This window comes from Streptomyces sp. WAC05292, assembly GCF_003949955.1.
Lineage (GTDB): Bacteria > Actinomycetota > Actinomycetes > Streptomycetales > Streptomycetaceae > Streptomyces > Streptomyces globosus.
This window is the reverse complement of the sequence record NZ_RPSE01000003.1, coordinates 1-56,965: the sequence shown is the minus strand read 5'-3', so window position 1 is coordinate 56,965 and position 56,965 is coordinate 1. Positions and strand designations below refer to the sequence as shown.

Genomic DNA, 56,965 nt, shown 5'->3' with positions numbered 1-56,965 from the left:
CCTCCAGCTTGCGGCCGCGCGTCACCGCGCCTTCGCCGAACTGACGGCGGACCGGCCGGGTCCGCGCGTCGCGGTCCGGGACCTCCACCCAGTCGACGCCGTAGACGGTGCCGGTCCGCGTGGCGCGCGTCAGGTCGTCGACGAAACGGCCCCGGCTGTCGAAGCACTTGGCGGCGGCGAGCACCCCGGCGTCGGGGGCGAGGGCGCGCAGCCGGCCGCGTCCGTGCCGGAACCCGGCGGGCGGCGTCCAGCGGTAGAGGAGACCGCTGGGGCCGGAGGCGTCCTCGGTGAGGTAGGCATGGCCGCGGCGCGGGTCGATGACGACCGCCTCGTGGGCGTAGCGGCCGAAGGCCTTGACCGGCTGCGGGTCGCGGTTGGCGCGCCGGTCGTGCGGGTCCACCTCGAAGACGTAGCCGTGGTCCTTCGTCATGCCGTTCAGGCCGGCCAGGTCCTCGGTCTCCTCGCAGGTCAGCCAGGTCCCCCAGGGGGTCGCGCCGCCCGCGCAGTTGGTCGACGTACCGGCGATGCCGACCCATTCGGCGACCTCGCCGCCCTGCCGGACCTCGACGACCGTGCAGCCGCCAGCCGCGGCCGGGTCGTAGACGAGGCCCTCGGCGAGCGGGACGGGGCGGACCCAGTCGGTCCGCCTGCCCCTCAGCTCGTGGTTGTTGACGAGGAGCGTGACCCCGCGGGAGCCCGCGAAGGCGGCGGTCCCGTCGTGGTGGGAGGGGGTGGGCTCACCGGACTCCAGAGTGGTGACGCCGCTGTGGGTGAGGATCCGGTAGCGGAATCCCGCGGGCAGGGCCAGCACGCCCGCCGGGTCGGGCATGAGCGGGCCGTAGCCGGGCCCGCAGGGCCTGCCCTGCGCGTCACTCTGCGGGCTGTCGTCGGCTGCCAGCGCCCCCGGGGCGGTGGCGAGGGCGCCGACCGCCCCGGTGAGCGCGACGCCCGCACCGGCGAGTGCGGTGCGGGCGGTGAAGTCTCTACGGCTGAGCGGCATGGGGTCTCCAGGAAGGGTGGGGGCATGCGCTGCGCGTACGGTGGCGGCTCTCCGGGTCGCGCCGGTGGTACGGGCGCCGCCGCCCGTACAGGAACGGCGGCTGGCGTACCCGCCCCGAGGCGGCGGCCCCTCCCCCTCCGCCGCAATGGCCGACACATACCGCTGAACGGCGGGTTCCGCCCCCGTGCCGCTGCTGCCCGCGACTCACCCGGCCACCGCCGACTGCCGCCCGGCGGCGAGGACCCGGCACGCCGGCCGGGTCTGCCCCTGCCTCGGCCCCTCGGCCTCTGCCTCGGCTCAACCTCCGCCTCCGCACCGTCGCCGCGGCCGCTGATCCGCGGCGACGGGCCCGGAGCGGGTCAGTGGGGGCGCGAGCGGGTCTTGTACGCCGCCTTGCGGGCCTGCTTCGCCGCCTGCTTGTCCGGGTGCAGGCGGCCCATCGCCTCCAGCACCTCGGCCGTCGCCGGGTGCTCCACCCGCCACGCCTGCTCGAAGAAGCCGGCGTGGTGGGCCGTCAGCGACTCCATGAGCAGCGGCAGCTCCTCCGCCTCGTCCTCCCCGCCGGCGCCGCCGAGCTGCGCGGCGATCGTGTCGACCGCCAGCCAGTACACCAGTGCCCCGTCGGGTACGGGTACGTCGGCCGCGCCCTGCTCGGCCAGCCAGACCCGGGCGAGGCCGCCGAGTTCCGGGTCGTCCAGGACCGCCCGGACCGCCGGTTCGGCCTGCGGGCCGGCCACCGCGAGGGCCTGCTGGCAGCGCAGCCGGCGCAGGGGGCCGCCCGGGTCGGCGCCGCGGGCCCCGTCGAGGAGTTCGGCGGCGGCCGCGGGGAGCTCCCGGGCCTCCAGCCACTGCCGGATCTCCGCCTCGGCGGCGGCTTCGGGGTAGTCGCAGACGGCGTCGAGCAGTGCGTCGGCGCCCTTGTCCGCCAGTTCTCCGACGGCGGGGGCGGCCACACCGGCCTCCAGCAGGCGGGCGCGGATCCCGTACAGGCCGAGGGGGGTTAGGCGGACGGTGCCGTACCGGGAGACGTCCTCCGGCCCGAGGCCCGTGCCGGCGCCGGGTGCCCCGGCCGCGGGGCCGGCGGCGGGGTCCTCGTCGTCCGGGGACAGCAGCACCGCCTCGTCGACGGGCCGGAACTCGACGAGCCCGATCGGCTCCAGCTGCCGGAACTGCCCGTCAAGCCGCATCAGCGCGCCGGCGACCCGCTCCAGGACGGCGGGTCCGGGCCCGTTGATCCCGCCCGGGGCGGCCACGGAGGCGGCGAGGACCGGCAGCGGGACCGTGCCGCCGGACGTGCCGCGACCGCCGGCGGTGAGGAGGTAGAGGTCGGCGAGGACGGCGTCGAGGAGGTCCGCTTCGCGCTGCGGGTTCCAGTCGAGCCGGTCGAAGTCGATGACTCCGCCCTCGCCCAGGGCGTCCACGAGGCCGTCGAGGTCAGGAACGGCCGCATCCGCGAGGACGGCGTCGCAGGCGGCGAGCCACATGCCGAGCACGTCGGCGGGGGCCCCGCCGATCACCAGGGCGAGTTCCTCGCCGGCCGCGGCCGTCGCGTACGGCGCCGCACCGGCTGTCCCGGCACGGCCCGTGCCGGTGCCGCCGGTGCCGCCGGTGCCGCCGGTGCCGCCGGTCCCGCCGCGCCCCGGTCCAGCCGCCTTCGCCCCGTCATGTTCCGTTCCGCTGCCGTCCGCTGCGCCCTGCCCCGCTCCGCCCGCTTCCGCCGCCCCGGAGCCGTCCGGCTGTCCCGTCAGTTCGACGAGGCCCGTGTCCAGGGCGACCCGCCATGCCCGGCTCGCGTGCGCCCCCGCGTCCGGGTCCTGCGGGTCGAGGCCGAGCGCGGCCGCGGCCTCCGGGAGTCGGGCGGGCGGGAGTTCGCCGGCGTCATCGACCTGCGTGCCGGCGCCCGCCCAGCGGGCCAGCCGCACCGCTGCGGCGAAGAGCGGGGCGGCGAGCGCGTCGCGGGCGAGTTCCGCCTCGGACGGCAGCCGGACCGGCGGCAGCGTTTCGTGCGGCTGTGCGGGCATGGGGCGGTCTCCTCGCCGGTGGTGTGCGGCCGCGCCTCCGCGGCCCTCCGGCGCCCCACAGTAGACGCATTTCGGACGTGTCCGGCGCCGCTTGTTTGGTTCATCTCACAGTCGCCTTCCAGATGCCCTGGAGGTCTTGACAACGTCCCTGGCCACGCAGGAAATTGACGCGCGTAGACATCGGGGGACCCCTCGGGAGCCTGCGGACCCGCGGCCGGGGGCCGTCGACCACCGCAGAATTCCCGCCGGTTCACACGCACCACGCACCACGTACGAGCACCGCGTACGCCCCCTCCGCTCCACTCCTCCACACACCGGAGTTCCTTGACCATGCGCTCCTCGCATTCCCGTTCCGCCGCCGTCGCGGCCGTCGTCGCCAGCGCCCTGGCCACCGGCCTGCTGGCGGGTACCGCCGACGCCGCCGAAGGCACCGCGTCCGCCGAGGCGGTACGCATCCACGACATCCAGGGCACCACCCGGATTTCCCCCCTGAACGGCAAGCAGGTCGCCGACGTCGCGGGCATCGTCACCGGCGTGCGCACCTACGGCTCGCGCGGCTTCTGGATGCAGGACCCCGACACCGACGACGACGACGCCACCAGCGAGGGCGTCTTCGTCTTCACCGGCTCCGCCCCGACGGTCGCCGTCGGCGACGCGGTCAAGGTCTCGGGCCTGGTCGGCGAGTACGTCCCCGGCGGGGCCAACTCGGGCAACCAGTCGATCACCCAGATATCGAAGCCCGCCGTGACCGTGGTCTCCTCGGGCAACGCCCTCCCCGAGGCCGTCGCAGTCAACGAGTACACCGTTCCCGCGGCGTACGCGCCCGCGGGCGACCCGGCCGCCGGCGGCAGCATCAACGGCCTCACCCTGGAGCCCTCGCACTACGCCCTCGACCTCTACGAGGCGCTGGAGGGCATGAACGTCTCCATCCGCAACTCGCGCGTCGTCGGCGCCAGCTCCGCGCAGCACGGCGAGCTGTGGGTCACCGTCAAGGGCTGGGAGAACAGCAACAAGCGCGGCGGCACCGTCTACGGCTCCTACGAGGCCCAGAACACGGGCCGGCTGAAGGTGCAGCAGCTCGCGCCCCTCGCCCAGCAGCCGTTCCCGGAGGCCAACGTCGGCGACAAGCTGACGGGCACCACCGAGGGCCCGATGGACTACAACCAGTTCGGCGGCTACACGCTCGTCGCGCGCACCCTCGGCACCGTCGCCAAGGGCACCCTCGCCCGGGAGAAGACCAAGGCGCAGGCGCAGGGCGAGCTCGCGGTCGCCACGTACAACGTCGAGAACCTCGACCCGGGCGACCCGCAGGAGAAGTTCGACGCGCTCGCCAAGGCGGTCGTGGAGAACCTCGCCTCCCCCGACATCCTGGCCCTGGAGGAGATCCAGGACGACAACGGCGCCAAGAACGACGGCACCGTCTCCGCCGAGCAGACCCTCTCCAAGTTCACGGCGGCCATCGCCGCGGCCGGCGGCCCGTCCTACCAGTGGCGCACCGTCAACCCGGAGAACAACAAGGACGGCGGCGAGCCCGGCGGCAACATCCGCCAGGTGTTCCTCTTCAACCCGGCCCGCGTGTCCTTCACGGACCGCGCCGCCGGCGACGCCGCCACCGCGACGGGCGTGACCACGCTCCAGGGCCGCGCGGCCCTCACGCACTCCCCCGGCCGCATCGACCCGGCGAACCCGGCGTGGCAGGACAGCCGCAAGCCGCTCGCGGGCGAGTTCGTCTTCCGCGGCCGGACGGTCTTCGTGATCGCCAACCACTTCGGTTCGAAGGGCGGCGACGAGGGCCTGACCTCCCACCACCAGCCGCCGCTGCGCTCCTCCGAGGCCAAGCGCCTGCAGCAGGCGCAGTCGGTGAACGCCTTCGTCAAGCAGCTGCTGGCGGCCGACAAGAACGCCCGCGTCCTCGCCCTCGGCGACATCAACGACTTCGAGTTCTCGGAGACGACGAAGGCGCTGGAGGACGGCGGCGCGCTGTACTCGGCGATCAAGTCGCTGCCGAAGTCGGAGCGGTACTCGTACGTCTTCCAGGGCAACGCCCAGGTGCTGGACCAGATCCTGGTCAGCCCGGCGATCAAGTCGTACACGTACGACAGCGTGCACATCAACGCGGAGTTCGCGGTGCAGAACAGCGACCACGACCCGCAGGTCCTGCGCTTCCGCCCGTGACGGCGGGCAGGTGAACCGGGGCCCGACCGCCTTCTCCGTCCCCCGCCCGGGGGCCGGCGCGGTCGGGCCCCGCGGCGTTCGGGGGGAGGGGAGCGGCGGCCTCGTGGGCGAGATGGGGAGTTTGGTCCCTGGAGTGACGCTCGACACATCATGGCCCATTCGACCCGGGTTGTGGTGTTGAGTATCCCCACGCTCGATCTTGTCCCCCGTCCTTCAGGAGGACCGCGTGTTCCCCTCCGTCTCCCTCGCCCAGGAGGCCGGCCTCGCCGTCCTCTTCCTGGTCGCACTCGCGTGGGTGGCCGGCTTCGGCCGCATGCTGTGGGGCGCCCGGCTGCACCGTCCCGAGCCCGTCGCCGCCGCCCCCGAGGGCCTGGCGGCCCTCCCCGCCCAACGGGTCGCGGCGGGGCACCCGCTGGAGACGGTCGAGCTGACCGAGGCGGAGGAGGAGGCCTTCGCGGGCCTCGTCCGCACCATCGCCCTGCGCTGACCGGCCGCGCCGCCCACACACCCACGGCGCCCCCGCGCCGGCCCCCGTACCTGCGCCGACGGCCGCCCCGGCGGCCGAGCCGGCCCGTCCGGCCCCGGACACGCCCGCGGGCGCTCCCCCGCTCGGGGAGGGAGCGCCCGCGGACCCGGTTGCCGCCTGCCTCAGTTGTGGCTGTGCAGGACCTCGTTCAGGCCGCCCCAGACCGCGTTGTTCGGCCGGGCCTCCACGGTGCCCGTGACCGAGTTGCGGCGGAAGAGGATGTTGCTGGCGCCGGACAGCTCCAGCGCCTTGACGATCTGGCCGTCCGGCAGCGTCACGCGGGTGCCCGCGGTGACGTACAGCCCGGCCTCGACGATGCACTCGTCGCCCAGCGCGATGCCGACGCCCGCCTCGGCGCCGATCAGGCAGCGCTCGCCGATCGAGATGATCTGCTTGCCGCCGCCGGAGAGGGTGCCCATGGTGGACGCGCCGCCGCCGATGTCGGAGCCGTCGCCGATGACGACGCCCGCGGAGATGCGGCCCTCGACCATGGACGTGCCGAGCGTGCCGGCGTTGAAGTTGACGAAGCCCTCGTGCATGACGGTGGTGCCCTCGGCGAGGTGCGCGCCCAGGCGGACCCGGTCCGCGTCGGCGATGCGCACGCCCTTGGGGGCCACGTAGTCCGTCATCCGCGGGAACTTGTCGATCGAGGTGACCTGGAGGTGCAGGCCCGCGGCGCGCGCGTTCAGGCGCACCGTCTCGACCTGGTCGACGGCGACGGGGCCGAGCGAGGTCCAGGCGGTGTTGGCGAGGAGGCCGAAGACGCCGTCGAGGTTCTGGCCGTGCGGCTTGACCAGGCGGTGGCTGAGGAGGTGCAGGCGCAGGTAGGCGTCGTGCGCGTCGAGCGGCTTGTCCTCCAGGGAGGCGATCACGGTGCGGACGGCTACGATCTCGACTCCGCGGACCTCGTCCTTGCGGATCGCCTGGGCCGCGGCGGCGCCCAGCAGCTCCACGGCCTGCTCGGCGGTGAGGCGCTCGGTGCCGGCCGGGCCGGGCTCGTCGGCGAGCGCGGGGGCGGGGAACCAGGTGTCGAGAACGGTGCCGTCGGCGGCGAGGGTGGCAAGTCCGGCGGCGACGGCGCCGGTGGTACGCGTGGCAGTCATGTCGGAAACCTAACCGGCGACGGCACGCGGGGGCGAACCGGTCTCATGTGCCGGGCGTGCGTCGCGCCCCGCCGGCCCGCGCGCCCGGCGCCTCCCGGCGTACAGGACGGCCGCGCCCGCGCCTCCGGCGAGCGCCGCGCACACCGGCCACAGCAGGCCGGGCGCCGCCGCGTACAGGGCCCCGCCGAGCGGCGGCCCGAGGACGGTGCCGCTGACGGAGGCGCCCGCGTAGAGGCTCTGGAACCGCCCGGCCGCGTGCTCGGGCGCCCGGTCGGCGACGTAGGCGGTGGCGGTGGTCTTGTAGAGGATCTCCCCGAGGCTGAGCAGGACGATCATCAGGGCGGCGGTGGCCATCCCCGCGCCGGGCAGCAGCGCGGCGTATCCGGCGCCGACGAGCACCAGCCCGGCGCCGATGACCAGCAGCGGCGGCCGGTCGCGCAGCAGCGCTGCGGCCGGCAGCTCCAGCAGCAGTACCACGGCGCCGTTCAGGGCGATGACGAAGCCGAAGTCGGCGGCGTCGAGGCCGTGGTCCGCGAGGAAGACGGGGAAGGTGCCGTACTGCTGGCGGTAGACGAGGTCGGTGACCAGCACCCCGCCGAGCACCACCAGCACCGCGGGCCGCTCCCGTAGCTCCCGCCACAGGCTGCGCCCCGGCCGGCCGCCGCCGGCCCCCGCGGCCCCCGCGGCCGCCGCCCGGGAGGCGCCGCGCGCGGGGACGACACGGGCGGTCCACACGGCGAAGAAGAGCGTCCCGAGGCCGTCGGCGACGAAGAGCCAGTCGTACGAGAGCCCGGTCGCGACCAGCGCGCCCAGCGGCGGCCCGACGACGAACCCGCCGTTGGAGGCGGACCGCACGACGGCGAAGGCCTGGCGGCGGGCCCCCTCGGGGACGGTCACGGCGACGAGCGCCGCGTTCGCCGCGCGGACGACGCCCGCGGCGTACTGGGCGAGCGGCAGCGCGGCGCACAGCACCGGCCCCGGCAGCAGCGGGAACGACGCCAGGACCACCCCGGCCGCGGTGGACGCGGCGAGCAGCACCCGGCGGTGGCCGAACCGGTCGCCGTACCAGCCGCCGGTCAGGTTCCCCGCGACCAGGCCGACCCCGCCGAGGCCGGTGACCAGGCCCGCCTGGGCGGTCCCGAGGCCGCGGGGGCCGGTCAGGTACAGGAACACGAAGACGAAGGTGAAGCTGACGACGGCGTTGGCGAACACGCCGGCCGCCAGCAGCCACACCTCTCTCGGCACGTCCTTGAAGGCCTTCGGCACGCCCGCCCACTCCCCCCGGACCCCGCCCACACGGGGTAAGTTCCTTTTGGGAACGGACTATGTCAGCATGACAGCCTTGGGTCAACGGACGAAGGAGTTCCCATGGCCCAGCGCACACACCTCGGCGACGCCGACTGCGCGATCGCCCAGGCCCTCGACGTCGTGGGCGACTGGTGGACGCTGCTGATCGTGCGCGACACGGCCCGCGGCCTGCACCGGTTCGAGGAGCTCCAGCGCGAGCTGGGCGTCTCCCGCAAGGTGCTGGCCGAGCGGCTCAGGCTGCTGGTCGAGGCCGGGGTGCTGACGCGCGAGCCGTACCAGGAGCGCCCGGTGCGGCACGAGTACCGGCTGACCCCGCGCGGGCGGGGGCTGCTGCCGGTCCTGGTGGCCCTCCAGGACTGGGGAGACACATGGGTCCTGGGAGACGGAGAGATGACCGCCACGACGGACGAGGCCTCGCGCGAGGCGGCCCGGGTCAACGCGCTGAAGGACACGCGCCTGCCCGAGATGCTGCTGCCGGACCGCTTCGGCGAACTGCGCGACCCGGTGGACGCCACCCGGCCGTTCACGGTGCTGTACTGCTTCCCCGGAGCCTACGCGCGCGCCGACGCCTACCCGCCCGGCTGGGCGGGGATCCCGGGGGCCAAGGGCTGCACCCTGGAGTCCTGCACGTATCGCGACCAGCTCGCGGAGTTCGCGGCGGCCGGCGCCGCCGTGCACGGCGTCTCCACCCAGCGGCCCGACGAGCAGCGGGAGTTCGCGGAGGCGGAGAAGCTGCGCTTCCCCCTCCTGTCGGACGCCGGCCTGACGCTGACGACGGCGCTGCGGCTGCCGACGTTCCGGGCGGGGCAGATCCGGATCAAGCGGCTGACGCTGGTCGTGGACCGGGAGCGGACCGTCCGCGAGGTGCTCTACCCGATCACCGACATCGAGGCGAGCGTCGGCGCGGCCCTCGCGGCGGTCCGGGCCGCGGCCTGACCGGCCCGGCCGGACCCGTTCGGCCGGGACCCTTCCGCACGGGACCCTCCCGGCCGTGGCCCTTCCGGCCGACCGATGCGCACGCCCGTGCACGGCCTCCCCGCACGGAAAGGGAAGGACCCCCGGCACACGCCCTGTGCCGGGGGTCCTTCCCGTGTCGCCGTCGGACGGCTCAGACGTTGAAGCCGAGCGCGCGCAGCTGCTCGCGGCCGTCGTCCGTGATCTTGTCCGGACCCCACGGCGGCATCCACACCCAGTTGATGCGCAGCTCGTTGACGATGCCCTCGGTCGCCGACTTCGCCTGGTCCTCGATGACGTCGGTCAGCGGGCAGGCCGCGGACGTCAGCGTCATGTCCAGGGTGGCGATGTTCGCGTCGTCGATGTGGATGCCGTAGATCAGGCCCAGATTGACGACGTCGATGCCCAGCTCGGGGTCGACCACGTCGTAGAGGGCCTCGCGGACCTCCTCCTCGGTGGCCGGCTTGATCGACGCCTCGGGGGTCGCGTTCTCGGTCATGCCGTCTTCCTCTCCGCGTCGCCCAGCACCTGGGCCGTCGCGTCCTTCCACGCCATCCAGCTCAGCAGGGCGCACTTCACCCGCGCGGGGTACTTCGAGACGCCGGCGAACGCGACCGCGTCCTCCAGCACCTCCTCCATGGCCTCGTCGGGCTCGATCTTGCCCTTGGACTGCATCAGCTCCAGGAAGGTCTCCTGGATCCGCTGCGCCTCGGACAGCTTCTTCCCCACGAGCAGCTCGTTCAGCACGGACGCGCTGGCCTGGCTGATGGAGCAGCCCTGGCCCTCGTAGGAGACGTCGGCGAGCGTCTCCCCGTCGTACTTCACGCGCAGCGTGATCTCGTCGCCGCACGTCGGGTTGACGTGGTGCACCTCGGCGTCGCCCTCGCGCAGGCCGCGCCCGTGCGGGTGCTTGTAGTGGTCCAGGATCAGCTCCTGGTACATCGAATCCAGCTTCACTGCGGCTCCGTCTTCGTCACCCTCGTCTTCCCCGGTCAGCCGAAGAAGTTGCGTACGTGCTCCAGCCCGTCGACCAGCGCGTCGACGTCGGCCGGAGAGGAGTACAGGTAGAAAGACGCCCGCGTGGTCGCAGGAATTCCGTACCGCAGGCAGACCGGCCGCGCGCAGTGGTGGCCCACGCGGACGGCGATGCCCTGCTCGTCGAGGACCTGGCCCACGTCGTGCGGGTGGATGTCGCCGAGCGTGAAGGAGATCGCGGCTCCGCGGTCCTCGGCCGTCATCGGGCCGATGATGCGCAGGTCGGGGACCTCCAGCAGGCGCCGGACGGCGTACTCGGTGATCGCGTGCTCGTGTGCGGCGATCTTGTCCATGCCGATCGAGGTGAGGTAGTCCACGGCCGCGCCGAGGCCGACGGCCTGCGCGATCGGGGGCGTGCCCGCCTCGAACTTGTGGGGCGCCGGGGCGTACGTCGAGGAGTGCATCGAGACGGTCTCGATCATCTCGCCGCCGCCGAGGAACGGAGGCAGGTCCTCCAGGAGCTCCTGGCGGCCCCACAGGACGCCGATGCCGGTCGGGCCGCACATCTTGTGGCCGGTGAAGGCCACGAAGTCGGCGCCGAGGGCCTGGACGTCCAGAGGCATGTGCGGGGCGGCCTGCGAGGCGTCGATCAGCACGAGCGCGCCGACCTCCTGCGCCCGCCGGACGATCGTCTCGACCGGGTTGATCGTGCCCAGGATGTTGGAGACCAGCGTGAAGGAGACGATCTTCGTCTTCTCCGTGATGACCTCTTCGATGTTGGACAGGTCGAGCCGGCCGTCGTCGGTGAGGCCGAACCACTTCAGCTTCGCGCCGGTGCGCTGCGAGAGCAGCTGCCACGGCACGATGTTGGAGTGGTGCTCCATCTCCGTGATGGCGATCTCGGTGTCGCGGTCGACCCGGTAGGGCTCGTCGGCCCAGCCGAGCATGTTCGCGACCAGGTTGAGCGACTCGGAGGCGTTCTTCGTGAAGATCACCTCGTCGCGGCTCGGCGCGTTGACGAAGGCGGCGACCTTGTCGCGGGCGCCTTCGTACAGTGCCGTGGCCTCCTCGGCGAGCACGTGCACGCCCCGGTGGACGTTGGCGTTGTGCCGTTCGTAGTAGGCGTTCAGCGCGTCGAGTACCTGGCGCGGCTTCTGCGAGGTCGCCGCGTTGTCCAGGTAGACGATCTTCTTCCCGTCGTGGACCACGCGATCCAGCAGGGGGAAGTCCTTGCGGATCGCCTCGATGTCGAGGAGGCCGGGCAGCTGTGTCACGCCGTTGCGCCACCCTTCACGTACTTGTCGTAGCCCTCGGCCTCGAGCTGGTCGGCCAGCTCGGCGCCGCCGGACTCGGCGATGCGCCCGTTGGCGAAGACGTGCACGAAGTCGGGCTTGATGTAGCGCAGGATGCGCGTGTAGTGGGTGATCAGCAGGGTGCCGACCTCGCCGGACTCGCGGACGCGGTTGACGCCCTCGGAGACGATGCGCAGGGCGTCGACGTCCAGGCCGGAGTCCGTCTCGTCGAGGATCGCGATCTTCGGCTTCAGGAGCTCCAGCTGGAGGATCTCGTGGCGCTTCTTCTCACCGCCGGAGAAGCCCTCGTTCACGTTGCGCTCGGCGAAGGCGGGGTCCATCTGCAGACGGGCCATGGCCTCCTTGACCTCCTTCACCCAGGTGCGCAGCTTGGGCGCCTCGCCGCGGACGGCGGTGGCGGAGGTGCGCAGGAAGTTGGAGACCGAGACGCCGGGGACCTCGACCGGGTACTGCATGGCGAGGAAGACACCGGCGCGGGCGCGCTCGTCGACGGACATCTCCAGGACGTCCTCGCCGTCGAGGGTCACCGTGCCACCGGTGATGGTGTACTTCGGGTGGCCTGCGAGGGAGTACGCCAGGGTGGACTTGCCCGAGCCGTTGGGGCCCATGATGGCGTGCGTCTCACCCTGCTTGACGGTGAGGTCGACACCCTTGAGGATCTCGCGGGCGCCGTTCTCCGCCTCGACGGAGACGTGCAGGTCGTGGATTTCAAGCGTTGCCATGGGTGCCTCAGGACTCCTGGGTGAGGGAGACGAGCACGTCGTCCCCTTCGATCTTTACGGGGTATACGGGAACGGGGCGCGTCGCGGGCAGCCCGGACGGCTTGCCGGTGCGCAGGTCGAACGCCGACCCGTGCAGCCAGCACTCGATCATGCAGTCCTCGACCTCTCCCTCCGAGAGGGAGACGTTCGCGTGCGAGCAGATGTCGTTGATCGCGTACACCGATCCCTCGGTGGCGACGATGGACACCGGCGTGCCGTCGAGCTCCACCCGCTTGGGGGTGTTCTCCTCCAGCTCGCTGAGCGCACAGGCCTTGACGTACGTCATCAGACGGACGCCTCGAGCTCTGCCTCGATCTTGGCGATCAGGCGCTCCTCGATGTCGTCGACACCGATCTGCTGGACGAGTTCCGCGAAGAAGCCGCGGACCACGAGGCGGCGGGCCTCGTCGGCCGGGATGCCGCGGGCCTGGAGGTAGAAGAGCTGCTCGTCGTCGAAGCGGCCGGTCGCGGAGGCGTGGCCGGCGCCGACGATCTCGCCGGTCTCGATCTCCAGGTTGGGGACGGAGTCGACCCGCGCGCCGTCCGTGAGGACGAGGTTGCGGTTCATCTCGTAGGTGTCGGTGCCCTCGGCGCTCTTCTCGATGAGGACGTCGCCGATCCAGACCGCGTGGGCGTCCTGGCCCTGCAGGGCGCCCTTGTAGACCACGTGGGACTTGCAGTGCGGGGCGTCGTGCGTGACGAGGAGGCGGTGCTCCTGGTGCTGGCCGGAGTCGGTGAAGTAGACGCCGAGCAGCTCGGCCTCGCCGCCGGGGCCGGCGTAGCGCACGCGCGGGTGGATGCGGACGAGGTCGCCGCCGAAGGTCACGACGACGGACTTGAAGGTCGCGTCGCGGCCGAGCAGCGCGTTGTGCTGCGAGGTGTGGACGGCGGTGTCGTCCCAGTCCTGGACCGACACGAAGGTCACCTTGGCGCCGTCGCCGACGAGGATGTCGACGTTGGCGGCGCGGACGCCGTCACCGGTGTGGTCGATGACGATGATCGCCTCGGCGAACGGCTTGATGTCGAAGACGGTGTGGCCGAAGGTCGTGCCGCCCTCGCCGTGCAGGGCGACGCGGATCGGCTCGGTGAGCACGGTCTCCTTGGGCACGGTGACGACCGTGGCCTTGGCGAAGGAGGAGAAGGCCTGGGCGGCGACCCGGTCCACCGGGGTGCCGGCCTTGCCGATGCGCTCGTCGCCGCGCTCGACCGTCTCGACGGTGACGCCCTCGGGCGCGTCGATCTGGGCCTTCATGGTGCCGTCCGCGACGGCGGTGCCGTCGTGCAGGCCGCGCAGCCGGCCCAGCGGGGTGAAGCGCCACTCCTCCTCCCGGCCGTGCGGGATGGGGAAGTCCGCCACGTCGAAGGACGGCGGCGCGCTCATCCGGGTGGCGACGGTGGACTCCGCGGCCACCGCGATCGAGCCGGCGGTGGTGGAGCCCACCGGGATGTTCTGAGCCTCAGCCATGGCTGTCGTGTTGCTCACTCTCTTGAAAGAACACTGCCTACGTCAAAGATTGCGCCGGAGGTCCGCCGCGCGGCCGGGGTCAGCCGACCGAGCCCTCCATCTGGAGCTCGATCAGCCGGTTCAGCTCCAGCGCGTACTCCATCGGCAGCTCCTTGGCGATGGGCTCGACGAAGCCGCGCACGATCATGGCCATGGCCTCGAACTCGGTCATGCCGCGCTGCATCAGGTAGAAGAGCTGGTCGTCGGAGACCTTGGAGACGGTCGCCTCGTGGCCCATGGTCACGTCGTCCTCGCGGACGTCCACGTACGGGTACGTGTCCGAGCGGGAGACCGTGTCGACCAGCAGGGCGTCGCAGAGGACGTTGCTCTTGGAGCCGGCGGCTCCCTCGCCGATCTCGACCAGGCCGCGGTAGGAGGTGCGGCCGCCGCCGCGCGCCACCGACTTGGAGACGATGTTCGAGGAGGTGTTCGGCGCCATGTGGACCATCTTGGAGCCGGCGTCCTGGTGCTGGCCCTCGCCCGCGAAGGCGATGGACAGGGTCTCGCCCTTGGCGTGCTCGCCCATGAGGTAGACGGCCGGGTACTTCATCGTGACCTTGGAGCCGATGTTGCCGTCGATCCACTCCATGGTCGCGCCCTCGTAGGCCACGGCGCGCTTGGTGACCAGGTTGTAGACGTTGTTCGACCAGTTCTGGATCGTGGTGTAGCGGCAGCGGCCGCCCTTCTTCACGATGATCTCGACGACGGCGCTGTGCAGCGAGTCGGAGGAGTAGATGGGGGCGGTGCAGCCCTCGACGTAGTGGACGTAGGCGTCCTCGTCCACGATGATCAGCGTCCGCTCGAACTGGCCCATGTTCTCCGTGTTGATGCGGAAGTAGGCCTGGAGCGGGATGTCCACGTGGACGCCCTTGGGCACGTAGATGAAGGAGCCGCCGGACCAGACGGCGGTGTTCAGCGACGCGAACTTGTTGTCGCCGACCGGGATGACGGTGCCGAAGTACTCCTGGAAGAGCTCCGGGTGCTCCTTCAGGGCGGTGTCGGTGTCGAGGAAGATGACGCCCTGGGCCTCCAGGTCCTCGCGGATCTGGTGGTAGACGACCTCGGACTCGTACTGGGCCGCGACACCGGCGACGAGGCGCTGCTTCTCCGCCTCCGGGATGCCGAGCTTGTCGTACGTGTTCTTGATGTCCTCCGGCAGGTCCTCCCAGGACTCGGCCTGCTTCTCGGTGGACCGCACGAAGTACTTGATGTTGTCGAAGTCGATGCCCGAGAGGTCGGAGCCCCAGGTCGGCATGGGCTTCTTGTCGAAGAGCTTGAGGCCCTTGAGGCGGAGCTTCAGCATCCACTCGGGCTCGTTCTTCTTCGCCGAGATGTCCCGGACGACGTCTTCGGACAGGCCTCGCTTCGCCGCCTGGCCGGCCGCGTCGGAGTCGGCCCAGCCGTACTCGTAGTTGCCCAGACCCTCGAGCTCAGGGTGAGCAGTCTCCGTGGTCATGCGGGGTTCCTCCCGGCCGTGCTTGCAGATGCTGATGAGTTGGACTGTGGTGCTGTGCCCGCGCCGCGCGGGATGAACGTCGTGCACACCCCGTCGCCGTGGGCGATGGTGGCGAGGCGCTGCACATGGGTCCCGAGCAGGCGGGAGAAGACCTCGGTCTCCGCCTCGCAGAGCTGCGGGAACTGCCCGGCCACGTGGGCCACCGGGCAGTGGTGCTGGCAGAGCTGTTCGCCGCTGTGCGGACCGGGAGCGCTCTTCGCCGTGGCAGCGTACCCGTCCGCGGTCAGCGCCCTGGCGAGGGCCTCGGTGCGGTCTTCGGGGGCGGCGGCCTCGACGGACGCGCGGTAGGCCTCGGCCTGCGCCTCCATGCGGGCCCGCGCGAAGGCGGCCACGGCGGCCTCGCCCTGCTCGCCGCCGCCGGCGGACTGCGCGATCCAGCGCAGGGCGTCCGCGGCGAGTGAGTCGTACGACTGGTCGAAGGCGTCGCGGCCGCAGTCGGTGAGGGCGAAGACCTTGGCGGGCCGGCCCCGGGTGCGCGCGCCGTAGACCCGCTGTTCGCGGGCTTCGACGACGCCGTCGGTGACCAGGGTGTCCAGGTGGCGGCGGACTGCGGCCTGGGTGAGGCCGAGGCGCGCCGCGAGGTCGGCGACGGTGGACGGACCGTGGTCCAGGATGGAGCGCGCGACCCGGTTGCGGGTGGACCGCTCCCCGGTAGCGAGCTCCCCCTGGGGGGTCTCGATCATCCGTTCGCCGTATTTCACAACGCCATTGTTGCGTAATTAGTCGGGCAGCGACAAGCCGTGACGGACGCCACGCCTGGTGTCCTCCGTCACTAAGGGTCACCTAACATATCCACGCAGAGTGATCCGGGGCGGCCCGCCTCCCCTTCCCACCAGCACTGATGCACGGCACCGCCCGGGGTTGCGCGCGCGCCCTCCGCGCCCCCGCCCCGGCGCCCCGGGCGCCCCCGGCGGCTCCGTAGACTCACCCGCATGAGCAACGACCCCGCCGTGCAGATCCGCGGACTGGTGAAGCGGTACGGCCCGAAGACGGCGGTGGACGGTCTCGACCTCACCGTGCGCAGGGGCGAGGTCACCGCGGTACTCGGCCCCAACGGCGCGGGCAAGACCACCACGATCGAGACGTGCGAGGGCTACCTGAGGCCCGACGCAGGGACGGTCCGCGTCCTCGGCCTGGACCCGGTCCGCGAGGCCTCCGCCCTGCGCCCCCGGATCGGCGTCATGCTCCAGTCCGGCGGCGTGTACTCCGGCGCCCGCGCCGTCGAGATGCTGCGGCACACGGCCCGGCTGTACGCCGACCCGCTCGACGTCCCGGCGCTGGTGGAGCGGCTCGGCCTGGAGAGCTGCGGCCGCACCCCCTACCGCCGCCTCTCCGGCGGCCAGCAGCAGCGGCTGTCGCTGGCCATGGCCGTGGTGGGCCGCCCCGAGCTGGTCTTCCTGGACGAGCCGACCGCGGGCCTGGACCCGCAGGCCCGCCGGGCGACCTGGGAGCTCGTACGGGAACTGCGCGCCGACGGCGTCGGCGTCGTCCTCACCACCCACCACATGGACGAGGCGGAGCAGCTGGCCGACGAGGTGGCGATCGTCGACGCCGGCCGGGTGATCGCCCACGGCAGCCCCGAGCAGCTGTGCCGCGGCGGCGCCGAGAACACCCTCCGCTTCACCGGCCGCCCCGCACTGGACCTGGCCTCGCTGCTCAAGGCACTGCCGGACGGCACCCAGGCGGCCGAGATCCTCCCCGGCGTGTACCGCGTGACCGGTGACATCGACCCGCAGATGCTGGCGACCGTCACCTCCTGGTGCGCCCAGCACGGGGTCATGCCCGACGGCCTCTCGGTGGAGCGGCACACCCTCGAGGACGTCTTCCTCGAACTGACCGGTAAGGAGCTGCGCGCATGAGCGCCGGTACGTTCACCCCCCGCCCGGGGGCCGCACCCGTGTCCCGCATGGTCCTCGCGCAGACGGCGCTGGAGACGCGGATGCTGCTGCGCAACGGGGAGCAGCTGCTGCTGACCGTGGTGATCCCGGCGATGCTGCTCGTGCTGTTCTCGGCCGTCGACATCGTCTCCGTGCCGCTCGACGCGGCCCGCGGGGAGGAGGCCGTGGACTTCCTCGCGCCCGGCGTCATCGCGCTGGCGGTGATGTCGACCGCGTTCACCGGCCAGGCCATCGCCACGGGCTTCGACCGCCGCTACGGAGTGCTCAAGCGGCTCGGGGCCTCGCCGCTGCCGCGCTGGGCGCTCATGGCCGCCAAGACGCTGTGCGTCCTGGTCACCGAGGTGCTCCAGATCGCCCTGCTGACGGCGATCGCCTTCGCACTGGGCTGGTCCCCGCAGGGCGGGGCGCTGCCGGCGGCGCTGCTGGTGCTGCTGGGCACCGCGGCCTTCTCGGGGCTGGGGCTGCTGATGGCGGGCACCCTCAGGGCGGAGGCCACGCTGGCCGCCGCGAACCTGGTCTTCCTGCTCCTCCTGGTCGGCGGCGGGGTGATCGTGCCGATCGAGAAGTTCCCCGGAGCCGTGCAGTCCGTCCTGGAGCTGCTGCCGATCACCGCGCTGTCGGAGGGGCTGCGGGAGGTGCTGCGGTACGGGGCGCCGATGCCGTGGGGCGACGCCGCCGTCCTCGCGGCGTGGGCCGCGCTGGGCCTCGGCGCCGCGGCCAGGTTCTTCCGCTGGGAGTGAATCCACCGCCCCGTACGTTGGTCCCGGGGGACGATGGGCGCCGCAGCACAGGGGTGGCGCACACCAGGACGCCGGGGGGCGGAAATGGGGCAGCGGGAGGCCGCACTGCGGCTGGACGAGCAGTGGGCGGGGATCAGGTCCGGGGAGCGGGAGGCGGCGTACGGCGAGGCCGAGGCGCTGCTGGGGGAGCTCATCGGGGCCCTGCGCGGGCCGGCCGGGACCGACGCGGAGTGCGCGGCGCGGCTGGGGCTGCGCCTGGGCGACCTGGCGGCGCGGCGTTTCGCCGGCGGTGACCGGGCCGGGGCGCTGGCCGCCGTCGAGGAGGGGCTCGGGTACGCACGGCAGGCCGCGGGGTACTCCCCGCAGTACGCCCGCTGGTACGCCCGGCTGCTGATCAACCAGGGCGTCTGGCTGGCCTGGCCGCTGAGCGGCCCCGACCGGCTGCCCCTGCACCCGCTCGGCACGGCCGCCGAGGACGGGCCGGGGGCCATGGAGCGGGCGGCCGGCGAGCGGGCCCTGGACCTGACGCGCACCGCGGTCGGGGTGTGGAGCGGCCTGGACCAGGAGGATCCGGTCAACCGGCGCGGCCTCGCCCAGGCCCTGGTGTTCCTCGGCGACCGGCTCGCCGAGCTGGGCCTGGCCGAGGAGGCCGTGGCCCGGGCGGTGGAAGCCGAGGGCGCCTTCCGGGCGCTGCTGCTGGCCGACCCCGGCTCCGCGGGCGCGGCCGACGCGGAGGAGGCCCTCGACCACATAGGCCGGCAGCTGGAGCTGCGCCTGCGCTTCCTGTCCTTCGGCTCCCTGGTGGGGCTGCGGGCCCGCGGCCTGCTGCCGGGACGGCTGCTGCCGCAGGCCGTGGTGGCCGCCCGGATCCAGGGGGTGCCGGAGGAGGAGCTGGCGGCCCGGCTGCACCTGGGCGCCGACCAGGTCCGCACCATGCTGGAGGTCACGCCGTGGCGGGCCGTGTGGCGGTTCGAGGCCCGCGGCGCCGACGGGCTGTGGGAGGGCAGGCACGGCGGCTGGCAGGGCAGCGCCGAGGTCCGCAACCGCACGGCCGAGGAGTTCGGAGCGGAGCTGGTGCGCGGCTTCCGGATGTCGTCGCGCTACCCGGGGGACGGAACGCACTGGCGGCTTCGGGTGTGGTGGCACCAGGAGGGCGACCCGGCCGGCGCCCGCTTCCGATACGTATCGGGCCCGGAATCCGCGGCGCGCCACCCGGGCGACACCCCCTCGTGAAAGTTTGCACAAGGCGCCGCGTACGATAAGCGCCGTGTTGACCCCACTCGCTTACCTCGCGCGCCGCTGGACCCCGTCACCCCGGACCGTCCGGCGGGCCGCGTTCGCCGCCCTGCTCATGAGCGTGGCCATCGTCGTCACCGGCGGGGCCGTGCGCCTGACCGGATCCGGCCTCGGCTGCGACACGTGGCCCAAGTGCACCGACGACAGCCTGGTCGCCACGCAGGAGCAGGGGCTGCACGGGGCGATCGAGTTCGGCAACCGGATGCTGACGTACGTGCTGTCCGCGGCCGTCGGCTGGTCCATCCTCGCGGCGCGCTCGGCCAAGCCGTGGCGCCGCTCGCTGACCCGTCTCGGCTGGATGCAGTTCGGCCTCGTCGTGGCCAACGCCGTGCTCGGCGGGATCACCGTGATGACCGGCCTGAACCCGTACAGCGTCGCCGGGCACTTCCTGCTCGCCACCGCGCTGATCACCCTGACCACGGTCACCTGGCACCGCCTCGGCGAGGGGGACACCCCGGCCCGGCCTCGGGTGCCCGGCCCGGTGCGCAAGCTGTCCTGGGCGCTGCTCGCGACGACCGCCGTGCTGATCGCCGCGGGCACGGTCGTGACCGGCTCCGGCCCGCACGCCGGCGACAGCAGCGAGATCAAGCGGATGCCGCTCGACTGGGAGGGCGTCGCCCACGTCCACGCGATCGCCGCCTGGCTCGTGTGCGCGCTGGCGGTCGCGATGTGGCTGGTGCTGCGCGTGGTGGACGCCCCCGCGGACACCCGGGCCCGCGCCCGCGACCTGCTGGTGGTCCTGCTCGCCCAGGGCGCCGTCGGCTACGTGCAGTTCTTCACGGACCTTCCCGAGCTCCTGGTCGCGGCCCACATGCTGGGGTCCTGCCTGGTGTGGATCGCGGTCCTGCGCGTGGCACTGAGCCTGCGCGAGCGGCCTGCGCTTCCGGCCGGGGCCCCGGCCCCGGGCGAACCGTCGCTCTCGGCGGTCTGAGGCGTACGCCGGCCCGGGCTCCTGGGCCGGTACGCGGTGGGAGGGGCGGCGCACTCGGCGCCGCCCCTCCCGGCGTTTGGGGGTCTCCCCGTCGCGGCCCCGGCCCCGGCCCCGGGCAGCAGCGGCGTGCGCGGCGTGCGGCGTGCGGCGTGGCCCTTATACCGAGACAGCCCTGTGCCCCGCCCGATCCGGGCGGGGCACAGGGCTGTCGGGCGCAGGGGGGCCGAGGCCGTCAGGCCGCGGGCTGCGTCCCGCCGAGCTGGAGGCCCGCCATGCGGTTCCACTCGTACGGGCCGGTCTTCACGCGGGCGGCGAAGTCGCCGTCGAAGTCCTCGTGGAGGGTGAGGGCGGCCTTCTGAGCGGCCAGGGCGGCGGCGGCGTGGGTCGGCGCGACGAGGTCGCCCCAGGCGCCGTCGGCGCCGACCAGCACGATACGGGTGCCGGCCTGGCCGATGTGCGCGAGGTGGCCCTCGGCGCCGCCGTGCTCCTTGGCGAACGCCCCGATCTGCTTGGCCAGCTTCGCGGCGGCCCGCTCCTGCTTCTTGTCCGCGGCGTCCGCGGGGGTGGTGTCTGCCATGGACAGCATGCTACCCGCGGGTAATCAGCGGAGGAAGGGATCCACGGCCACGGCCACGAACAGCAGCGACACGTAGGTGATGGACCAGTGGAAGAGGCGCATCTCCTTCAGCTTCGCGCCGGTCACGCCCGCCTTGGCGCGCGCGTGCAGCGCGTGCGCCTCCCACAGCCACCAGCCGCCGGCCGCGAGTGCGACCGCCGTGTAGAACCAGCCGGTGTAGCCCAGGGGGGTGAGCAGCAGCGAGACGGCGACCATCACCCAGCTGTAGGCGACGATCTGCCGCGCCACGGCCCGGTTGCCGGCGACGACCGGCAGCATGGGCACGCCGACACGCGCGTAGTCGTCGGCCACCTTCATGGACAGCGGCCAGTAGTGCGGCGGGGTCCAGAAGAAGATGACGAGGAAGAGGATGACGGCGGCCCAGGAGACCTCGTTGCGGACCGAGGACCAGCCGATGAGCACCGGCATGCATCCGGCGATGCCGCCCCAGACGATGTTCTGGGTGGTGCGCCGCTTCAGCAGCATCGTGTAGACGACGACGTAGAAGAGGAGCGCGCCGAGGGCGAGCGCGGCGGACAGCCAGTTGACGAGCAGTCCGAACCACACCGTGGAGACCACGCCGAGGGTGATGCCGAAGACGAGGCACTCCCGCGGGCTGACCATGCCGGTGACGAGCGGCCGCTGCGAGGTGCGGTCCATCAGCGCGTCGATGTCGCGGTCGATGTACATGTTCAGGGCGTTGGCGCCGCCCGCGGACATGTAGCCGCCGAAGCACGTGGCCAGGACCAGCCAGAGCGAGGGCACGCCCTGCTCCGCGAGGAACATCACCGGCACTGTGGTGATCAGCAGAAGTTCGATGATCCGCGGCTTGGTCAAAGCCACAAAAGCCATGGCACGGGCCCCGAACGGCCGGTGCCCGGGGCTCGTCCCGAGCACCCCCGATGGACGGGATTCGACGGCCGTCACGCACACCCCTGACAGAGAAACCAGCAAGCTCCGGGCATGGGGGCCCGTAAAGGCTTGCGCGTACCACGCCACTGTAGACGTTGCACTTGTGTCGCCCTGCGCGGGGGTCGCATCGTGTTGGCCCGATCGGGGGCGGCGACGTTGTGACGGACTGCGGGCGCTCGAATAGCTGCACGCCGCGGCGGGGGTAGGCTCGGAATCGCGCCGGTGCACCGTACGTCACCGGGAACAGACATGTGGAGAGGAGCCCTGACCCACGGTGAGCACGAAGCCGACGACCACAGAGCTCGAATGGACCGAACTGGACCAGCGCGCGGTGGACACCGCCCGCATCCTGGCCGCGGACGCGGTCCAGAAGGTCGGAAACGGCCACCCCGGCACGGCCATGAGCCTGGCCCCCGCCGCTTACACGCTCTTCCAGAAGGTGATGCGGCACGACCCGGCCGACCCCGAGTGGGTCGGCCGCGATCGTTTCGTGCTCTCCGCCGGACACTCCTCGCTGACCCTCTACACCCAGCTGTACCTGGCCGGCTTCGGCCTGGAGCTGGACGACCTCAAGTCGTTCCGCACCTGGGGCTCGAAGACCCCGGGCCACCCGGAGTACGGCCACACGGCCGGCGTCGAGACCACCACCGGCCCGCTGGGCCAGGGCGTCGCCAACGCGGTGGGCATGGCCATGGCCGCCCGCTACGAGCGCGGCCTGTTCGACCCCGAGGCCGCCCCGGGCACCTCTCCCTTCGACCACATGGTGTACGCCATCGCCGGCGACGGCTGCCTCCAGGAGGGCATCTCCGCCGAGGCGTCCTCGCTCGCGGGCCACCAGAAGCTCGGCAACCTCGTCCTGCTCTGGGACGACAACCACATCTCCATCGAGGGCGACACGGAGACGGCCGTCTCCGAGGACACCCTCAAGCGGTACGAGGCCTACGGCTGGCACGTCCAGCGCATCGAGCAGCAGGCCAACGGCGACATCGACCCCGCCGCCCTGTACGCGGCCCTGGCCGCCGCGAAGGCCGAGACGGAGCGCCCGTCCTTCATCGCGATGCGCTCGATCATCGCCTGGCCGGCCCCGCACGCCCAGAACACCGAGGCGGCCCACGGCTCGGCCCTCGGCGACGACGAGGTCGCGGCCACCAAGCGCGTCCTCGGCTTCGACCCGGAGCAGAGCTTCGAGGTCTCCGACGAGGTCATCGCCCACACCCGCAAGGCGCTGGACCGCGGCCGCGAGGCCAAGGCCGAGTGGGAGAAGGAGTTCTCCGCCTGGCGCACCGCCAACCCGGAGCGCGCCGCCGCGTTCGACCGGATCAACGCGAACGAGTTGCCCGAGGGCTGGGAGGAGGCGCTCCCCGTCTTCGAGCCCGGCTCCTCCGTCGCCACCCGCGCTGCCTCCGGCAAGGTCCTGCAGGCGCTCGGCGCCGTCATCCCGGAGCTGTGGGGCGGCTCGGCCGACCTGGCCGGCTCGAACAACACCACCATCGACAAGAACTCCTCGTTCCTGCCGAAGGGCAACCCGCTGCCGGAGGCCGACCCGTACGGCCGCACCATCCACTTCGGCATCCGCGAGCACGCCATGGCCGCGGCCATGAACGGCATCGCCCTGCACGGCCACACCCGCATCTACGGCGGCACCTTCCTGGTGTTCTCCGACTACATGCGCAACGCGGTCCGCCTGTCCGCCCTGATGCACCTGCCGGTCACCTACGTGTGGACGCACGACTCCATCGGCCTCGGCGAGGACGGCCCGACCCACCAGCCGATCGAGCACCTCGCCTCGCTGCGCGCCATCCCGGGCCTCGCGCTCGTCCGCCCGGCCGACGCCAACGAGACGGCCGTCGCCTGGCGCGAGATCCTGCGCCGCCACACCAAGGTGTTCGGCAAGGGCACCCCGCACGGCCTGGCCCTCACCCGCCAGGGCGTGCCCGTGTACGAGCGGAACGAGGACGCCGCCAAGGGCGGCTACGTCCTCTTCGAGGCCGAGGGCGGCGAGCCGCAGGTCGTGCTCATCGGCACCGGCTCCGAGGTCCAGCTGGCCGTCGCCGCCCGCGAGGCGCTCCAGGCCGAGGGCATCCCGACCCGCGTGGTGTCGATGCCGTCCGTCGAGTGGTTCGAGGAGCAGGACCAGGCCTACAAGGACGGCGTGCTGCCGCCGTCCGTCAAGGCCCGTGTCGCGGTCGAGGCGGGCATCGGCCTGACCTGGCACCGCTACGTCGGGGACGCGGGCCGGATCGTCTCGCTGGAGCACTTCGGCGCCTCCGCCGACGCGAAGGTGCTGTTCCGCGAGTTCGGCTTCACCCCGGAGGCCGTGACCGCCGCCGCCAAGGAATCCCTCGAAGCCGCCGCGCGCTGACGCCGGTACAAGAACCAGTAGGAGATGCAATTCCCATGACAGACGCACTCAAGCGCCTCTCCGACGAGGGCGTGGCGATCTGGCTGGACGACCTGTCCCGCAAGCGCATCACGTCGGGCAACCTGGCCGAGCTGATCGACGAGTCGCACGTCGTCGGCGTCACCACCAACCCGTCGATCTTCCAGAAGGCGATCAGCAGCGGCGACGGCTACGAGCAGCAGCTCGCCGACCTCGCGGCCCGCAAGGTCACCGTCGAAGAGGCCATCCGCATGATCACCACGGCGGACGTCCGCGACGCCGCCGACATCCTGCGGCCGGTCTTCGACCGGACCGACGGCCAGGACGGCCGCGTCTCCATCGAGGTGGACCCGCGGCTGGCCCACAACACGGCGGCGACCGTCGCCGAGGCCAAGCAGCTCGCCTGGCTGGTGGACCGCCCGAACACGCTGATCAAGATCCCCGCGACCAAGGCCGGCCTGCCGGCGATCACCGAGGTCATCGGCCGGGGCATCAGCGTCAACGTCACGCTGATCTTCTCGCTGGAGCGCTACCGCGAGGTCATGGACGCCTACGTGGCGGGCCTGGAGAAGGCCCGGGCCGCGGGCCTGGACCTCTCCGAGATCCACTCGGTCGCGTCGTTCTTCGTCTCCCGCGTGGACACCGAGATCGACAAGCGCCTGGACGGCGTCGGCACCGACGAGGCCAAGGCCCTGAAGGGCAAGTCGGCCCTCGCCAACGCCCGCCTGGCCTACGAGGCGTACGAGGAGGTCTTCTCCTCCGACCGCTGGGCCGCCCTGGAGCGCCTGGGCGCCAACAAGCAGCGCCCGCTGTGGGCCTCGACCGGCGTCAAGGACCCGGCGTACAAGGACACCCTGTACGTGGACGACCTGGTGGCCCCGAACACGGTCAACACGATGCCGGAGGCCACCCTGGAGGCGGCCGCCGACCACGGCCGGGTGACCGGCGACACCGTGCGCGGCACCTACGACGAGTCCCGCCGGGTGCTCGCCGCGGTCGCGGAGCTCGGCATCTCGTACGACGATGTGGTGCAGCTGCTGGAGGACGAGGGCGTCGAGAAGTTCGAGGCGTCCTGGAACGACCTGCTGAAGTCCACCGAGGCGGAGCTGGAGCGCCTCGCTCCCACGGAGGCCTGAACACCTTGTCTGTAAACGGAGCGAACCCGCTTCGTGACGCACAGGACCGGCGGCTCCCGCGTATCGCGGGGCCGTCCGGCCTGGTCATTTTCGGCGTTACGGGTGACCTGTCGCGCAAGAAGCTGATGCCTGCCGTCTACGACCTGGCCAACCGAGGCCTGCTCCCGCCGGGCTTCTCCCTGATCGGCTTCGCCCGCCGCGAGTGGGAGCACGAGGACTTCGCCCAGGAGGTGTACGAGGCCGTCAAGCAGCACTCGCGCACCCCCTTCCGGGAGGAGGTGTGGCAGCAGCTGGTGCAGGGCTGCCGCTTCGTCCAGGGCGACTTCGACGACGACCAGGCGTTCGAGACGCTGAAGGCGACGATCGAGGAGCTCGACAAGCAGCAGGGGACGGGCGGGAACTTCGCCTTCTACCTGTCGGTGCCGCCGAAGTGGTTCCCCAAGGTGGTCCAGCAGCTCAAGGACCACGGGCTCGCCCAGAAGGAGGGCTCCTGGCGGCGCGCCGTCATCGAGAAGCCCTTCGGTCACGACCTGAAGAGCGCCGAGGAGCTCAACAAGGTCGTCCACGAGGTGTTCCCGCGGGACGAGGTCTTCCGCATCGACCACTACCTCGGCAAGGAGACCGTCCAGAACATCCTGGCGCTCCGCTTCGCGAACACGATGTTCGAGCCGATCTGGAACCGGTCCTACGTGGACCACGTGCAGATCACCATGGCCGAGGACATCGGCATCGGCGGCCGCGCCGGGTACTACGACGGCATCGGCGCCGCCCGCGACGTCATCCAGAACCACCTGCTGCAGCTGCTCGCGCTGACGGCGATGGAGGAGCCGGGCTCCTTCCACCCCAAGGCGCTGGTGGCGGAGAAGCTGAAGGTGCTGAGCGCCGTCCAGATCCCCGAGGACCTGGGCAAGCACACCGTGCGCGGCCAGTACACCTCGGCGTGGCAGGGCGGCGAGAAGGTCGTCGGCTACCTCGAAGAGGACGGCATCGACCCGAAGTCCAAGACGGACACCTACGCGGCGATCCGCCTGGAGATCAACAACCGCCGCTGGGCGGGCGTGCCGTTCTACCTGCGGACGGGCAAGCGCCTGGGCCGCCGGGTGACGGAGATCGCGGTCGTCTTCAAGCGGGCCCCGTACCTGCCGTTCGAGTCGGGCGCGACCGAGGAGCTGGGGCAGAACGCCCTGGTCATCCGGGTCCAGCCGGACGAGGGCGTCACGGTCCGCTTCGGCTCCAAGGTCCCGGGCACCTCGATGGAGGTCCGGGACGTCACGATGGACTTCGCGTACGGCGAGTCCTTCACGGAGTCGAGCCCCGAGGCGTACGAGCGCCTCATCCTGGACGTCCTGCTGGGCGACGCGAACCTCTTCCCGCGCCACCAGGAGGTCGAGCTGTCCTGGAACATCCTCGACCCGATCGAGGAGTACTGGGACAGGCACGGCAGGCCCGCGCAGTACCCGGCGGGGACCTGGGGGCCGATCGAGGCGGACGAGATGCTCGCACGAGACGGACGGAGCTGGCGCCGGCCATGAAGATCGACCTCACGGAGACCACCTCCAGCAAGATCAACGCCGCGCTGGTGCAGGCCCGCCGCGACATCGGCACGCCGGCCATCGGCATGGTCCTCACGCTGGTGATCGTGACCGACGAGGAGAACGCGTACGACGCCCTGAAGTCGGCGAACGACGCGTCCCACGAGCACCCCTCGCGGATCATCGTCGTGATCAAGCGGGTCAGCCGTTCGGCCCGCAGCCGCCGCGACGCCCGCCTCGACGCGGAGGTCCGGGTCGGCGCGGACGCGGGCACCGGCGAGACGGTCGTGCTGCGCCTCCACGGCGAGCTCGTCCACCACGCCGACTCGGTGGTCCTCCCGCTGCTGCTGCCGGATGCCCCGGTCGTCGTCTGGTGGCCCGAGGGCGCGCCCTCGGACCTGGCGGGCAGCGCGCTGGGCGCGCTCGGGCAGCGCCGCATCAGCGACACGTACGCCTGCGAGGACCCCATAGGGGCCCTCGCGGAGCGGGCGCAGACGTACGCGCCCGGGGACACGGACCTGTCCTGGACCCGCATCACGCCGTGGCGCTCCATGCTGGCGGCGGCCTTGGACCAGCAGGCCTTCGAGGTCGTCTCGGCGACCGTCGAGGGCGAGGACGAGAACCCGTCCTGCGAGCTGCTGGCCATGTGGCTGGCGGACCGGCTGAAGGTGCCCGTCGAGCGCACGCTGTCCTCGGGCCCCGGCCTGACGGCGGTCCGCCTGGAGACCAAGGAGGGCGAGATCCTCCTGGGCCGTGCGGACGGCTCGCTGGCGACGCTGTGCATGCCGGGCCAGCCCGACCGCAGCGTGGCGCTCAAGCGCCGCGAGACGGCCGAGCTTCTGGCGGAGGAGCTGCGCCGGCTGGACCCGGACAACACGTACGAGTCCGCGCTGAAGTTCGGCGTGGCGAAGCTGCGGGCGGCGCAGGACTCCCCCGCCCCGGCCGCGCCCGCCGCGGCCGCGCAGGCGGCGGAGGGCGACGGCGCCGGGGACGGCGGCGAAGCGGCCGCCCCCGCCGGCAAGGCCGCCGCGAAGCCCGCCTCCAAGGCGGCCGCCAAGAAGGCCCCGGCCAAGCAGTGACACCCCGCGGCCGCCGGCCGGCTCCGCCCCTTCCGGGGCGGTCCGGTCGGCGGCCGTGCCATTTCCCGACCAAGAAGGCGGCAACAACATGGGTATGACGACTCCCCAGGTCGTCGTCCACCGGGACAAGGAGCTGATGGCCCAGGCCGCGGCCGCCCGGCTCATCACGAAGATCGTGGACGCTCAGGCCGCCCGGGGCACCGCCTCGGTGGTCCTGACCGGCGGCCGCAACGGCAACGGGCTGCTCGCCGCGCTGGCGGCGGCACCCGCCCGGGACGCGGTCGACTGGGCCCGGATCGACCTGTGGTGGGGCGACGAGCGCTTCGTCCCGGCCGACGACCCCGAGCGCAACCACGTCCAGGCGTGCGAGGCGCTGCTGGACGCGGTGCCCGTCGACCCGGCGCGGGTGCACGCGATGCCGGCGTCGGACGGCCCGTACGGGGACGACGCGGACGCCGCGGCCGCGGCCTACGCGGAGGAGCTGCGGCGCGCCGCGGGCCCCGAGGACCACGGCCCGGTCCCCCGCTTCGACGTGCTGATGCTGGGCGTGGGCCCCGACACGCACGTGGCGTCGCTGTTCCCGGAGCACCCGGCGGCGCGGGAGACCGAGCGCACGGTCGTCGGCGTGCACGGCGCCCCGAAGCCCCCGCCGACCCGGGTGTCGCTGACCCTGCCGGCGATCCGGGCGGCCCGCGAGGTGTGGCTGCTCGCGGCGGGCGAGGACAAGGCCGGGGCGGTCGCCATCGCGCTGGGCGGCGCCGGCGAGGTCCAGGCCCCGGCGGCGGCCGCGTACGGGCGCTCGCGCACCCTGTGGCTGCTCGACCGGGCGGCCGCGGCGAAGCTCCCGGCGGGCCTCTACCCGCCGGTGTGAGCCTGACGGCCCCTCACGGTGCTGCGGACGGCCCGCCCTCCCCTCGGGGACGGCGGGCCGTCGCGTCGGCAGGGGTCAGGAGCGGCCGCGCAGCGAGCGGTAGACCCCGACGAGGTTCCGGGTCGAGGCGTCGAGCCCGGGCACGTCGGCGCCCTCGGCCAGCGCCGGCTCCACCCGCTTGGCGAGGACCTTGCCGAGCTCCACGCCCCACTGGTCGAAGGAGTCGATGTTCCACACGGCGCCCTGGACGAAGACCTTGTGCTCGTACAGCGCGATCAGCTGGCCGATCACGGACGGGGTCAGCTCGGCGGCCAGGACCGTGGTCGTGGGGTGGTTGCCGCGGAAGGTCTTGTGGGGGACGAGCTCCTCGGCGACGCCCTCGGCGCGGACCTCGTCGGCGGTCTTGCCGAAGGCCAGCGCCTGCGTCTGGGCGAAGAAGTTGGCCATCAGCAGGTCGTGCTGGGCCGCGAGGCGCGGCGGCAGTTCGGCGATCGGGCGGGCGAAGCCGATGAAGTCGGCCGGGATCACCTTGGTGCCCTGGTGGATCAACTGGTAGTAGGCGTGCTGGCCGTTGGTGCCGGGGGTGCCCCATACCACGGGGCCCGTCTGCCAGTCGACGGGGCGGCCCTCGCGGTCCACGGACTTGCCGTTGGACTCCATGTCGAGCTGCTGGAGGTATGCGGTGAACCGCGACAGGTAGTGGCTGTAGGGCAGGACCGCGTGCGACTGGGCGTCGTGGAAGGCGCCGTACCAGATGCCGAGGAGACCGAGGAGCAGCGGGGCGTTCTCCTCCGGGGGCGCCGTGCGGAAGTGCTCGTCCATCAGCCGGAAGCCGGAGAGGAGTTCGCGGAAGCGGTCCGGGCCGATCGCGATCATCAGCGAGAGGCCGATGGCGGAGTCGAAGGAGTAGCGGCCGCCGACCCAGTCCCAGAACTCGAACATGTTGGCCGGGTCGATGCCGAAGCCCGTCACCTTCTCCGCGTTGGTGGAGAGCGCGACGAAGTGCCGTGCGACGGCGGCCTCGTCGCCGCCCAGGCCGTCCAGCAGCCAGGCGCGGGCCGATTCGGCGTTGGTGATGGTCTCGATCGTCGTGAACGTCTTGGACGCGACGATGAACAGGGTCCGCGCCGGGTCGAGGTCGCGGACGGCCTCGTGCAGGTCGGCGCCGTCGACGTTGGAGACGAACCGCACCGTCAGGCCGCGGTCGGTGAAGGGGCGCAGCGCCTCGTACGCCATCGCCGGTCCGAGGTCGGAGCCGCCGATGCCGATGTTGACGATGTTGGTGAGGGGCGCTCCGGTGAAGCCGGTCCACTCCCCGGAGCGGATCCGCTCGCTGAAGGAGGCCATCTTGTCGAGGACGGCGTGCACGCCGGGGACGACGTCCTCGCCGTCGACCTCGACGACGGCGCCGGCGGGGGCGCGCAGCGCGGTGTGCAGGACCGCGCGGCCCTCGGTGGTGTTGATCTTCTCGCCGCGGAACATGGCCTCGCGCAGTTCGGCGACGCCGGTGGCGGCGGCCAGTTCGCGCAGCAGCGTGAGCGTCTCGTCGGTGACGAGGTGCTTGGAGTAGTCGATGTGGAGGTCTCCGACGCGCAGCGTGTACGCCGTGCCGCGGTCGGGGTCCTCCTCGAACAGCTGCCGCAGATGCGTCTGCCCCAGCTCTTCCCGGTGCTTGCCGAGGGCAAGCCACTCGGGGGTCCGGTTGAGCCTTGCCCGGCCTTCTGCGTTCATCTCGGACATCAACCCGTTTCTTCCGTCCTGTCGTGCCCCGCCGATCACCAACTTAAGGGATGGAGGAGGCCTGTGCGGGACAGCGCTGCGGTGTGCGGGCATGCGAAAGGGCCCGGTCCGCCGGAGGCAGTCCTCCCGCGGGCCCGGGCCCGGTGCCGCGCCGGTGCGCGGCTCTCGTCAGATCTCGCCGCGGAGCTTGGCGAGGGCCTCGGCGAGGATGGCCTCGCCGTCGGCGTCGGTGCGGCGTTCGCGCACGTACGCCAGGTGCGTCTTGTACGGCTCGGTGCGCGGCGGCGCCGGGGGGTTGTCCCGGTCCTGGCCGGCCGGGAACCCGCAGCGCGGGCAGTCCCAGGTGTCCGGCACCTGTGCGTCGCTGGCGAAGCTGGGCTGCGTCTCGTGCCCGTTCGAGCACCAGAACGAGATGCGCAGGCGGGGCGCGGACTCGCCGCGCTCGGCCTCGCCCATCGGCCCCGCCCCGACCCGGCTGCCACGGATCGCGTTGCCACTTGCCACGGTCGTAACTCCCCTGCGTGATGGTGCCGCGAAGCGTGAGAGGTTTCCGCCGCGGGCGCCCCAGTCTACGGAAGGCCCAACGGACGTCCAGCAAATGGAGTTACTCACTCCGAGCCGTGGACGCCGCCTTCATGATAGGCGGGACGCGCCGGGCGGGACGGCCGGATCGGCGAGAACCGGCGGCTGCCCGGAGGCGTCAGCCGTTCGACTTCATCAGCAGGCCGAGGGCGACGATGCACGCGAACCACAGCAGGCCGACCACGACCGTGATGCGGTCGAGGTTGCGCTCGGCGACCGAGGAGCCGCCGACGGAGGACTGCATGCCGCCGCCGAACATGTCGGAGAGGCCGCCGCCCTTGCCCTTGTGCATCAGCACGAGCAGCATCAGCAGCGCACTGAAGACGATCAGGGCGATCGAGAACCCCATAACCACGGCTGATTCCTACTTTCTGGCTTCCGAAGGCTTTCCGGCGGTGCCGGATGGGCGCGGGGGCCAGTGGCTGGTGGTGCAGCCTCCTGGCCCCCGCAAGGGTACGACGGATCCGGCCCGCGGCCTACTCGCTGCCGCGGGGTGCGGACTACTGGTCCCGGAACCGGACGATCTTGACGAACTCGTCCGCGTCGAGGGCCGCGCCGCCGATCAGGGCGCCGTCGACGTCGGGCTGCGCCATGATCGCCGCGATGTTGTTCGCCTTGACGGAGCCGCCGTACTGGATGCGGACCTTGTCGGCCAGCTCCTGGGAGTACAGCTCGGCGAGGCGGCGGCGGATGGCCCCGCAGACCTCCTGCGCGTCCTCGGGGGTGGCGACCTCGCCGGTGCCGATGGCCCAGACGGGCTCGTAGGCGATGACGACGGACTCGGCCTGCTCGGCCGGGATGTCCTTCAGGCCGCCGTCGACCTGGGCGAGGGTGTGGGCGACCTGGTCGCCTGCCTTGCGGACCTCCAGGCCCTCGCCGACGCACAGGATCGGGGTGAGGCCGTGCCGGTAGGCGGCCTTGACCTTGGCGTTGCAGACCTCGTCGGTCTCGCCGTGGTACTGGCGGCGCTCGCTGTGGCCGACGGCCACGAACGTGCACTTGAGCTTGGCGAGCATGGAGCCGGAGATCTCGCCGGTGTAGGCGCCGGCGTCGTGGGCCGAGAGGTCCTGGGCGCCGTACTTGATCTTCAGCTTGTCGCCGTCGACGAGCGTCTGGACGGAGCGCAGGTCGACGAAGGGCGGCAGGACCGCGACCTCGACGGCGTCGTAGTCCTTGTCGGCGAGCGCGAAGGCGAGCTTCTGGACGTGCGCGATGGCCTCGAGGTGGTTGAGGTTCATCTTCCAGTTGCCCGCCATGAGCGGGGTGCGCGTGGTCATCGGGGGTCAGACCTCCAGTGCAGCGAGACCGGGGAGCGTCTTGCCCTCGAGGTATTCGAGGGAGGCGCCGCCGCCGGTAGAGATGTGGCCGAAAGCGTTCTCGTCGAAGCCGAGCGTGCGCACGGCCGCGGCCGAGTCGCCGCCGCCGACGACGGTGAACGCGCTGCTGTCGACGAGGGCCTGCGCGATGGCGCGGGTGCCGCCGGCGTAGTCCGGGTGCTCGAAGACGCCCACGGGGCCGTTCCAGAACACCGTCTCGGCATCGGCGATCTTCGAAGCGTACAGCTCGCGGGTCTTGGGGCCGATGTCGAGGCCCTCCTTGTCCGCGGGGATCTTGTCGGCGTCGACGGTGGCGTACTCGGCCGGCGTCTTGCCCTTGAGGTCGGGGAACTCGGAGGCGGCGAGGACGTCGACCGGCAGGACGAGCTCGACGCCGTTGGCCTCGGCGCGGGCCATGTACTCCTTGACGGTCTCCACCTGGTCCTTCTGGAGCAGGGAGATGCCGACCTCGTAGCCCTTGGCGTGGAGGAAGGTGTAGGCCATGCCGCCGCCGATGAGGAGGCGGTCGGCCTTGCCGAGGAGCTCGTCGATGACGGCGAGCTTGTCGGAGACCTTGGCGCCGCCGAGGACGACGACGTAGGGGCGCTTGACGTCGGCGGTCAGCTTCTTCAGGACGCCGACCTCGGCGGCGATCAGGGAGCCGGCGGCGTGCGGCAGGCGCGCGGGCAGGTCGTAGACCGAGGCGTGCTTGCGGTGCACGGCGCCGAAGCCGTCGCCGACGTAGACGTCGGCCAGCTCGGCGAGCTGGTCGGCGAAGGCTCCGCGCTCGGCGTCGTCCTTGGCGGTCTCGCCGGGGTTGAAGCGGAGGTTCTCCAGGACGGCGACCTGGCCGTCGGAGAGCTTCGCGACGGTCTCCCTGGCGGAGGCGCCGACGGTGTCGGCGGCGAAGGCGACCTCCGCGCCGAGGAGTTCGCCGAGCCGCTTCGCGGCGGGGGCGAGGGAGAACGCCGGGTCCGGGGCGCCCTTGGGGCGGCCCAGGTGCGAGGCGACGACCACGCGGGCGCCGGCCCCGGCGAGGCGGGCGATGGTCGGCTGCACGGCGCGGATCCGGCCGTCATCGGTGATCACGTCGCCGGAGAGCGGCACGTTGAGGTCCGCGCGGACGAAGACCCTCTTGCCCGAGACGCCCTCGGCGAGGAGTTCGTCGATCGTCTTCATGTGTTTCTACTCCTTGTCCCCCGGCACGGGCCGTACCGGCGCGGGGTGGGTGGGGCGGGCAGGCAACAGGGCCCGTACGGCGCTTCATCGCGCTGCGCGGACCCTGTGCTCACATCATGGGAGTTCGGCTTGTGTGTCCGACGTGCGTCAGAGCCGGCCGCCGACGTAGACGGTCAGGTCGACGAGTCGGTTGGAGTAGCCCCACTCGTTGTCGTACCAGCCGACGACCTTGACCTGCTTGCCCTGGACCATCGTCAGCGACGAGTCGAAGGTGCAGGAGGCCGGCCAGTTCACGATGTCGGAGGAGACGATCGCGTCCTCGGTGTAGTCCAGGATGCCCTTGAGCTGGCCCTCGGACGCCTTCTGGAAGGCGGCGTTGATCTCGTCCTTGGTGACCTCGCGGTCGAGTTCGATGACGAGGTCGGTGACCGAGCCGGTGGGGACCGGGACGCGCATGGCGATGCCGTCGAGCTTGCCCTTCAGCTGCGGCAGGACCAGCGCGGTGGCCTTGGCGGCACCGGTGGAGGTCGGGATGATGTTCTCGGCTGCGGCGCGGGCGCGGCGCAGGTCCGAGTGCGGGAAGTCCAGGATGCGCTGGTCGTTCGTGTACGCGTGGACCGTCGTCATCATGCCCTTGACGATGCCGAAGTTCTCGTCGAGGACCTTGGCCATCGGCGCCACGCAGTTGGTGGTGCAGGAGGCGTTGGAGATGACGTGGTGGTTGGCCGCGTCGTACTTGTCGTGGTTGACGCCCATCACGATGGTGATGTCCTCGTCCTTGGCCGGGGCCGAGATGAGGACCTTCTTCGCGCCGGCGGCGATGTGCTTGGCGGCGTCGGCCTTCTTCGTGAAGATGCCGGTCGACTCGATGACGATGTCGGCGCCCAGCTCGCCCCACGGGAGGTTCGCGGGGTCGCGCTCGGCGAACGTCTTGAAGGTGTTGCCGCCGACCGTGATCGTGTCCTCGGTGTGCGTGACCTCCTGCTTGAGGCGGCCGAGGATGCTGTCGTACTTGAGGAGGTGCACCAGGGTGGCGTTGTCCGTCAGGTCGTTGACACCGACGATCTCGATGTCCGCCCCCTGCTCCAGGAGAGCTCGGAAGTAGTTGCGGCCAATTCGACCAAAACCGTTGATTCCTACGCGGATCGTCACGAACCGATCTCCTCGTTGGTGCGCCGGTCTGTGCGCCCGGCGAGCTGTAAATGGGATGTCCCCGACCGCTTACGACCCTACCTCTCCGTGAGCTTGCGAGTGACATCGTCCGGGACCTGACACACCCCGCACCCCGCTCCGGCGGGCCGGTGCGGGGCTTGCGGGGCCTCGGTGCCGGTCACGCGGCGTGAGCGGCGGCGGGGGCGGTGATCAGCGGTTCAGCGCACGGAGCGCCTTACCGACGAGTAGCGCGCGGTCGGCCGGCTCACGGAGGTGCTCCAGGCCGAATCCGAGCAGGACGGTGTCACGCGTGGTGACCGAGGCGTACGAGCGGAACAGCTCGCCGGAGCGCTGCCAGTCGCCGGGAACTTCGGCGCTTCCCACAGGGGCGCCGGCCGCCGTCCAGCTCCCCAGGGAGGCCTCGAACCCCTCGGTGGTCTGGTCCACTCCCCCGACGGAGAGGCGGACGTCGTCCGCGAAGACGCCGCGGCCGCCGTCGCTCGCGTCCGTGACGTACGACAGCGACACCTCGACGGTCCGGCCCGCGTACGCGCTCAGGTCGAAGGAGGCCTGCTTCCAGCCGTCGGACGAGCCGGTGAGGCTGTGCCACACGCCGCTGCTCCCCCGCGCGGTGCAGCCGCTGCCCTCCTGGGTGAGGTAGCGCCGCAGGAAGGGGTGCGCGTTGACGAAGAAGCCGGCCCCGCAGTCCGTCGGCACCTGGCCGCGGGTCAGGCCGCCCGCCTCGGGCAGGGTGGTCCAGTCGTCGGCGCCGGCCGTGCGCGCCTCCAGGACGGCGTGGTCGTAGCCCCGCTCGGTGTGCCAGTTCAGGGCGGCCTTGAGCTGCGGCGCGTCCGCGGCGGACACGGTCGTGAGGTCGATGGTGCGGGTCAGCCGCCGCCAGTCCCCGTCGGCGTGGGTCGCCGCGGCCATGCCGGTGCCGGAGTGGGGGGCGTACGGGTTCGCGACGCCGGCGTACCCGCCCGCCTGCGCGCTGCGGAACTGCGGGAAGCGGTCCGCGGGCAGGCTCTCGGAGGTGATGGTGAAGGCGCCGGGCGCGTCCAGGGGGTTGCCCTCGGCGTCGCCGAGCCCGCCGCGGGCCCCGGCGAGGCCGCCCGCGCCGGTGAAGCCGGCGGCTCCGCGGACGCTGCTGCGGCCGTAGGCGCCGAGCCAGTACTGACCGAAGTCGTCGGTGAGGGCGGGCCCGACCCGGGCGTCGCCGCCGGCCGACTCACCGGCCTCGATCAGCTTCCCGCCCTCGTTGAGGTACGAGCGCAGCGCGAGCTGGGTGGCGCCGCCGGGGGCGCCGGCGCCGGTGTAGTGGACGGCGGTGCGGAAGTGCGCGAGGACGCCGAGGCGGTGCGGGGCGCCCTGGACGGCCGTGTCCCACACGGCTGCCGCCCGGCCGTTGGCGCGGAGCGCGTCGGCGTAGCCGCCGGCGTGCCGGGCGGGGGCGCCCTCCTCGGCGATCACGAGGGCGTCGGCGCGGGGCCGCTCGGCGACCGTGTACGTGAAGCGGTCGCTGGAGACGCGGCGGCCGTCCCGGTCGCGGCCCGTGAACCAGACCTCGACGCGGTCGCCGGGGCGGGCGCCGTGCACCGCGCCCCGGTACTCGTCGAACCAGTTGTTGTCCTCGCCGCCGTAGACGGAGCCGCCCTTCCAGGGCTTCACGCCGCGGTCGTGGGTGCGGCCGCCGTTGACGCGCCAGTGCAGCCGCTTGTCGCCGAGCGCCTTGCGGGCGGTGACGGCGACCGGCTGGTCGCGGCCGTCGGGCGCGTAGGAGGTGGTGAAGGGGTCGAGGGTGAAGTCGGCTGCCGTCAGGCCCACGGGTGACACCGGCCGGTCGGGGCGTGCGGCGCTCTCGCCGACGGCGAGCGCGAAGGGGATGTTCTTGGCGAACTCGGCCTGGATCAGCTTCTCGTCGTCGGGGAAGTTGAAGCCGGATCGGCAGTCCTCGGGCTTCCACCGGTCGTTCGGGTCGGAGGCGGAGGCCGTCCGGCAGGTGGTCATCTCCGGGGTGAACATCATGATGCCGTTGACGTTCGCGGCGTGGCCGTCGGCCTCGCCGTTGGTGGTGTACAGCTCGGACGACAGCTGCGGCCGGTAGCCGGGGACCGCCGGGTTGTCGGGGGTGCCGGCGAGCGCCCGGTAGGCGGTGTCGTCGGGGGTGGGCGTGGCGACCTGCCAGCCGACGCCGTAGAGGATGAGCTCGGCGGCGGAGTGGTAGTTGACGGCGTACTCGAAGCCGATCCGCTTCTGGAACCGGTCGAGGGCGGCGGTCTCGGGCTCGGAGGCCGCGGAGGGGCCGCGGTAGGTCTCGTTCGCGGGGTTGGGCGAGGAGCCCTCGTCGTCGTATCCCCACTTGTAGGCGAAGTTCCGGTTCAGGTCGACGCCGTCGCCGCTGGTGATCTTCCCGTCGCCGTTGTTGTCGCGGAGGTTCTTGCGCCAGAGCCGGTTGGCCTCGGAGGCGTGGGTGTGGTCGTAGCCGTCGGGGTTGGCCGACAGCAGGAACCACAGTTCGGTGGAGTCCACCAGCTTCGTGATCCGGGGGTCCTTGCCGTAGGCGTCCAGCGTGTGGTGCATCAGGCGCCGCGTCATCTCGGGCGTGATCCACTCGCGGGCGTGCTGGTTGGACATGTACAGCACGGAGGGCTTCGCGCCGTCGCGGGTGGTGCGGGCGTTCTTCGTGACCTTCAGCGCGAGGATGTCCCGGCCCTGGACGGTCTTGCCGATGGAGACGGCCTTGGCGAGGCCGGGGTGCTCCCGCGCGGTCCGCAGGACCTCCTCCTTCAGGCCGCCCTTGCCGCTGTACGGGCGGAAGACGCCGTCGCCGGAGGCCTGCGCGCGGGCGGTTGCTCCGGTCTTGCGTTCGGTGAGGGCCACGCCGCGGGCGGCGAGCCCGCGGGCCTGGCCCTCGGTGAGGAACAGCTCCACGCGGGCGGTGCCGGTCTCCGGGGCGCGTTCGGAGAGCTCGTGCCCGTCCTGGCCGGCGGCGAGGACGAGCGGGACCTGCTCCTTGGTGATGTCGGCGTCGTAGACCCGGACCTCCTCGGCGCCGGGTGCGGCGTCCGCTGCGGGGCGGGCGTGGGCCGCGGCCGGGAGGGCGGCCGCGGTGGTTGCTAAGAGGAGTGAGCTGGCGGCGAGGATCAGTCCCGCGCGGTGCCTCATGTGCCCCCCTGGGGGTCGACTGCCACGAAAGCGTTCGGACGACAGGCTCACGAGGCCTCGTGTCCATGTCAATGGGGCGTTGCGGGAACGAGCCGCCGCGCGCCCGGGGCCCGTACGCGGCGCGCTGTGCGGCGTACGGGCCCCGGTGCGTGGTGCGCTGCCGGCCGGACCGGTCAGCCGGCCAGGTTGTCGGCCAGCTCCTCGCTGAGGTTCGACTCGGTGCCCGGGATGCCGAGGTCCTGGGCCCGCTTGTCGGCCATCGCCAGCAGGCGGCGGATGCGGCCGGCGACGGCGTCCTTGGTCAGCGGCGGGTCGGCGAGGGCGCCCAGCTCCTCCAGGGAGGCCTGCTTGTGCTCCATGCGCAGCCGGCCCGCGGCGGCCAGGTGCTCGGGCACCTCCTCGCCGAGGATCTCCAGGGCGCGCTGGACGCGGGCCCCGGCGGCGACCGCGGCGCGCGCCGAGCGGCGCAGGTTGGCGTCGTCGAAGTTGGCCAGCCGGTTCGCGGTGGCGCGGACCTCGCGGCGCATCCGCCGCTCCTCCCAGGCCAGCACGGACTCGTGGGCGCCGAGCCGGGTCAGCAGTGCGCCGATGGCGTCGCCGTCGCGGACGACGACGCGGTCCACGCCGCGGACCTCGCGGGCCTTCGCCGCGATGGAGAGCCGCCGGGCGGCGCCCACCAGGGCCAGGGCTGCCTCGGGGCCGGGGCAGGTGACCTCCAGCGAGGAGGACCGGCCCGGCTCGGTGAGCGAGCCGTGGGCCAGGAAGGCGCCGCGCCAAGCCGCCTCGGCGTCGCAGGTGGCCCCGGAGACCACCTGGGGGGGAAGGCCCCGGATCGGGCGGCCGCGGCCGTCGACCAGGCCGGTCTGGCGGGCCAGCTGGTCGCCTCCGGCCACGACGCGGACGACGTAGCGGCTGCCGCGGCGCAGGCCGCCCGGAGCCATGACGACGAGGTCCGAGGAGTGGCCGAAAATCTCCAGGATGTCCTTGCGGAGCCGCCGCGCGGCGATCCCGGTGTCGAGTTCCGCCTCGATGACGATCCGGCCGCTCACCAGGTGCAGGCCGCCGGCGAACCGAAGAATCGCCGAGACCTCCGCCTTCCTGCAGCAGGTACGGGTGACGGGGAGCCGGGAGATCTCATCCTTCACCGCTGGCGTCATCGCCATGGGCCGATCCTTCCATGCATCCGAAAAATACGGTCGTACGCGGCTGCGAGCAGCTCCGGGTCGTGCTTGGGGGAGCCGTCTTCCCTGGCCACCGGCGCCAGCTCGACCGCGGCACCGAAGCGCTGCGCGGCATCGGCGAGGGACTCGCGGTCGGGCACGGCGGCCTGGTCGGCCAGCACCACGTCCAGGGCGAGTTTAGGGGCGTGTCGGGCCAAAACCTCCAAATGACGCTGCGGAGAGAAGCCCTCTGTTTCGCCGGGCTGCGGGGCCAGGTTCAGCGACAGCACGCGCCGGGCCTTGGTCTCCGTGAGCGCGTCGAGGAGTTCCGGCACCAGCAGGTGCGGGATGACGGACGAGAACCAGGACCCGGGACCGAGGACCACCCAGTCGGCGTCCAGGACAGCGGCGACGGCCTCCGGCACGGCGGGCGGGTCGGACGGCACGAGGTGCACGGACAGCACCTCGCCGGGGGTGGTGGCGACGGTGGCCTGCCCCCGGACGGTGTCCACGTCCGCCGGGCGGGCCGGGTCGTGGCCCCGTACGAGCGCCTGCAGCTCCAGCGGGACCGCCGACATCGGCAGCACCCGGCCCTGCGCGCCGAGCAGCCTGCCGACGAGGTCGAGGGCCTGGACGGGGTCGCCGAGCTGCTCCCACAGGGCCACGATCAGCAGGTTGCCCACCGCGTGCTCGTGGAGGGCGCCGGCCGACTGGAAGCGGTGCTGGATGACGCGGGCCCAGGTCTGGCCCCAGTCGTCGTCCCCGCAGAGCGCGGCCAGCGCCTTGCGCAGGTCGCCCGGGGGGAGGACGCCGAGCTCCTCGCGCAGCCGACCGCTGGATCCGCCGTCGTCGGCGACGGTGACGACCGCGGTCAGCTCGCCGGTGATCCGGCGCAGGGCGGCCAGCGACGCCGACAGGCCCATGCCGCCGCCGAGCGCGACGACCTTGGGCGCGGCGCCCTTGGCGGCTGCGCCGCGGCGCGGCGCGGTGCGGACCGCGCCGTCCTCGCCCCGCCCCGGGGTGAGGCGGCGCAGGCGGCGCAGCCGCAGGGTGCGTCCGGTCACTCGCGCCCCATGTCCCGGTGGACCACGACGGTCTCGACTCCCTCGGAGGCGAGGCGGGCGGCGAGCTTCTCGGAGACGGCGACGCTGCGGTGCTTGCCGCCGGTGCAGCCGACGGCGATGGTCACGTAGCGCTTGCCCTCGCGGCGGTAGCCGGCGGCGATGAGCTGGAGCAGCTCCGTGTAGCGGTCGAGGAACTCCTTGGCGCCGGGCTGGCTGAAGACGTAGCCCGAGACCTCCGGGTTCAGTCCGGTGAACGGCCGGAGCTCGGGCACCCAGTGCGGGTTCGGGATGAAACGGCAGTCCACGACGAGGTCGGCGTCGACGGGGAGGCCGTACTTGTAGCCGAAGGACATGACGGTGGCCCGCAGCTCGGGCTCCTCCTCGCCCGCGAACTGGGCGTCCATCTTCGCGCGCAGCTCGTGCACGTTCAGGCTGGAGGTGTCGATGACCAGGTCGGCGTCGCCGCGGAGCTCGCGCAGCAGGTCGCGCTCGGCCGCGATGCCGTCGGTGATGCGGCCCTCGCCCTGGAGCGGGTGGGGGCGGCGGACGGACTCGAAGCGGCGCACCAGTGCGTCGTCGGAGGACTCCAGGAAGACGATGCGCCGGGTGACGCCGCGGAGCTCCAGGTCGGCGAGGGACTCGCGCAGGGCGTCGAAGAACTGGCGGCCGCGGACGTCGACGACGACCGCGATCCGTGCGACGTTGCCCTGCGAGCGGGCGCCGAGCTCCACCATGGTGGGGATCAGTGCCGGCGGGAGGTTGTCCACGACGAACCAGCCGAGGTCCTCCAGGCACTTGGCCGCCGTGCTGCGGCCGGCTCCGGACATTCCGGAGATGATCACCAGCTCGGGGATGGCGGCCTCGGCGCTCTCGCCGGGCTCCAGTGTCGTGCCCGTACTCACCTGTGCTCCGTCTCGGTCGTACTCGGTCTCGTGCTGCTCGGTCATCGGTCGGTCCCCCGTTCGGACGAGGTTCCCGCGGGTGCGGGGGTCTCCTCCTCCATGATCTCCCCTGTCGCCGTGTTGACGGCAGGAGCGGCGGGGACCGCCCGGGCGAGGGCCGCGGCCACCGTCTCGGCCGTCTTGCGCCCTATGCCCGGGACCTCGCAGATCTGGTCGATTGTCGCCTGTCTCAGCTTCTTCACCGAACCGAAGTGCTTGACCAGGGCCTGCTTGCGGGTTTCGCCGAGGCCGGGGACCTCGTCGAGCGGGCCGGCCTTGAGCCGCTTGCCGCGCTTGCTGCGCTGGTACTGGATGGCGAACCGGTGCGCCTCGTCGCGGACGCGCTGGAGCAGGTAGAGGCCCTCGCTGGTGCGGGGCAGCACGACGGGGTCGTCCTCGCCGGGCAGCCACACCTCCTCCAGGCGCTTGGCCAGGCCGCACACGGCGACGTCGTCGATGCCGAGCTCCTCCAGAGCCCGCTGCGCGGCGGCCACCTGCGGCCGGCCGCCGTCGACGACGACGAGCTGCGGGGGGTAGGCGAAGCGCTTGGGCCTGCCGTCGTCCTGCGCCCGCCCCGCGCCGTCGATGCCCTCGGCCGTGTCGGCTGCGTCGGCCGCGGCGTCCTCGGGGGACCACTCGCCGGTCTTCAGCTTCTCCCGGAGGTAGCGGCGGAAGCGCCGGGAGACCACCTCGTGCATGGAGCGGACGTCGTCCTGCCCGGCGAAGGTCTTGATCTGGAAGCGCCGGTACTCGCCCTTGCGGGCGAGGCCGTCCTCGAAGACGACCATGGAGGCCACGACGTCGTCGCCCTGGAGGTGGGAGATGTCGAAGCATTCGATGCGCAGCGGCGCGCTGTCGAGGCCGAGGGCCTCGGCGATCTCCTCCAGGGCGCGGGAGCGGGTCGTCAGGTCGGCGGCGCGCTTGGTCTTGTGCAGGGCGAGGGCCTGCTGCGCGTTGCGGTGGACGGTCTCCATGAGGGCCTTCTTGTCCCCGCGCTGCGGGATGCGCAGGCTGACCTGCGAGCCGCGCCGGGCGGCCAGCCACTGGCCGAGGGCGGGCGCGTCCTCGGGCAGCGCCGGGACCAGGACCTCCTTGGGCACGGCCTCGCCGGTCTCCTCCCCGTACAGCTGCTGGAGGGCGTGCTCGACGAGCCCGGCGGTGTCGACGGCCTCGACCTTGTCGGTGACCCAGCCGCGCTGGCCGCGGACCCGGCCGCCGCGGACGTGGAAGATCTGCACGGCCGCTTCGAGCTCGTCCTCGGCGACGGCGACGAGGTCGGCGTCGGTGGCGTCGGCGAGGACGACGGCGTTCTTCTCCATGGCGCGGCGCAGCGCCCCCATGTCGTCGCGCAGCCGGGCGGCCTTCTCGTACTCCATCTCCTCGGCGGCCTCGTGCATCCGGGCTTCGAGGCGGGTGAGGTAGGTGCCGGTGCGGCCGGCCATGAAGTCGCAGAAGTCCTCGGCGAGTTCGCGGTGCTCCTCCGGGGTGACACGGCCGACGCAGGGGGCGGAGCACTTGCCGATGTAGCCGAGGAGGCAGGGCCGGCCGATCTGCGCGGAGCGCTTGAACACCCCGGCGGAGCAGGTGCGGACGGGGAAGGCGCGCAGCATCAGGTCGACGGTCTCGCGGATCGCCCAGGCGTGCGCGTAGGGGCCGAAGTAGCGGACGCCCTTCTTCTTGGGGCCGCGCATGACCTGGACGCGCGGGTACTCCTCGTTCATGGTGACGGCGAGGGAGGGGTAGCTCTTGTCGTCCCGGTACTTGACGTTGAACCGGGGGTCGTACTCCTTGATCCAGGAGTACTCCAGCTGGAGGGCCTCGACCTCGGTGGACACGACGGTCCACTCGACGGAGGCGGCCGTGGTGACCATGGTGGCCGTGCGCGGGTGGAGTCCGGCGACGTCCTGGAAGTAGTTGGCCAGGCGCTGGCGCAGGCTCTTGGCCTTCCCGACGTAGATCACCCGGCGGTTCTCGTCTCGGAAGCGGTAGACCCCCGGCGAGTCGGGGACCTGGCCCGGCTGGGGGCGGTAGCTGGAAGGGTCGGCCATGCCGCCCACCCTACTGTCGCGGACCGACATCCCGGCCCCTGCCGCCGGGGCGGCGGGGGCGGCTGCGCGGCGTGCCGCCGGCGGCCGGCACCGGCCGGCGGCACGCCGCGCCGGGGGTCAGCCCGTACGCCGCCGCAGGCGCCGGCGGCGTACCGCGAGGACCCCGAGGGCGGCGGCCAGGGCCGCGCCGGCGGCCCCGGCGGCGGGCGGGGACCCGTCCGAACGGGCGGCGGCCTCCGCGTAGCCGCCGGCCCGGCCTTCCCGGGCGTACGCGGACCCGGGCAGCTTGTCCCCGTACGCGGCGGCCACGCGCGCCCGGTAGGAGGCCAGGGCGGTGCCCCGCTCCCCCACCGCGCGGACGGCGTCCTCGTCGAGCGGCAGCACACGCCCGCCGCCGGCGACGTACCAGGCGTCGATCTGCGGCTCGCGGAAGACGGTGCCGCCGGGCATCCGCTCCGCTCCGAGCCGGGCGTAGCGGAACTCGTCGTCACCGTCGGCGATGTTGACCACCTCCCAGCCGCCGGCGGTCCGCGCGGTCCACACCGCGGCCTGCCGGCCGTCGGCGGCGACGGCCCGGCCGGCGAGGAACTCCAGGCGGGACACCGGGGCACCGGGCCGGCCGGCGACGAAGTCGGGCGAGAGGTGGCGCACCTCGACGGGCTCCCCCTCGATCCGGGGCGGGCCGGCGGCCGCGGCGGCGCCGGGGCCGCCCTCCCGGGCGAAGAACCGGGCGAGGACCGCCAGGGTGTCGGGCGTGCCGGCGGCGCGGGCGGCGGCGGCCCGGTCCTCCGCTCCGGCGGTGGGCGGCTGCGGGACGGCGGCGGGGGCGGCCGAGGCCTGCTCCGCGAGGCCGAGGAGGGCGGTCGCGGCGAGGACTGCTGCTGCTGCGGTGCGCTTCGTCACGGCGTCACGCCCCGATCCGGTAGAGGGAGTGGGTCCAGGAGAAGCCGCTGTTGTCGACGTACCAGGCGTGGGAGGCCCAGTTGTACCGGTCGCTGGACGGCCAGGGGTCGCCCCAGTAGACCCAGCTGCCGTTCGTGTCGTAGCCGTAGACGACGTGCATGTGGCCGCCGCCCGAGGACCACTGGATGCGGGTCTCGACCGGCCGGTTCGCGTCGATCTCGGCCTGCACGGTGGAGTGGCGCAGCCAGCCGGTGACGTAGGAGCCGGGGTTGATGCCGCTCCAGCGCAGGCCGGTCTGGACGTTGCCGAGGGTGGCCTGGTTGTTGGGGCACTCGGTGCCCTGCTGCCGGTTGAAGGCGGCGTTGCAGAACTGGTTCTGGGTGTGGGTGCGGCCGTACCAGGCGGCGATGGTGTTGCCGCCCGCGGCCCAGCACCAGTTGGACTTCTGCTGGGCCTGCATCGTGATGTCGAGGCGCTTGTACGCCAGGGCGGCGCCGGCGGCGGGGCCCGTGGGGGCGGGACCGGCCGGCGCGGCGGACGCCTCGGCGCAGGGCAGGGCGAGGAGCAGGGCGGTGGTGGCGGCGGCTGTGGCGGACAGCCTCCGCATTCGGGTGCGCATCGCGTTCCTCCCGTGGGGATGTGGGGATGGAGGAGCGCGTCCGGACGCTTGTGGAGGAGCATCGGGGTGTTGTCGTGATCCGGTCAACAGGCTTCAATACGCCTTGACATTGCAGTGTGAACGGCGTGCTCGCCGTGTGAACGGCTGCCGTCCCTTCACCTGGCCACCGCGCGCCACCGCGGGCCCTCCCGCCCCACCGCGTGTGAACGTTCACAGGAGGAGCCGCCATGCCGCCCACCGCGGAGCGCACCGGCGGGCCCGCCCCGGACGGGCCTGCCGGCCCCGGCGCGGACCCCGGGGACCTGGCCCGCCTGCTGGACACCGGGCCGTTCCACCTGGCCCTGCGGGCCGCCCTGGCGGCCCGGGGCCTGCCCCTGCACCGCGTCCGCCACCGGCTCGCCGCACGCGGCATCACCATCGGAGTGACCAGCCTCAGCTACTGGCAGCAGGGCGCCCGCCGCCCGCGCCGCCCGGAGTCGCTGCGGGCCGTGCGCGCCCTGGAGCAGATCCTCGACCTGCCGCGGGGCGCGCTGCTGCGGCTGCTCGCCGGACCCGAGCCCGCGGCGGGCGGGACGGCCCGGCCCCCGGCCCGCTCGTACCGGGCGCTGGTCAGCGTGGGCGCGGCCGTGGAGGAGCTGCTGGCCGGGCTGGAGCTGCCGTCCGACGGGGGCCTGCACACCGTGGTCCACCAAGAGCGGGTGCGCATCGGCGCCGCCGGCGAGCTGGCCGGCCGCGACTCGCAGCACGTCGTACGGGCCCACCGGGACGGCGTGGACCGCTACCTCGCCGTCCACCACGGCGACCCCGGCTGCGACCCGGCGCGCGTGCGGGTGCAGGCCGGCGAGAACTGCCGGACGGGGCGGGTCCGCTGGCACCGCGAGGCCGAGGTGCTCGTCGCGGAGCTGCTGTTCGAGCGGCGGCTGCGCACCGGGGAGACGTACGTCTTCGGCTACGGCTTCGAGGACGGCACCGGAGCCCGCTGCACCGAGTACGTCCGCGGGTTCAGCTACACCGGCGGGCAGTACGTGCTCCAGGTCCGCTTCGACGAGGCGGCGCTGCCCGTGCGCTGCCGGCGCTTCACCCGGTCCGGGCCGGGGGCCCCGCGCGGCGGCCTGGCCGACCTCACACCCGGCGGCCGGTACGGCGCCGTGCACATCGTGGAGCCCGCGGTGCGGCGCGGCCTCATCGGCATCGCCTGGGACTGGGCCTGACCCGCCGGGGAGCCCGCGCGGGCGCCCGCACTCAGCCCGCGATCAGCCTGCCGCCCTCGGCCCGGACCGGCACCTCCGGCAGCGGGTCGGTGGCGGGGCCGCGCAGCGCCCTGCCGGTGGCCGTGTCGAAGCGGCTGCCGTGGCAGGGGCAGTTGCCCTCCCCCTGGACGATCTTGTCGAGGACGCAGCCGGCGTGCGTGCACTGCGCGCTGAACGCCTTGTACTGCCCCTCCGCCGGGCAGCTGACGATCAGCTTCCGCTCGCGGTACAGCTTCGCGCCGCCCACGGGCACGTCGGCCGCGTCGCCGAGCTCGACGGGCGCGGTGGGGACGGCCGGGCTGCCGTGGCCGCTGTTGGTCTCGGTGGAGCAGGCGCCGGCGGCCGCTCCGGCGCCGGCGGCCCCGACGATCGCGGCCGCACCCCTGAGGACGGTACGGCGGGCGGCGGACTGCGGCGCGGACATGCGGATCTCCCGGGTGGCACGGACGGTGGGGTGCCGCGGCGGCGGAGGGCCGGCCGGGCCCACCCGACGATACCCCCGGCCGATGGGATACCTTCCCCCGCGTGATCGTCGTCGGTGGAGAAGCCCTGATCGACCTGGTGCCCGCGGCGCAGCCGCCGGGTGCGCTGCTGCCGCGGCCGGGCGGGGGCCCGTACAACACCGCGGTGGCGCTGGGCCGCCTCGGCGCGCAGGTGGCGTTCTGCTCGCGGATCTCGACCGACGGGTTCGGCGAGAGCCTCCTCTCCGGGCTGCGGGCCGCGGGGGTCGACGTCTCGCTGGTGCAGCGGGGGCCGGAGCCGACCACCCTGGCCGTGCCCTCGCTCGGCGCGGACGGCTCCGCCGCGTACGGCTTCTACGCGGAGGGCACCGCCGACCGGCTGTTCCGCCTGCCCGGCGCGCTGCCGGCGAGGGCCCGGGCGCTGGCCGTCGGCACCTGCTCGCTGGTGCTTGAGCCGGGCGCGAGCGCGTACGAGGCGCTGCTGCGCCGGGAGGCGGCCCGCGGGCTGCTGACGCTGCTGGACCCCAACGTGCGGCCGGCGCTGATCGCGGACCCGGCCGCATACCGGGCCCGGTTCCTCAGCTGGCTGCCGTCGGTGTCCGTGCTGAAGCTGTCCGAGGACGACGCCGCCTGGCTGGGCGGGCGCGTGGAGGACTGGCTGGCGGCGGGGGCGTCGGCGGTGGTGCTGACCCGCGGGGCGAAGGGGCTGACCGTCCGCACGCGGGAGGGCGCCGAGCACTCGGTGCCGTCCCCGGCCGTGGCCGTCGCGGACACGATCGGGGCGGGCGACACCGTCAGCGCGGCGCTGCTGCACCGCCTCGCCGGCGGCGGCCCGCCGGACTGGCCGGACGTGCTGGCCCACGCCGCCCGCGCGGCGGCGCTCACCTGCACCAGGCCCGGCGCCGAGCCGCCGTACGCCGCCGAACTCGGCGACGGTTGACGGCCCTCGCCCGGCCTCACAGCACGCCGGGCGCCTCCTGCGCCATCCGCTCCTCCATGTGCCCGAAGAACTCCTCCGGCGGCGTCATCCCAGCCGTCACCCGGACGAACTCGTCCCGTGCCTGCGGGCTTCCCGCCACCGCCATCAGCAGCTGCTGCATCTCGGGCGGCGGCGGTTCCATCTGCGCGAAAGAGGCGGTGAACTCGTACATGGAGGCGACCTGCGCGTCCCGCGCCTCCTGGGCGGCCCGCATCGCCTCCTCGAAGGGCCTGCGCCCGGCGAGGACGTCGTCGAGGGCGCCGGCGCAGCGCTCCGCGTCCCGGAAGGAGTCCTGGATGCCCTGGGCGGTGATGGGGTCCCTCAGGTATCCGGCGTCCCCGACCAGGGCCCAGCCCGGGCCGTACGGCTTGCGGAAGTAGTTCGGGACGGCCGTGCCGACGAACCGCTCGGCGCGGGCGGCCCCCGCGACCCGCTTGGCGAACGCCGGCGCACGGGCCAGCGTCGCGTGGTAGTTGCCCTCGACGTCGTCGCGGTTGGCCTCGAAGTCGCGCATGGACCAGCCGCAGATGACCATCGTGAGGCCGTCGTTGGTGGGCCAGGCGGCGAACGCCCGGTCCCCGCGGTCGTAGGCCTCGAACACCCCGTTCATCGGGAGGTCCGACCAGTAGGTGTAGTAATAGACGTTGATCTTCGGTTTCTCCGCATAGGCCTCGGCGCCGGTGGCCCGGGCCACCGACGAGTGGAGGCCGTCCGCGCCGACGGTGAACCGGGCGCGGTGCCGCGCGGGGCCGTCCCGGCCGTGTCCCGCGACGCCCGTCACGGTGTCCCCGTCGAAGAGCAGCTCGTCGACGGTGAACCCTTCGGCGACCTCGGCGCCGGCCTCGGCCGCCGCGTCGACGAGGATCTTGTCGAGGACGGTGCGGCGGGGGGCGTACGAGGCGTCGAAGCCCTCGCCGGCCGGGGATCCGGCGATGCTGACCGGCCCGAGGTCGAACAGGTAGGTGTCGATCGGCGGGCATCCGGTGGCGACCACCCGGTCCAGCAGGCCCCAGCGCCGCAGCGCGGCCAGTCCGGGCGGGTGGATCAGGTGGGTGGAGAGGGTGTCGCTCGGGAAGGTGGCCCGGTCGACGAGGAGGACCCGGTGTCCGCGTCGGGCGAGGAGCATGGCGGTCGGCGCGCCGGCGCAGCGCGCGCCGACGACGACCACGTCGTGGGGTGGGGTGCCGGCGGAGCCGGCGTTGCCGGTCATGGCTCACCTGCCGATCCTGCGGCGGCCCACCGGGCGGGCGGCGCGAAAGGCAGCACGAGGAGGTGCGGAAGAGGGCCGTCCGCCCGCGGCCGCCGCGCACTGCGGGGGACTCCTTCAACGCTAGACCAGCCGCCGCGCTCCCGGGAGCGGGACTCCAGGGCCCCGTACGCCGAGGGGCCCGGCCGTGCGGACAGCCGGGCCCTCGGCGGGGCGGCGCGGGCGGATGCCGCGCGCCGCGCTACGCCTTGCGGGCCTTGGCGGCGGTCTTCTTCGCCGCGGCCTTCTTGGCGGGGGCCGCCGCCTTCTTGGCCGCGGTCCTCTTCGCGGCCGTCTTCCGAGCCGGGGCGGCGGACGGCGCCGCATCCGAGATCCGGTCCGCGCCCAGGATGTCCCGCAGGAACTTGCCGGTGTGGCTGGCGCCGACGGACGCCACCTGCTCGGGCGTGCCCTCGGCGACGACCATGCCGCCGCCGTAGCCGCCCTCCGGGCCCATGTCGATGACCCAGTCGGCGGTCTTGATCACGTCGAGGTTGTGCTCGATGACGATCACCGAGTTGCCCTTGTCGACCAGCCCCGACAGCACCTTGATCAGCTTCGAGATGTCCTCGAAGTGCAGACCGGTCGTCGGCTCGTCCAGGACGTACACCGTCCGGCCCGTCGACCGCTTCTGCAGCTCGGAGGCCAGCTTCACGCGCTGTGCCTCGCCGCCCGACAGGGTGGGCGCCGACTGCCCGAGGCGGACGTAGCCGAGCCCGACCTCCGTCAGCGTCTTCAGGTGCCGGGAGATCGTGGGGACGGCCTCGAAGAAGTCGAGGGCCTCCTCGATCGGCATGTTGAGGACGTCGGCGATGGACTTGCCCTTGTAGTGGACCTCCAGCGTCTCGCGGTTGTACCGGTCGCCGTGGCAGACCTCGCAGGGGACGTACACGTCCGGCAGGAAGTTCATCTCGATCTTGATGGTGCCGTCGCCGGAGCAGTTCTCGCAGCGGCCGCCCTTGACGTTGAAGGAGAAGCGGCCCGGCAGGTAGCCGCGCACCTTCGCCTCCATCGTCTCCGCGAACAGCTTGCGGATGTTGTCGAAGACACCCGTGTACGTGGCCGGGTTCGACCGCGGCGTGCGGCCGATGGGCGACTGGTCGACGTGCACCACCTTGTCGACGAGGTCGTCCCCGTCGACGCGGGTGTGCCGGCCCGGCACCGACCTGGCGCCGTTCAGCTCGCGCGCCAGGTGCGTGTACAGGATGTCGTTGACCAGGGTCGACTTGCCCGAGCCGGACACGCCGGTGACCGCCGTGAGCACCCCGAGCGGGAAGGAGACGTCGATGTCGCGGAGGTTGTTCTCCTTCGCGCCGTGCACGGTGAGCCTGCGGTCGCCGTTCACGGGGCGGCGGATCTCCGGGACCGGGATCGACTTCTTCCCCGACAGGTACTGGCCGGTCATCGAGGTGCCGTTCTCCAGCAGCTCGGCCAGCGAGCCGCTGTGCACGACCTTGCCGCCGTGCTCGCCGGCGCCGGGGCCGATGTCCACGACCCAGTCGGCCACCTTGATGGTGTCCTCGTCGTGCTCGACGACGATCAGGGTGTTGCCCATGTCGCGGAGCCGGACCAGCGTCTCGATGAGCCGGTGGTTGTCGCGCTGGTGCAGGCCGATGGAGGGCTCGTCCAGCACGTACAGCACGCCGACCAGGCCCGAGCCGATCTGCGTGGCCAGGCGGATGCGCTGGGCCTCGCCGCCGGAGAGGGTGCCCGCGGCGCGGTTCAGCGAGAGGTAGTCCAGGCCGACGTCGACGAGGAAGCGGAGCCGCTCGTTGACCTCCTTCAGGACCCGCTCGGCGATCTTCTTGTCGCGGGCGTCGAGCCGGAGGCGGCCCAGGAAGTCGGCGCACTCGCTGATCGACATCGCGGCGACCTCGGCGATGGACTTCTCCATCACCGTCACCGCGAGGACGATCGGCTTCAGGCGGGTCCCGCGGCAGGTCGGGCAGGGCACCTCGCGCATGTAGCCCTCGAAGCGCTCGCGGCTCGCGTCGCTCTCGGACTCCGCGTGCCGGCGCCGCACGAAGGGCACGGCGCCCTCGAAGGCCGTCGTGTACGCCCGCTCCCGCCCGTACCGGTTGCGGTAGCGGACCTCGATCTGCGTCTTGTGCCCGTACAGCAGGGCCTTCTTCGCGCGCTGCGGCAGCCCGGCCCACGGGATGTCGGTGCGGAAGCCCAGCTCGCCGGCGAGGGCCCCGACCAGCCGCTGGAAGTAGTCCTTGGTGTGGCCGAGCGACCACGGGGAGACGGCGCCCTCGTCGAGCGACTTCTCCTCGTCGGGGACGATCAGCTCCGGGTCGACCTCCATGCGGGTGCCGATGCCGGTGCACTCGGGGCAGGCGCCGAACGGCGAGTTGAAGGAGAAGGAGCGCGGCTCCAGCTCCTCGAAGGACAGGTCGTCGTACGGGCAGTACAGGTGCTCCGAGAACATCCGCTCGCGCTCGGGGTCGTCCTCCGGGAGGTCGACGAAGTCGAGGATCACCATGCCGCCGGACAGCCCGAGGGCGGTCTCGACGGAGTCGGTGAGGCGGCGCTTGGCGCTCTCCTTCACCGTGAGGCGGTCGACGACCACCTCGATGGTGTGCTTCTCCTGCTTCTTCAGCACCGGCGGCTCGGAGAGCTGGACGGTCGTTCCGTCGACCCGGGCGCGGCTGTAGCCCTTGGTCTGGAGGTCGGAGAAGAGGTCGACGAACTCGCCCTTGCGCTCGCGCACCAGCGGCGAGAGCACCTGGAAGCGGCTGCCCTCGGGGAGGGCGAGCACCTTGTCGACGATGGCCTGCGGCGACTGCCGGGAGATCGGCCGGCGGCACTCGGGGCAGTGCGGCTTGCCGATGCGCGCGAAGAGCAGGCGCAGGTAGTCGTAGACCTCGGTGATCGTCCCCACGGTGGAGCGCGGGTTGCGGGAGGTCGACTTCTGGTCGATCGAGACGGCCGGGGAGAGGCCCTCGATGAAGTCCACGTCGGGCTTGTCCATCTGCCCGAGGAACTGGCGCGCGTACGACGAGAGGGACTCGACGTAGCGGCGCTGCCCCTCGGCGAAGATCGTGTCGAAGGCCAGGGAGGACTTGCCGGACCCGGACAGACCGGTGAAGACGATGAGCGAGTCGCGGGGCAGGTCGAGCGAGACGTTCTTGAGGTTGTGCTCGCGAGCGCCACGGACGATGAGTCGGTCGGTCACGCCGGTCCGCACCTTTCTTGAGAGAGCGGGGGCACGGGCCCCCGTCCCAGGGTATGGGGGGCGCCTCGGCAATGGAGTCGGGCTGGACTTCCGAGCGTATAGCACGCGCATTCGATTTACGGCACTCCGCCGTCTGCTTCACCCGTTCGTGTGGCCCCGGGCACGGTGCCACTAGGCTCGCCCCCATGACCGATCATGTGCACGACCTGCAATCTGTACGTGAAGCCACGGACCGGCTGCTGACCGCGGTCGCGAAACTGGACAACGCCGCCCTGGCCGGGGAGTCACACCTTCCCGGCTGGAGCCGGGGCCATGTGCTGGCCCACCTCGCCCGCAACGCCGACGCCCTCGTCAACGTCCTCGCCGGCCGCCCCATGTACCAGAGCGCCGAGGCCCGCGACGCGGACATCGCCGCCGGCTCCGGCCGCCCCCTGGACGAGCAGCTCGCCGACCTGCGCGACAGCCACGCCGGCTTCCTCGCCGAGACCGCCGCCGACCAGGACTGGTCCCGTACCGTCGAGCTGCGGGGCGGCGTCACCGACCTCGCCTCGAACGTGCCGTTCCGCCGCCTGGTCGAGGTCGAGCTGCACCACGTCGACCTGAACGTCGGCTACGAGCTGGAGGACCTCCCCGCCGACTTCACCGCCCGGGAGATCGACTTCCTCGCCGACCGCTGGAGCGGCCGCCCCGAGGTACCGCCCACGGCCCTGGCCTCCGAGGACGGGCGCACCTGGCGGACCGGCTCCGCGGGCGACCCCGCCGTCACCGTCTCCGGCCCGGCCGCGGCCCTCCTGGCCTGGCTCGCGGGCCGCGGCGACAAGGGCGCCTCCCTCACCGTGTCCGGAGGGACCCTCCCGGCCCTCCCCCCGCTCTAGGATCGGAACCATGACGTACAGCGGAGCGGTCAAGGTCGGCGGTCCCGCCGACGTGCACGAACTCGCGGACCTGATGATCTCGAAGGTCGCCGTGGGCGACATGAACAACAACGCCTACCTGCTGCGCTGCCGGTCCACCGGCGAGCAGCTGCTGATCGACGCGGCCGCCGAGCCGGAGACGCTGCTCAACCTGATCGGCGACGACGGCATCGCGTCCGTGGTCACCACGCACCGGCACGGCGACCACTGGGGCGCCCTGCAGGCCGTGGTCGACGCCACCGGCGCCCGCACCTACGCGGGCGCCCTGGACGCGGAGGGCATCCCGGTGCCCACCGACGTGAGCGTCGCCGACGGCGACACGATCACGGTGGGGCGGGTCTCCCTGACCGCCCGCCACCTGGTCGGCCACACCCCCGGGTCGATCGCCCTCGTCTACGACGACCCGCACGGCCACCCGCACGTCTTCACCGGGGACTGCCTCTTCCCGGGCGGCGTCGGCAACACCCACGGCGACGCGTCCGCCTTCGCCAGCCTGATCGGCGACGTCGAGGACAAGCTCTTCGCGCAGCTGCCGGACGAGACCTGGGTCTACCCGGGCCACGGCAACGACACCACGATCGGCGCCGAGCGGCCGCACCTCGCCGAGTGGCGCGAGCGCGGCTGGTAGACCCGCCGCAGCCGCCGGGTCCCGGCCACGGCCGGGGCCCGGTGCACTCGTTCAGGTCGAAGATGAGCGGAGGCACGGCCGGGCCGGACGGTGCGGGGTAACTGCTGCACCATGCAACAGGACCCTTCCCCGTCCGCGTCCGGCCGCCCCCGGACCCCCTCGATGCCGCGGCTGGCCTCCGCGGCCCTCGCCGGCACCGCCATCGAGTTCTACGACTTCTTCGTCTACGGCACCGCGGCGGCCCTCGTCCTCGGGCCGCTCTACTTCCCGTCCTTCTCCCCGCTCGCGGGGACCCTCGCCGCGTTCGGCACGTTCGCCGTGGGCTTCCTCGCCCGCCCCCTCGGCTCGGCGCTGTTCGGGCACGTCGGCGACCGGTACGGCCGCCGACCGGTGCTGCTCGCCTCGCTGCTGCTGACGGGCGTGGCCACCGTCGCCGTCGGCTTCGTGCCCACGTACGCCTCGATCGGCCTGGCCGCCCCCGTCCTGCTGCTCGTGCTGCGGTTCCTGCAGGGCCTCGGCCTGGGCGGCGAGTGGGGCGGCGCGGTGCTGGTGACCGTCGAGCACGCGCCCCCCGAGCGGCGCGGCCTGTGGGCGAGCTTCCCGCAGATCGGGCCGTCGGTGGGCTTCCTGCTCGCCAACGGCCTGATGCTGGCGCTGTCCGCCCTGCTGACCGAGGCCCAGTTCGCCTCCTGGGGCTGGCGGGTGCCGTTCTGGGCCGCCGGCCTGCTCGTCCTGGCCGGGCTGTGGCTGCGGCGCTCCATCACGGAGACCCCGCAGTTCCGCGAACTCGCCGAGACGGGCTCCCGCGCCGAGGCCCCGCTCGCCGAGGTGCTCCGCGGGCACTGGCGGCTGCTCCTGCTGACCGGCGGGGCGCTCGCCTCGGCGTACTCCGTGTTCTACGGGGTGAGCACCTGGTCCCTGGCGTACGGCACCGAGCACCTCGGTGTGGACCGGACGGCGATGCTGGCGTGCATCCTCGTCGCGGTCGCCGTCATGACGGTGTGGACGCCTGTCGCGGCGGTCCTCGGCGACCGCTGGGGCCGCCGTCCGATGTGCCTGGCGGGCTGCGCGGCCTGCGCGCTGTGGATGGTCCCGTACGCGGCCCTGCTGGGCACCGCGAGCCCGCCGGCGATGGCCGCCGGGGCGGTCCTGGCGCTGCTGTCGATCGGGACGGTGCTGTCGGTGATCGGCGCGTACCTGCCCGAGCTGTACGCCCCCCGGATCCGCTGCACCGGGGCGGCCGTGGGCTACAACCTGGGCGGGGTGCTGGGGGGTGCGCTGACGCCGATCGTGGCGACGGCGCTGGCGGACGGCTCGGGTCCGCCGTGGGGCGTGGCGGCCTACCTGGCCGGGATCGCCGTGGTGAGCCTGGCCTGCTTCGCACTGCTCCCGGAGACCCGCCCGACCGCGGGGCCGGGCAGGGGTGCGGGCACGGCAGCGGGGGCGGCCGAAGCGGCCGCCCCCGTGTAGGGCCCGGACGGGTCCGGCCTTCCGGCCGGCGCCGGTCAGGCCTCGACGCTCTCCTTGCGGGCGGCCGCCTCGGCGGCCTCCTGCTTGCGGGCGGCGATGAGGCTCGTGATGGTGGTGATCACCAGGACGCCGCAGATGACGCCCAGGGAGACCGGGATGGAGATCTCCGGGACGTGCACGCCGGACTCGTGCAGGGCGTGCAGGACGAGCTTGACGCCGATGAAGCCGAGGATGACGGACAGGCCGTAGCTGAGGTGGACCAGCTTCTTCAGCAGGCCGCCGATGAGGAAGTACAGCTGGCGCAGGCCCATCAGGGCGAAGGCGTTGGCGGTGAAGACGATGTACGGGTCCTGGGTGAGCCCGAAGATCGCGGGGATCGAGTCCAGGGCGAACAGGATGTCGGTGGTGCCGATGGCGAGCATGACGATCATCAGCGGGGTGAGGACGCGCTTGCCGTTGCTGATGACGGAGAGCTTGGTGCCGTGGTAGCGGTCGGCGACGCCGAACTTCTTCTCGATCGACTTCAGCAGGCGGTTCTCCTCGAACTCCTCTTCCTCCTCGCCGGCCCGCGCCTCCTGGATGAGCTTCCAGGCGGTGAAGATCAGGAAGGCGCCGAAGAGGTAGAAGACCCAGGAGAAGGAGGTGATGATCGCGGCGCCGGCGGCGATGAACACCGCGCGCAGGACCAGCGCGATCAGCACGCCCACGAGCAGCACGCGCTGCTGGAGGTGGGACGGCACCGAGAACTTCGCCATGATCAGGACGAAGACGAAGAGGTTGTCGACGCTCAGCGACTTCTCGGTGATGAAGCCGGCGAAGAACTCCTGGGAGGCCTGGGCGCTGCCGAAGAACAGCAGGCCGAGGCCGAAGAGCACGGCGAGGGCGATCCAGACGACCGTCCAGATGCCCGCTTCCTTGACGGACACGTCGTGCGGTTTGCGGCCGATGAGGAAATCGGCGCCGATGAGGAGGGACAGACCGGCGATGGTCAGTACCCAGAGGGTCGTCGAGACGTCCACTTTGCTTTGCCTCCGGCAGATGGCTCAGGACACAGGTCAGCGACACAGGGTCGGCGTCATCGCTGCCGGAGGTCTCTTCCACCCGCGGGCCCTCGGGCCGCGGGCCGGCGCCCCGGGACCGTGTGGTCCGTACTGACGGGTACGCCGTAGCAGGAAAGCAGGAATACTCCCCTCCGCGACAGAGAGGATACCGGGCGGAGACCGGAAAGGTAAAGAGAAGGCCAAGTGATGGTCACGGGCGGGCATGGCGGCGGGCTCGCGCCGCCCGCTCCACGGCCTGGTCCAGGACGAGGCTCCCGGCCGGCGGCAGGTCCGGCTCGAACGTCCAGGCGTGCCCCACCCACGGGTCCGCGAGGTGGTCGTCGGGGACGGGCGTGAGCCGCATCAGCTTGCGCCACAGCGGGTCCAGGAGCGGGCCGTAGGCCGAGGCCTCGTCCCGGTCGGCCACCATCAGCAGGTGCACGCCGACGGCCGGCCCCTCGTCGGCCAGGTAGCGGAGCCGGGTCACGGCGCGGTCGTCGAAGCCGTGCGGGAAGTCGTGGACGATCAGCAGCTGCTCGGCCGTGTCCACGTCGGGCGGGAGCTCCTCGGGGGCTCCCGCCCGCACCGCCATCTGGACGAGGTCCACCCGGCGGGTGAGCCGTTCCAGGGTCTCGGCGACCCCCGCGGCCCCGGCGGCCGGCGGCCCCGCCAGCACCCCGGCGTGGACGAGCGGCGCGAGGGACGCGGCGCCGGCCCCGGCCGCGTCGATGACGTGCACGGAGTACCGCCCGGCCGGGTGCACGGCGAGCAGCCGCGCCGCGTGCGCGACGGCCATGTCCATGGCGGCCCGGCGCAGCCGGTCGGTGTCGGTGGCCATCGCGGCCTCGGAGCCGGTGCGGCCGTTGTCGATCCACAGGCCGCGCTCCAGGGGCAGCCGGACGAGCATGGGGATCCGCAGGTCGGGGCGTTCCGGCAGGTGGAGGTCGCCCAGGCGCAGCGCCATCGGGGCCTCGTCGGGACCGGCCGCGGGGGTGTCCTGCCAGACGGGCGAGGCCCAGCGGGCGTACGCGGCGGGCAGGGCGGGTTCGACGACGGCGGCCTCGGCGGCCAGCTGGTCGAGGTCGCGGTCGAGGACGGAGCGGGCCTGGGCGGCGAGCTCGTCGCGCCGGGCGCGGGCGGCGTCCCGGGTGGGGTGGCCGGCGCCGGACAGGCGGTGGCGCGGGTCGGACAGGGCCGCGTCGAGTTCGCGGTCGAGGCGGGAGTCGGCGAACTCGCAGGCGCTGCGGTAGGCGGCGACGGCACGGGCCAGGTCCTCGAACATGCCCCAGACCTGGTTGTAGAGCCGCTCGTCCATGGTCCAGCCGGTCGCGTCGCCGGCGACGCGACCGGCTGGGCGATGGACGGGCGGCTCTACAACCAGGTC

Annotated in this window: 48 protein-coding genes and 1 pseudogene (1 of these 49 cut by a window edge); 17 read left to right on the top strand and 32 right to left on the bottom strand. The window is 72.9% G+C overall.

Translation table 11 applies throughout. From position 1 onward, the window contains the following. Positions 1 to 1,000: the 5' portion of an alkaline phosphatase PhoX gene (locus EF903_RS00880; protein ID WP_125540660.1), read on the bottom strand. Its footprint begins 440 nt before the window's first position; 1,000 of the gene's 1,440 nt are visible here — the first part of the coding sequence; its start codon is at positions 998 to 1,000; its stop codon lies beyond the left edge, outside the window. Between the two features lie 359 nt (positions 1,001 to 1,359). Then, entirely contained in the window at positions 1,360 to 3,021 is a 1,662-nt protein-coding gene (locus tag EF903_RS00875; protein ID WP_125540659.1) for a hypothetical protein, read from the bottom strand. Between the two features lie 330 nt (positions 3,022 to 3,351). On the opposite strand from EF903_RS00875, the gene EF903_RS00870 reads away from it, so the two are divergent. Both EF903_RS00870 and EF903_RS00865 read left to right on the top strand, forming a co-directional pair. Further along, positions 3,352 to 5,196 carry an endonuclease/exonuclease/phosphatase family protein gene (locus tag EF903_RS00870; RefSeq protein WP_125540658.1) on the top strand — a complete coding sequence of 615 codons (1,845 nt, stop codon included), beginning with the start codon at positions 3,352 to 3,354 and terminating at the stop codon, positions 5,194 to 5,196. A 226-nt stretch (positions 5,197 to 5,422) separates the two neighbouring features. Next, positions 5,423 to 5,683: a hypothetical protein gene (locus EF903_RS00865; RefSeq protein ID WP_125540657.1), complete on the top strand. Its 261-nt coding sequence runs from the start codon at positions 5,423 to 5,425 to the stop codon at positions 5,681 to 5,683. A gap of 161 nt (positions 5,684 to 5,844) precedes the next feature. On the opposite strand, the gene dapD is transcribed toward EF903_RS00865, so the two are convergent. Further along, positions 5,845 to 6,825 carry a 2,3,4,5-tetrahydropyridine-2,6-dicarboxylate N-succinyltransferase gene (gene dapD / locus EF903_RS00860; protein ID WP_125540656.1) on the bottom strand — a complete coding sequence of 327 codons (981 nt, stop codon included), beginning with the start codon at positions 6,823 to 6,825 and terminating at the stop codon, positions 5,845 to 5,847. Between the two features lie 9 nt (positions 6,826 to 6,834). Then, positions 6,835 to 8,121 carry an MFS transporter gene (locus EF903_RS00855; RefSeq protein ID WP_260614685.1) on the bottom strand — a complete coding sequence of 429 codons (1,287 nt, stop codon included), beginning with the start codon at positions 8,119 to 8,121 and terminating at the stop codon, positions 6,835 to 6,837. 72 nt (positions 8,122 to 8,193) lie between these two features. Here EF903_RS00855 and EF903_RS00850 point away from each other — a divergent pair, with 72 nt between their 5' ends. Further along, positions 8,194 to 9,069, top strand: coding sequence for a winged helix-turn-helix transcriptional regulator (locus EF903_RS00850; RefSeq protein WP_125540654.1), 876 nt, complete (start codon positions 8,194 to 8,196; stop codon positions 9,067 to 9,069). Positions 9,070 to 9,241: 172 nt separating this feature from the next. Here the strand turns inward: EF903_RS00850 and EF903_RS00845 are convergent, their stop codons facing one another. From EF903_RS00845 to EF903_RS00810, 8 genes are all read right to left on the bottom strand, one after another. Beyond that, positions 9,242 to 9,586, bottom strand: a complete 345-nt coding sequence (locus EF903_RS00845; RefSeq protein ID WP_007263433.1) for a metal-sulfur cluster assembly factor — start codon at positions 9,584 to 9,586, stop codon at positions 9,242 to 9,244. Continuing rightward, positions 9,583 to 10,044, bottom strand: coding sequence for a Fe-S cluster assembly sulfur transfer protein SufU (sufU, locus tag EF903_RS00840; protein WP_114057060.1), 462 nt, complete (start codon positions 10,042 to 10,044; stop codon positions 9,583 to 9,585). The genes EF903_RS00845 and sufU overlap by 4 nt, the downstream gene beginning before the upstream one ends. 35 nt (positions 10,045 to 10,079) lie before the next feature. Beyond that, positions 10,080 to 11,336, bottom strand: a complete 1,257-nt coding sequence (locus EF903_RS00835; RefSeq protein WP_125540653.1) for a cysteine desulfurase — start codon at positions 11,334 to 11,336, stop codon at positions 10,080 to 10,082. Next, positions 11,333 to 12,097 (bottom strand): Fe-S cluster assembly ATPase SufC, encoded by a 765-nt coding sequence (gene sufC, locus EF903_RS00830; protein WP_114057062.1) that lies wholly within the window; start codon positions 12,095 to 12,097, stop codon positions 11,333 to 11,335. The genes EF903_RS00835 and sufC overlap by 4 nt, the downstream gene beginning before the upstream one ends. Positions 12,098 to 12,104: 7 nt before the next feature. After that, complete coding sequence (locus EF903_RS00825) at positions 12,105 to 12,422, bottom strand: bifunctional 3-phenylpropionate/cinnamic acid dioxygenase ferredoxin subunit (RefSeq protein WP_114057063.1); 318 nt, start codon at positions 12,420 to 12,422, stop codon at positions 12,105 to 12,107. Next, positions 12,422 to 13,600, bottom strand: a complete 1,179-nt coding sequence (gene sufD / locus EF903_RS00820) for a Fe-S cluster assembly protein SufD (protein WP_125540652.1) — start codon at positions 13,598 to 13,600, stop codon at positions 12,422 to 12,424. Before sufD ends, EF903_RS00825 begins: the two co-directional genes overlap by 1 nt. A gap of 79 nt (positions 13,601 to 13,679) precedes the next feature. After that, on the bottom strand, positions 13,680 to 15,095 hold the full coding sequence (gene sufB, locus EF903_RS00815) for a Fe-S cluster assembly protein SufB (RefSeq protein ID WP_114057065.1): 1,416 nt from the start codon (positions 15,093 to 15,095) through the stop codon (positions 13,680 to 13,682). After that, a complete protein-coding gene (locus EF903_RS00810) occupies positions 15,092 to 15,838 on the bottom strand; it encodes a metalloregulator ArsR/SmtB family transcription factor (protein WP_125540651.1) in 747 nt (248 codons plus the stop codon). Before EF903_RS00810 ends, sufB begins: the two co-directional genes overlap by 4 nt. A 249-nt stretch (positions 15,839 to 16,087) precedes the next feature. Between EF903_RS00810 and EF903_RS00805 the strand changes: the two genes are divergently transcribed. The 4 genes from EF903_RS00805 to EF903_RS00790 all read left to right on the top strand — a co-directional run bounded on the left by EF903_RS00805 (position 16,088) and on the right by EF903_RS00790 (position 20,020). After that, complete coding sequence (locus EF903_RS00805) at positions 16,088 to 17,014, top strand: ABC transporter ATP-binding protein (protein WP_125540650.1); 927 nt, start codon at positions 16,088 to 16,090, stop codon at positions 17,012 to 17,014. Then, positions 17,011 to 17,793 (top strand): ABC transporter permease, encoded by a 783-nt coding sequence (locus EF903_RS00800; protein WP_125540649.1) that lies wholly within the window; start codon positions 17,011 to 17,013, stop codon positions 17,791 to 17,793. Before EF903_RS00805 ends, EF903_RS00800 begins: the two co-directional genes overlap by 4 nt. A gap of 84 nt (positions 17,794 to 17,877) precedes the next feature. Beyond that, on the top strand, positions 17,878 to 19,026 hold the full coding sequence (locus EF903_RS33775) for a hypothetical protein (RefSeq protein WP_185902481.1): 1,149 nt from the start codon (positions 17,878 to 17,880) through the stop codon (positions 19,024 to 19,026). A gap of 4 nt (positions 19,027 to 19,030) precedes the next feature. Next, complete coding sequence (locus EF903_RS00790; protein WP_185902480.1) at positions 19,031 to 20,020, top strand: heme A synthase; 990 nt, start codon at positions 19,031 to 19,033, stop codon at positions 20,018 to 20,020. A gap of 232 nt (positions 20,021 to 20,252) precedes the next feature. Here EF903_RS00790 and EF903_RS00785 read toward each other — a convergent pair whose 3' ends face one another. Next, on the bottom strand, positions 20,253 to 20,597 hold the full coding sequence (locus EF903_RS00785) for a hypothetical protein (protein WP_125540647.1): 345 nt from the start codon (positions 20,595 to 20,597) through the stop codon (positions 20,253 to 20,255). Positions 20,598 to 20,621: 24 nt separating this feature from the next. Continuing rightward, on the bottom strand, positions 20,622 to 21,563 hold the full coding sequence (locus tag EF903_RS00780) for a heme o synthase (RefSeq protein WP_162793278.1): 942 nt from the start codon (positions 21,561 to 21,563) through the stop codon (positions 20,622 to 20,624). 259 nt (positions 21,564 to 21,822) lie between these two features. Here EF903_RS00780 and tkt point away from each other — a divergent pair, with 259 nt between their 5' ends. From tkt to pgl, 5 genes are all read left to right on the top strand, one after another. After that, entirely contained in the window at positions 21,823 to 23,910 is a 2,088-nt protein-coding gene (gene tkt / locus EF903_RS00775; RefSeq protein WP_125540645.1) for a transketolase, read from the top strand. Positions 23,911 to 23,945: 35 nt separating this feature from the next. Next, positions 23,946 to 25,064: a transaldolase gene (gene tal, locus EF903_RS00770; protein ID WP_125540644.1), complete on the top strand. Its 1,119-nt coding sequence runs from the start codon at positions 23,946 to 23,948 to the stop codon at positions 25,062 to 25,064. Positions 25,065 to 25,069: 5 nt separating this feature from the next. Next, the gene (gene zwf / locus EF903_RS00765) at positions 25,070 to 26,596 is read left to right on the top strand and encodes a glucose-6-phosphate dehydrogenase (RefSeq protein WP_125540643.1); all 1,527 of its coding nucleotides are present in this window, start codon (positions 25,070 to 25,072) and stop codon (positions 26,594 to 26,596) included. After that, positions 26,593 to 27,675, top strand: coding sequence for a glucose-6-phosphate dehydrogenase assembly protein OpcA (opcA, locus tag EF903_RS00760; RefSeq protein ID WP_125540642.1), 1,083 nt, complete (start codon positions 26,593 to 26,595; stop codon positions 27,673 to 27,675). The genes zwf and opcA overlap by 4 nt, the downstream gene beginning before the upstream one ends. Before the next feature lie 94 nt (positions 27,676 to 27,769). After that, positions 27,770 to 28,546, top strand: a complete 777-nt coding sequence (gene pgl, locus EF903_RS00755; RefSeq protein WP_125540641.1) for a 6-phosphogluconolactonase — start codon at positions 27,770 to 27,772, stop codon at positions 28,544 to 28,546. A 75-nt stretch (positions 28,547 to 28,621) separates the two neighbouring features. Here the strand turns inward: pgl and pgi are convergent, their stop codons facing one another. From pgi to EF903_RS00690, 13 genes are all read right to left on the bottom strand, one after another. Then, positions 28,622 to 30,277 carry a glucose-6-phosphate isomerase gene (gene pgi, locus EF903_RS00750; protein ID WP_125540664.1) on the bottom strand — a complete coding sequence of 552 codons (1,656 nt, stop codon included), beginning with the start codon at positions 30,275 to 30,277 and terminating at the stop codon, positions 28,622 to 28,624. A 177-nt stretch (positions 30,278 to 30,454) separates the two neighbouring features. Beyond that, a complete protein-coding gene (locus tag EF903_RS00745; protein ID WP_030197743.1) occupies positions 30,455 to 30,742 on the bottom strand; it encodes an RNA polymerase-binding protein RbpA in 288 nt (95 codons plus the stop codon). Between the two features lie 244 nt (positions 30,743 to 30,986). Continuing rightward, on the bottom strand, positions 30,987 to 31,217 hold the full coding sequence (gene secG, locus EF903_RS00740; protein WP_125540640.1) for a preprotein translocase subunit SecG: 231 nt from the start codon (positions 31,215 to 31,217) through the stop codon (positions 30,987 to 30,989). A 151-nt stretch (positions 31,218 to 31,368) separates the two neighbouring features. Then, entirely contained in the window at positions 31,369 to 32,145 is a 777-nt protein-coding gene (gene tpiA / locus EF903_RS00735; protein ID WP_125540639.1) for a triose-phosphate isomerase, read from the bottom strand. A 6-nt stretch (positions 32,146 to 32,151) separates the two neighbouring features. Then, the gene (locus tag EF903_RS00730) at positions 32,152 to 33,363 is read right to left on the bottom strand and encodes a phosphoglycerate kinase (RefSeq protein ID WP_125540638.1); all 1,212 of its coding nucleotides are present in this window, start codon (positions 33,361 to 33,363) and stop codon (positions 32,152 to 32,154) included. A gap of 147 nt (positions 33,364 to 33,510) precedes the next feature. Continuing rightward, positions 33,511 to 34,515, bottom strand: a complete 1,005-nt coding sequence (gene gap, locus EF903_RS00725) for a type I glyceraldehyde-3-phosphate dehydrogenase (protein ID WP_125540637.1) — start codon at positions 34,513 to 34,515, stop codon at positions 33,511 to 33,513. Between the two features lie 210 nt (positions 34,516 to 34,725). Then, the gene (locus tag EF903_RS00720; protein ID WP_125540636.1) at positions 34,726 to 37,680 is read right to left on the bottom strand and encodes a M14 family metallopeptidase; all 2,955 of its coding nucleotides are present in this window, start codon (positions 37,678 to 37,680) and stop codon (positions 34,726 to 34,728) included. Positions 37,681 to 37,853: 173 nt separating this feature from the next. Further along, the gene (whiA, locus tag EF903_RS00715) at positions 37,854 to 38,843 is read right to left on the bottom strand and encodes a DNA-binding protein WhiA (protein WP_114057080.1); all 990 of its coding nucleotides are present in this window, start codon (positions 38,841 to 38,843) and stop codon (positions 37,854 to 37,856) included. Then, positions 38,834 to 39,904: a uridine diphosphate-N-acetylglucosamine-binding protein YvcK gene (gene yvcK / locus EF903_RS00710; protein ID WP_125540635.1), complete on the bottom strand. Its 1,071-nt coding sequence runs from the start codon at positions 39,902 to 39,904 to the stop codon at positions 38,834 to 38,836. The genes whiA and yvcK overlap by 10 nt, the downstream gene beginning before the upstream one ends. Next, positions 39,901 to 40,851, bottom strand: a complete 951-nt coding sequence (gene rapZ / locus EF903_RS00705) for an RNase adapter RapZ (RefSeq protein WP_125540634.1) — start codon at positions 40,849 to 40,851, stop codon at positions 39,901 to 39,903. Before rapZ ends, yvcK begins: the two co-directional genes overlap by 4 nt. Beyond that, on the bottom strand, positions 40,848 to 42,893 hold the full coding sequence (gene uvrC / locus EF903_RS00700) for an excinuclease ABC subunit UvrC (RefSeq protein ID WP_125540633.1): 2,046 nt from the start codon (positions 42,891 to 42,893) through the stop codon (positions 40,848 to 40,850). Before uvrC ends, rapZ begins: the two co-directional genes overlap by 4 nt. A gap of 117 nt (positions 42,894 to 43,010) precedes the next feature. Further along, positions 43,011 to 43,796, bottom strand: coding sequence for a hypothetical protein (locus EF903_RS33770; RefSeq protein ID WP_125540632.1), 786 nt, complete (start codon positions 43,794 to 43,796; stop codon positions 43,011 to 43,013). Between the two features lie 4 nt (positions 43,797 to 43,800). Next, positions 43,801 to 44,415: a papain-like cysteine protease family protein gene (locus tag EF903_RS00690; protein WP_125540631.1), complete on the bottom strand. Its 615-nt coding sequence runs from the start codon at positions 44,413 to 44,415 to the stop codon at positions 43,801 to 43,803. A 227-nt stretch (positions 44,416 to 44,642) separates the two neighbouring features. Between EF903_RS00690 and EF903_RS00685 the strand changes: the two genes are divergently transcribed. Next, positions 44,643 to 45,626, top strand: a complete 984-nt coding sequence (locus EF903_RS00685; protein WP_260614684.1) for a hypothetical protein — start codon at positions 44,643 to 44,645, stop codon at positions 45,624 to 45,626. A 31-nt stretch (positions 45,627 to 45,657) separates the two neighbouring features. Here EF903_RS00685 and EF903_RS00680 read toward each other — a convergent pair whose 3' ends face one another. Further along, positions 45,658 to 46,089, bottom strand: coding sequence for a Rieske (2Fe-2S) protein (locus tag EF903_RS00680; RefSeq protein ID WP_125540630.1), 432 nt, complete (start codon positions 46,087 to 46,089; stop codon positions 45,658 to 45,660). 101 nt (positions 46,090 to 46,190) lie between these two features. Between EF903_RS00680 and EF903_RS00675 the strand changes: the two genes are divergently transcribed. Then, positions 46,191 to 47,066, top strand: coding sequence for a carbohydrate kinase (locus tag EF903_RS00675; RefSeq protein WP_125540629.1), 876 nt, complete (start codon positions 46,191 to 46,193; stop codon positions 47,064 to 47,066). A gap of 16 nt (positions 47,067 to 47,082) precedes the next feature. Here EF903_RS00675 and EF903_RS00670 read toward each other — a convergent pair whose 3' ends face one another. Together EF903_RS00670 and uvrA are read right to left on the bottom strand one after the other, a co-directional pair. Next, on the bottom strand, positions 47,083 to 48,315 hold the full coding sequence (locus tag EF903_RS00670) for an NAD(P)/FAD-dependent oxidoreductase (protein WP_125540628.1): 1,233 nt from the start codon (positions 48,313 to 48,315) through the stop codon (positions 47,083 to 47,085). 238 nt (positions 48,316 to 48,553) lie between these two features. Continuing rightward, on the bottom strand, positions 48,554 to 51,529 hold the full coding sequence (gene uvrA / locus EF903_RS00665; RefSeq protein ID WP_125540627.1) for an excinuclease ABC subunit UvrA: 2,976 nt from the start codon (positions 51,527 to 51,529) through the stop codon (positions 48,554 to 48,556). Positions 51,530 to 51,714: 185 nt separating this feature from the next. On the opposite strand from uvrA, the gene EF903_RS00660 reads away from it, so the two are divergent. From EF903_RS00660 to EF903_RS00650, 3 genes are all read left to right on the top strand, one after another. Further along, complete coding sequence (locus EF903_RS00660) at positions 51,715 to 52,404, top strand: maleylpyruvate isomerase family mycothiol-dependent enzyme (protein WP_125540626.1); 690 nt, start codon at positions 51,715 to 51,717, stop codon at positions 52,402 to 52,404. A 10-nt stretch (positions 52,405 to 52,414) separates the two neighbouring features. Beyond that, entirely contained in the window at positions 52,415 to 53,071 is a 657-nt protein-coding gene (locus tag EF903_RS00655; RefSeq protein WP_125540625.1) for an MBL fold metallo-hydrolase, read from the top strand. Between the two features lie 111 nt (positions 53,072 to 53,182). After that, positions 53,183 to 54,541, top strand: coding sequence for an MFS transporter (locus EF903_RS00650; RefSeq protein WP_390335982.1), 1,359 nt, complete (start codon positions 53,183 to 53,185; stop codon positions 54,539 to 54,541). Positions 54,542 to 54,576: 35 nt separating this feature from the next. On the opposite strand, the gene EF903_RS00645 is transcribed toward EF903_RS00650, so the two are convergent. Both EF903_RS00645 and EF903_RS00640 read right to left on the bottom strand, forming a co-directional pair. Continuing rightward, positions 54,577 to 55,560, bottom strand: coding sequence for a TerC/Alx family metal homeostasis membrane protein (locus EF903_RS00645; RefSeq protein WP_125540624.1), 984 nt, complete (start codon positions 55,558 to 55,560; stop codon positions 54,577 to 54,579). Positions 55,561 to 55,792: 232 nt separating this feature from the next. Next, positions 55,793 to 56,965: pseudogene (locus EF903_RS00640) on the bottom strand (export associated protein); the annotation flags it as partial.

Coding starts and splice junctions, on each gene's coding strand:
- EF903_RS00810 (WP_125540651.1), bottom strand. CDS start 15,838: ATGATCGAGACCCCCCAGGGGGAGCTCGCTACCGGGGAGCGGTCCACC.
- EF903_RS00745 (WP_030197743.1), bottom strand. CDS start 30,742: ATGGGCGAGGCCGAGCGCGGCGAGTCCGCGCCCCGCCTGCGCATCTCG.
- EF903_RS33775 (WP_185902481.1), top strand. CDS start 17,878: ATGGGGCAGCGGGAGGCCGCACTGCGGCTGGACGAGCAGTGGGCGGGG.
- tal (WP_125540644.1), top strand. CDS start 23,946: ATGACAGACGCACTCAAGCGCCTCTCCGACGAGGGCGTGGCGATCTGG.
- dapD (WP_125540656.1), bottom strand. CDS start 6,825: ATGACTGCCACGCGTACCACCGGCGCCGTCGCCGCCGGACTTGCCACC.
- sufB (WP_114057065.1), bottom strand. CDS start 15,095: ATGACCACGGAGACTGCTCACCCTGAGCTCGAGGGTCTGGGCAACTAC.
- EF903_RS00870 (WP_125540658.1), top strand. CDS start 3,352: ATGCGCTCCTCGCATTCCCGTTCCGCCGCCGTCGCGGCCGTCGTCGCC.
- EF903_RS00690 (WP_125540631.1), bottom strand. CDS start 44,415: ATGCGCACCCGAATGCGGAGGCTGTCCGCCACAGCCGCCGCCACCACC.
- EF903_RS00680 (WP_125540630.1), bottom strand. CDS start 46,089: ATGTCCGCGCCGCAGTCCGCCGCCCGCCGTACCGTCCTCAGGGGTGCG.
- EF903_RS00730 (WP_125540638.1), bottom strand. CDS start 33,363: ATGAAGACGATCGACGAACTCCTCGCCGAGGGCGTCTCGGGCAAGAGG.
- sufC (WP_114057062.1), bottom strand. CDS start 12,097: ATGGCAACGCTTGAAATCCACGACCTGCACGTCTCCGTCGAGGCGGAG.
- EF903_RS00805 (WP_125540650.1), top strand. CDS start 16,088: ATGAGCAACGACCCCGCCGTGCAGATCCGCGGACTGGTGAAGCGGTAC.
- secG (WP_125540640.1), bottom strand. CDS start 31,217: ATGGGGTTCTCGATCGCCCTGATCGTCTTCAGTGCGCTGCTGATGCTG.
- opcA (WP_125540642.1), top strand. CDS start 26,593: ATGAAGATCGACCTCACGGAGACCACCTCCAGCAAGATCAACGCCGCG.
- sufD (WP_125540652.1), bottom strand. CDS start 13,600: ATGGCTGAGGCTCAGAACATCCCGGTGGGCTCCACCACCGCCGGCTCG.
- EF903_RS00845 (WP_007263433.1), bottom strand. CDS start 9,586: ATGACCGAGAACGCGACCCCCGAGGCGTCGATCAAGCCGGCCACCGAG.
- EF903_RS00825 (WP_114057063.1), bottom strand. CDS start 12,422: ATGACGTACGTCAAGGCCTGTGCGCTCAGCGAGCTGGAGGAGAACACC.
- rapZ (WP_125540634.1), bottom strand. CDS start 40,851: ATGACCGAGCAGCACGAGACCGAGTACGACCGAGACGGAGCACAGGTG.
- EF903_RS00800 (WP_125540649.1), top strand. CDS start 17,011: ATGAGCGCCGGTACGTTCACCCCCCGCCCGGGGGCCGCACCCGTGTCC.
- pgi (WP_125540664.1), bottom strand. CDS start 30,277: ATGAACGCAGAAGGCCGGGCAAGGCTCAACCGGACCCCCGAGTGGCTT.
- pgl (WP_125540641.1), top strand. CDS start 27,770: ATGACGACTCCCCAGGTCGTCGTCCACCGGGACAAGGAGCTGATGGCC.
- EF903_RS00655 (WP_125540625.1), top strand. CDS start 52,415: ATGACGTACAGCGGAGCGGTCAAGGTCGGCGGTCCCGCCGACGTGCAC.
- tpiA (WP_125540639.1), bottom strand. CDS start 32,145: ATGACCACGCGCACCCCGCTCATGGCGGGCAACTGGAAGATGAACCTC.
- EF903_RS00685 (WP_260614684.1), top strand. CDS start 44,643: ATGCCGCCCACCGCGGAGCGCACCGGCGGGCCCGCCCCGGACGGGCCT.
- whiA (WP_114057080.1), bottom strand. CDS start 38,843: ATGGCGATGACGCCAGCGGTGAAGGATGAGATCTCCCGGCTCCCCGTC.
- uvrC (WP_125540633.1), bottom strand. CDS start 42,893: ATGGCCGACCCTTCCAGCTACCGCCCCCAGCCGGGCCAGGTCCCCGAC.
- EF903_RS00850 (WP_125540654.1), top strand. CDS start 8,194: ATGGCCCAGCGCACACACCTCGGCGACGCCGACTGCGCGATCGCCCAG.
- EF903_RS00650 (WP_390335982.1), top strand. CDS start 53,183: ATGCAACAGGACCCTTCCCCGTCCGCGTCCGGCCGCCCCCGGACCCCC.
- EF903_RS00720 (WP_125540636.1), bottom strand. CDS start 37,680: ATGAGGCACCGCGCGGGACTGATCCTCGCCGCCAGCTCACTCCTCTTA.
- EF903_RS00670 (WP_125540628.1), bottom strand. CDS start 48,315: ATGACCGGCAACGCCGGCTCCGCCGGCACCCCACCCCACGACGTGGTC.
- EF903_RS00875 (WP_125540659.1), bottom strand. CDS start 3,021: ATGCCCGCACAGCCGCACGAAACGCTGCCGCCGGTCCGGCTGCCGTCC.
- EF903_RS00660 (WP_125540626.1), top strand. CDS start 51,715: ATGACCGATCATGTGCACGACCTGCAATCTGTACGTGAAGCCACGGAC.
- EF903_RS00785 (WP_125540647.1), bottom strand. CDS start 20,597: ATGGCAGACACCACCCCCGCGGACGCCGCGGACAAGAAGCAGGAGCGG.